The 54,140-nt window shown below is 58.6% G+C and carries 53 protein-coding genes and 1 pseudogene; 32 read left to right on the forward strand and 22 right to left on the reverse strand.

All coding sequences use genetic code 11. The features are described 5' to 3' along the window. Positions 1-105: 105 nt before the first annotated feature. The 5 genes from AC2FJF_RS22470 to glyA all read right to left on the reverse strand — a co-directional run bounded on the left by AC2FJF_RS22470 (position 106) and on the right by glyA (position 5,609). The gene (locus AC2FJF_RS22470; RefSeq protein WP_496727253.1) at positions 106-528 is read right to left on the reverse strand and encodes a universal stress protein; all 423 of its coding nucleotides are present in this window, start codon (positions 526-528) and stop codon (positions 106-108) included. 78 nt (positions 529-606) lie between these two features. Beyond that, positions 607-1,977, reverse strand: coding sequence for an alanine/glycine:cation symporter family protein (locus AC2FJF_RS22475; protein ID WP_108860658.1), 1,371 nt, complete (start codon positions 1,975-1,977; stop codon positions 607-609). A 25-nt stretch (positions 1,978-2,002) separates the two neighbouring features. After that, positions 2,003-2,947 carry a lipoyl synthase gene (lipA, locus tag AC2FJF_RS22480; protein WP_496727254.1) on the reverse strand — a complete coding sequence of 315 codons (945 nt, stop codon included), beginning with the start codon at positions 2,945-2,947 and terminating at the stop codon, positions 2,003-2,005. 14 nt (positions 2,948-2,961) lie between these two features. Continuing rightward, entirely contained in the window at positions 2,962-4,344 is a 1,383-nt protein-coding gene (gene lpdA / locus AC2FJF_RS22485) for a dihydrolipoyl dehydrogenase (protein WP_496727255.1), read from the reverse strand. An 11-nt stretch (positions 4,345-4,355) separates the two neighbouring features. Continuing rightward, positions 4,356-5,609, reverse strand: a complete 1,254-nt coding sequence (glyA, locus tag AC2FJF_RS22490) for a serine hydroxymethyltransferase (RefSeq protein ID WP_108860661.1) — start codon at positions 5,607-5,609, stop codon at positions 4,356-4,358. Between the two features lie 147 nt (positions 5,610-5,756). Between glyA and AC2FJF_RS22495 the strand changes: the two genes are divergently transcribed. Continuing rightward, positions 5,757-6,359 carry a helix-turn-helix domain-containing protein gene (locus AC2FJF_RS22495; protein WP_058273647.1) on the forward strand — a complete coding sequence of 201 codons (603 nt, stop codon included), beginning with the start codon at positions 5,757-5,759 and terminating at the stop codon, positions 6,357-6,359. Positions 6,360-6,429: 70 nt separating this feature from the next. Here AC2FJF_RS22495 and AC2FJF_RS22500 read toward each other — a convergent pair whose 3' ends face one another. Genes AC2FJF_RS22500 through AC2FJF_RS22520 form a run of 5 tightly spaced genes read right to left on the reverse strand, consistent with a single transcriptional unit; the run spans position 6,430 to position 10,405 of the window. Further along, the gene (locus tag AC2FJF_RS22500; protein ID WP_058273646.1) at positions 6,430-6,813 is read right to left on the reverse strand and encodes a carboxymuconolactone decarboxylase family protein; all 384 of its coding nucleotides are present in this window, start codon (positions 6,811-6,813) and stop codon (positions 6,430-6,432) included. A 17-nt stretch (positions 6,814-6,830) separates the two neighbouring features. Next, positions 6,831-7,571, reverse strand: coding sequence for a sulfotransferase-like domain-containing protein (locus AC2FJF_RS22505; protein ID WP_496727256.1), 741 nt, complete (start codon positions 7,569-7,571; stop codon positions 6,831-6,833). 24 nt (positions 7,572-7,595) lie between these two features. Further along, a complete protein-coding gene (locus AC2FJF_RS22510) occupies positions 7,596-8,414 on the reverse strand; it encodes a hypothetical protein (protein ID WP_496727257.1) in 819 nt (272 codons plus the stop codon). Positions 8,415-8,432: 18 nt separating this feature from the next. Beyond that, positions 8,433-9,521, reverse strand: a complete 1,089-nt coding sequence (locus tag AC2FJF_RS22515; RefSeq protein WP_496727258.1) for an aromatic ring-hydroxylating oxygenase subunit alpha — start codon at positions 9,519-9,521, stop codon at positions 8,433-8,435. Next, positions 9,518-10,405 (reverse strand): MurR/RpiR family transcriptional regulator, encoded by an 888-nt coding sequence (locus AC2FJF_RS22520; RefSeq protein WP_496727259.1) that lies wholly within the window; start codon positions 10,403-10,405, stop codon positions 9,518-9,520. The genes AC2FJF_RS22515 and AC2FJF_RS22520 overlap by 4 nt, the downstream gene beginning before the upstream one ends. Positions 10,406-10,473: 68 nt before the next feature. Here AC2FJF_RS22520 and AC2FJF_RS22525 point away from each other — a divergent pair, with 68 nt between their 5' ends. The 7 genes from AC2FJF_RS22525 (at position 10,474) to AC2FJF_RS22555 (ending at position 18,439) form a co-directional block, all read left to right on the forward strand. Further along, positions 10,474-12,927, forward strand: a complete 2,454-nt coding sequence (locus AC2FJF_RS22525) for an FAD-dependent oxidoreductase (protein ID WP_496727260.1) — start codon at positions 10,474-10,476, stop codon at positions 12,925-12,927. After that, entirely contained in the window at positions 12,927-14,009 is a 1,083-nt protein-coding gene (locus AC2FJF_RS22530) for an alcohol dehydrogenase family protein (RefSeq protein ID WP_496727261.1), read from the forward strand. The genes AC2FJF_RS22525 and AC2FJF_RS22530 overlap by 1 nt, the downstream gene beginning before the upstream one ends. 2 nt (positions 14,010-14,011) lie before the next feature. Further along, positions 14,012-14,584: a dimethylsulfonioproprionate lyase family protein gene (locus tag AC2FJF_RS22535; protein WP_496727262.1), complete on the forward strand. Its 573-nt coding sequence runs from the start codon at positions 14,012-14,014 to the stop codon at positions 14,582-14,584. An 88-nt stretch (positions 14,585-14,672) separates the two neighbouring features. Next, positions 14,673-14,957 (forward strand): cupin domain-containing protein, encoded by a 285-nt coding sequence (locus tag AC2FJF_RS22540; RefSeq protein ID WP_496727263.1) that lies wholly within the window; start codon positions 14,673-14,675, stop codon positions 14,955-14,957. Then, on the forward strand, positions 14,954-16,060 hold the full coding sequence (locus tag AC2FJF_RS22545) for a mandelate racemase/muconate lactonizing enzyme family protein (protein ID WP_496727264.1): 1,107 nt from the start codon (positions 14,954-14,956) through the stop codon (positions 16,058-16,060). The genes AC2FJF_RS22540 and AC2FJF_RS22545 overlap by 4 nt, the downstream gene beginning before the upstream one ends. Continuing rightward, positions 16,057-17,160: a mandelate racemase/muconate lactonizing enzyme family protein gene (locus tag AC2FJF_RS22550; RefSeq protein WP_496727265.1), complete on the forward strand. Its 1,104-nt coding sequence runs from the start codon at positions 16,057-16,059 to the stop codon at positions 17,158-17,160. The genes AC2FJF_RS22545 and AC2FJF_RS22550 overlap by 4 nt, the downstream gene beginning before the upstream one ends. A gap of 1 nt (position 17,161) precedes the next feature. Beyond that, positions 17,162-18,439: an aspartate aminotransferase family protein gene (locus tag AC2FJF_RS22555; RefSeq protein WP_496727266.1), complete on the forward strand. Its 1,278-nt coding sequence runs from the start codon at positions 17,162-17,164 to the stop codon at positions 18,437-18,439. 228 nt (positions 18,440-18,667) lie between these two features. On the opposite strand, the gene hemC is transcribed toward AC2FJF_RS22555, so the two are convergent. After that, a complete protein-coding gene (gene hemC, locus AC2FJF_RS22560; protein ID WP_496727267.1) occupies positions 18,668-19,627 on the reverse strand; it encodes a hydroxymethylbilane synthase in 960 nt (319 codons plus the stop codon). A 107-nt stretch (positions 19,628-19,734) separates the two neighbouring features. Between hemC and hemE the strand changes: the two genes are divergently transcribed. Beyond that, a complete protein-coding gene (gene hemE, locus AC2FJF_RS22565) occupies positions 19,735-20,778 on the forward strand; it encodes a uroporphyrinogen decarboxylase (RefSeq protein ID WP_496727268.1) in 1,044 nt (347 codons plus the stop codon). Between the two features lie 47 nt (positions 20,779-20,825). Here hemE and AC2FJF_RS22570 read toward each other — a convergent pair whose 3' ends face one another. Continuing rightward, positions 20,826-21,935, reverse strand: a complete 1,110-nt coding sequence (locus tag AC2FJF_RS22570; RefSeq protein ID WP_496727269.1) for a CaiB/BaiF CoA transferase family protein — start codon at positions 21,933-21,935, stop codon at positions 20,826-20,828. Between the two features lie 339 nt (positions 21,936-22,274). Here AC2FJF_RS22570 and AC2FJF_RS22575 point away from each other — a divergent pair, with 339 nt between their 5' ends. The 6 genes from AC2FJF_RS22575 to uvrC all read left to right on the forward strand — a co-directional run bounded on the left by AC2FJF_RS22575 (position 22,275) and on the right by uvrC (position 28,961). After that, positions 22,275-23,204, forward strand: a complete 930-nt coding sequence (locus AC2FJF_RS22575) for an ABC transporter ATP-binding protein (protein WP_058273632.1) — start codon at positions 22,275-22,277, stop codon at positions 23,202-23,204. After that, positions 23,201-23,962: an ABC transporter permease gene (locus tag AC2FJF_RS22580; protein WP_496727270.1), complete on the forward strand. Its 762-nt coding sequence runs from the start codon at positions 23,201-23,203 to the stop codon at positions 23,960-23,962. Before AC2FJF_RS22575 ends, AC2FJF_RS22580 begins: the two co-directional genes overlap by 4 nt. Before the next feature lie 104 nt (positions 23,963-24,066). Continuing rightward, entirely contained in the window at positions 24,067-24,864 is a 798-nt protein-coding gene (locus tag AC2FJF_RS22585; protein WP_496727271.1) for a S49 family peptidase, read from the forward strand. Positions 24,865-25,032: 168 nt separating this feature from the next. Further along, the gene (locus AC2FJF_RS22590; RefSeq protein WP_496727272.1) at positions 25,033-25,995 is read left to right on the forward strand and encodes a calcium/sodium antiporter; all 963 of its coding nucleotides are present in this window, start codon (positions 25,033-25,035) and stop codon (positions 25,993-25,995) included. A gap of 21 nt (positions 25,996-26,016) precedes the next feature. Beyond that, positions 26,017-26,796, forward strand: coding sequence for an SDR family oxidoreductase (locus AC2FJF_RS22595; RefSeq protein ID WP_496727274.1), 780 nt, complete (start codon positions 26,017-26,019; stop codon positions 26,794-26,796). 290 nt (positions 26,797-27,086) lie between these two features. Beyond that, positions 27,087-28,961, forward strand: coding sequence for an excinuclease ABC subunit UvrC (uvrC, locus tag AC2FJF_RS22600; RefSeq protein ID WP_496727275.1), 1,875 nt, complete (start codon positions 27,087-27,089; stop codon positions 28,959-28,961). On the opposite strand, the gene AC2FJF_RS22605 is transcribed toward uvrC, so the two are convergent. Further along, positions 28,958-29,842, reverse strand: a complete 885-nt coding sequence (locus AC2FJF_RS22605) for a DMT family transporter (RefSeq protein WP_496727276.1) — start codon at positions 29,840-29,842, stop codon at positions 28,958-28,960. The genes uvrC and AC2FJF_RS22605 overlap by 4 nt on opposite strands. 178 nt (positions 29,843-30,020) lie before the next feature. On the opposite strand from AC2FJF_RS22605, the gene pgsA reads away from it, so the two are divergent. Genes pgsA through AC2FJF_RS22620 form a run of 3 tightly spaced genes read left to right on the forward strand, consistent with a single transcriptional unit; the run spans position 30,021 to position 31,386 of the window. Continuing rightward, a complete protein-coding gene (gene pgsA, locus AC2FJF_RS22610) occupies positions 30,021-30,689 on the forward strand; it encodes a CDP-diacylglycerol--glycerol-3-phosphate 3-phosphatidyltransferase (protein ID WP_496727277.1) in 669 nt (222 codons plus the stop codon). 3 nt (positions 30,690-30,692) lie between these two features. Next, positions 30,693-30,938: a molybdopterin converting factor subunit 1 gene (moaD, locus tag AC2FJF_RS22615; protein ID WP_496727279.1), complete on the forward strand. Its 246-nt coding sequence runs from the start codon at positions 30,693-30,695 to the stop codon at positions 30,936-30,938. Positions 30,939-30,942: 4 nt separating this feature from the next. Continuing rightward, a complete protein-coding gene (locus tag AC2FJF_RS22620; protein WP_496727281.1) occupies positions 30,943-31,386 on the forward strand; it encodes a molybdenum cofactor biosynthesis protein MoaE in 444 nt (147 codons plus the stop codon). A 49-nt stretch (positions 31,387-31,435) separates the two neighbouring features. Here the strand turns inward: AC2FJF_RS22620 and AC2FJF_RS22625 are convergent, their stop codons facing one another. The 4 genes from AC2FJF_RS22625 to ubiA all read right to left on the reverse strand — a co-directional run bounded on the left by AC2FJF_RS22625 (position 31,436) and on the right by ubiA (position 35,423). After that, entirely contained in the window at positions 31,436-31,966 is a 531-nt protein-coding gene (locus AC2FJF_RS22625) for a hypothetical protein (RefSeq protein ID WP_496727282.1), read from the reverse strand. 172 nt (positions 31,967-32,138) lie between these two features. After that, entirely contained in the window at positions 32,139-32,459 is a 321-nt protein-coding gene (locus AC2FJF_RS22630) for a hypothetical protein (RefSeq protein WP_058273621.1), read from the reverse strand. 1 nt (position 32,460) lies between these two features. After that, on the reverse strand, positions 32,461-34,395 hold the full coding sequence (locus tag AC2FJF_RS22635) for an OmpA family protein (protein ID WP_496727283.1): 1,935 nt from the start codon (positions 34,393-34,395) through the stop codon (positions 32,461-32,463). Between the two features lie 65 nt (positions 34,396-34,460). Further along, positions 34,461-35,423, reverse strand: coding sequence for a 4-hydroxybenzoate octaprenyltransferase (gene ubiA, locus AC2FJF_RS22640; protein WP_496727284.1), 963 nt, complete (start codon positions 35,421-35,423; stop codon positions 34,461-34,463). A gap of 12 nt (positions 35,424-35,435) precedes the next feature. Between ubiA and AC2FJF_RS22645 the strand changes: the two genes are divergently transcribed. From AC2FJF_RS22645 to pheS, 6 genes are all read left to right on the forward strand, one after another. Next, positions 35,436-36,161 (forward strand): 16S rRNA (uracil(1498)-N(3))-methyltransferase, encoded by a 726-nt coding sequence (locus tag AC2FJF_RS22645; RefSeq protein WP_496727285.1) that lies wholly within the window; start codon positions 35,436-35,438, stop codon positions 36,159-36,161. Further along, positions 36,158-37,006, forward strand: coding sequence for a GNAT family N-acetyltransferase (locus AC2FJF_RS22650; RefSeq protein WP_496727286.1), 849 nt, complete (start codon positions 36,158-36,160; stop codon positions 37,004-37,006). Before AC2FJF_RS22645 ends, AC2FJF_RS22650 begins: the two co-directional genes overlap by 4 nt. Then, complete coding sequence (locus AC2FJF_RS22655; protein ID WP_496727287.1) at positions 37,003-37,530, forward strand: hypothetical protein; 528 nt, start codon at positions 37,003-37,005, stop codon at positions 37,528-37,530. Before AC2FJF_RS22650 ends, AC2FJF_RS22655 begins: the two co-directional genes overlap by 4 nt. A 64-nt stretch (positions 37,531-37,594) precedes the next feature. Further along, a complete protein-coding gene (locus AC2FJF_RS22660; RefSeq protein ID WP_058273615.1) occupies positions 37,595-38,965 on the forward strand; it encodes a glutamate--cysteine ligase in 1,371 nt (456 codons plus the stop codon). Positions 38,966-39,029: 64 nt separating this feature from the next. After that, positions 39,030-40,151: a Hint domain-containing protein gene (locus tag AC2FJF_RS22665; protein WP_496727288.1), complete on the forward strand. Its 1,122-nt coding sequence runs from the start codon at positions 39,030-39,032 to the stop codon at positions 40,149-40,151. A 65-nt stretch (positions 40,152-40,216) separates the two neighbouring features. Continuing rightward, positions 40,217-41,290, forward strand: a complete 1,074-nt coding sequence (gene pheS / locus AC2FJF_RS22670; protein WP_496727289.1) for a phenylalanine--tRNA ligase subunit alpha — start codon at positions 40,217-40,219, stop codon at positions 41,288-41,290. Positions 41,291-41,397: 107 nt separating this feature from the next. Here pheS and AC2FJF_RS22675 read toward each other — a convergent pair whose 3' ends face one another. Continuing rightward, positions 41,398-41,796 carry a hypothetical protein gene (locus AC2FJF_RS22675; protein ID WP_496727290.1) on the reverse strand — a complete coding sequence of 133 codons (399 nt, stop codon included), beginning with the start codon at positions 41,794-41,796 and terminating at the stop codon, positions 41,398-41,400. Between the two features lie 247 nt (positions 41,797-42,043). Between AC2FJF_RS22675 and AC2FJF_RS22680 the strand changes: the two genes are divergently transcribed. The 5 genes from AC2FJF_RS22680 (at position 42,044) to AC2FJF_RS22700 (ending at position 48,004) form a co-directional block, all read left to right on the forward strand. Beyond that, a complete protein-coding gene (locus tag AC2FJF_RS22680; protein WP_496727292.1) occupies positions 42,044-42,838 on the forward strand; it encodes a CE1 family esterase in 795 nt (264 codons plus the stop codon). Positions 42,839-42,879: 41 nt separating this feature from the next. Further along, the gene (locus tag AC2FJF_RS22685; protein WP_496727293.1) at positions 42,880-43,311 is read left to right on the forward strand and encodes a cupin domain-containing protein; all 432 of its coding nucleotides are present in this window, start codon (positions 42,880-42,882) and stop codon (positions 43,309-43,311) included. An 88-nt stretch (positions 43,312-43,399) separates the two neighbouring features. Further along, positions 43,400-45,796, forward strand: coding sequence for a phenylalanine--tRNA ligase subunit beta (gene pheT / locus AC2FJF_RS22690; RefSeq protein ID WP_496727294.1), 2,397 nt, complete (start codon positions 43,400-43,402; stop codon positions 45,794-45,796). 77 nt (positions 45,797-45,873) lie between these two features. Then, the gene (locus AC2FJF_RS22695; protein ID WP_496727296.1) at positions 45,874-46,323 is read left to right on the forward strand and encodes a YtoQ family protein; all 450 of its coding nucleotides are present in this window, start codon (positions 45,874-45,876) and stop codon (positions 46,321-46,323) included. Positions 46,324-46,396: 73 nt separating this feature from the next. Then, positions 46,397-48,004 (forward strand): GMC family oxidoreductase, encoded by a 1,608-nt coding sequence (locus AC2FJF_RS22700; RefSeq protein WP_496727297.1) that lies wholly within the window; start codon positions 46,397-46,399, stop codon positions 48,002-48,004. Here the strand turns inward: AC2FJF_RS22700 and AC2FJF_RS22705 are convergent. Further along, entirely contained in the window at positions 47,985-48,683 is a 699-nt protein-coding gene (locus AC2FJF_RS22705) for a glutathione S-transferase family protein (RefSeq protein ID WP_496727299.1), read from the reverse strand. The genes AC2FJF_RS22700 and AC2FJF_RS22705 overlap by 20 nt on opposite strands. A 211-nt stretch (positions 48,684-48,894) precedes the next feature. On the opposite strand from AC2FJF_RS22705, the gene AC2FJF_RS22710 reads away from it, so the two are divergent. Then, positions 48,895-49,707: a mechanosensitive ion channel family protein gene (locus AC2FJF_RS22710; protein ID WP_496727304.1), complete on the forward strand. Its 813-nt coding sequence runs from the start codon at positions 48,895-48,897 to the stop codon at positions 49,705-49,707. Between the two features lie 195 nt (positions 49,708-49,902). Here the strand turns inward: AC2FJF_RS22710 and ald are convergent, their stop codons facing one another. After that, positions 49,903-51,021: an alanine dehydrogenase gene (gene ald / locus AC2FJF_RS22715; protein WP_058273693.1), complete on the reverse strand. Its 1,119-nt coding sequence runs from the start codon at positions 51,019-51,021 to the stop codon at positions 49,903-49,905. Between the two features lie 138 nt (positions 51,022-51,159). Between ald and AC2FJF_RS22720 the strand changes: the two genes are divergently transcribed. After that, positions 51,160-51,618 (forward strand): Lrp/AsnC family transcriptional regulator, encoded by a 459-nt coding sequence (locus AC2FJF_RS22720; protein ID WP_496727301.1) that lies wholly within the window; start codon positions 51,160-51,162, stop codon positions 51,616-51,618. 3 nt (positions 51,619-51,621) lie between these two features. On the opposite strand, the gene AC2FJF_RS22725 is transcribed toward AC2FJF_RS22720, so the two are convergent. Continuing rightward, positions 51,622-52,461 (reverse strand): CPBP family intramembrane glutamic endopeptidase, encoded by an 840-nt coding sequence (locus AC2FJF_RS22725; protein WP_496727302.1) that lies wholly within the window; start codon positions 52,459-52,461, stop codon positions 51,622-51,624. Positions 52,462-52,750: 289 nt separating this feature from the next. Here AC2FJF_RS22725 and ppk2 point away from each other — a divergent pair, with 289 nt between their 5' ends. Further along, positions 52,751-53,668, forward strand: a complete 918-nt coding sequence (gene ppk2, locus AC2FJF_RS22730; RefSeq protein ID WP_496727303.1) for a polyphosphate kinase 2 — start codon at positions 52,751-52,753, stop codon at positions 53,666-53,668. A 60-nt stretch (positions 53,669-53,728) separates the two neighbouring features. On the opposite strand, the pseudogene AC2FJF_RS22735 reads toward ppk2, so the two are convergent. Beyond that, a pseudogene (locus tag AC2FJF_RS22735) lies at positions 53,729-54,140 on the reverse strand (CAP domain-containing protein); the annotation flags it as partial.

The raw sequence follows: 54,140 nt of genomic DNA on the forward strand, positions 1-54,140 counted from the left end.
ACAGGCATCTCCCAACCAGCAAAATCAACCAACTTACCGCCAAGTTCGACGTGCAAGTCATACAAGGGGGTGCGTTTTAAATCGGTCATATCTCTAGCCTTTCGATCAGCGAGATTGGTCACGAACGACCATGACAGTGCAGTGCGCGTTGCGTACGACACGGGCCAGGTTCGGGCCAATTTCATAATTCGGGAAATCGCCTTTGGTCGACGCCATGACGATCAGATCAAAGCCGTCCTTGTAGGCCAGCTTTAGGATTTCGCGGTAGACGCTGCCTTCTTCGATGTGAATTGCAACGTCGGAGGCATTGGCATGATCCAGAATGGCTTGAACCGCATTACGCACGTGCTCTTTGGCACCGGCGCCATAGTTGGCGGGCAGGTTCGGCAGCTGGATGATCTCGGGAATGACGGCAACCGCATGCAGTTCGGCACCGTAGAACTTCGCCTGTTCCAGTGCGACCGGCAGGGCCAGTTTCCACGAGCGGTCGTCGGTGTGGTCAATAGGCAGCAGGATTTTCGTGGCCATCACGTCTCTCCTCGAGATATGGAATTCTATTTCAAAGGCGGGGGGCCGGAATGGCCCCCCGTATTCTTCAGGGCCGGATTATTCGGCAGGCGTGCCGCCCGGCTCTTCGGATTTGCCGCCCGAGGCAAAGAACTCTTTCGTCAGTTTGAAGACGATCGGGCTCAGCAGGGCCAGGGCGATCAGGTTCGGAATGGCCATCATGGCGTTCAGCGTATCCGCCAGCAGCCAGACAAAGCCCAGATCCGCGGTTGCGCCGAAGTAGATCGCGACAATCCACAGAACGCGGTACGGCATCAGGGATTTAACACCCAGCAGGAACTCGACGCATTTTTCACCGTAGAACGACCAGCCGAGGATGGTTGTGAAGGCGAAGATCGACAGAGCGATTGCGATCAGAGCACCGCCACCCGGCAGCGACGTGGCGAATGCCAGCGAGGTCAAGGCCGCACCGGATTCACCGGAGGTCCATGCACCTGTGGAGATGATCGCCAGACCGGTGATCGAGCACACGATGATGGTGTCGATGAACGTACCCAGCATCGCGATCAGGCCCTGGTTGACCGGACCTTTGGTCTCGGCTGCCGCGTGAGCAATCGGAGCCGAACCCAGACCGGCTTCGTTCGAAAACACACCACGTGCCACACCAAAACGGATGGCGGCCCAAACGGCTGCACCTGCAAAGCCACCTTCGGCGGCGGACGGCGTGAAGGCGTAGGTGAAGACCAGTGACAGCGCGTTGCCGATCTCGCCGATATTGATGATCAGAACCAAAAGGCCTGCAACAATGTATGCAATTGCCATGGCCGGAACCAGTTTACCAGCAACCGCACCGATGCGGGTGATGCCGCCCAGAATAACGGCTGCGGTCAGGACCATCAGAACAACGCCGGTGACCGAAGTGTTTACGCCGAAGTTCGATTCCAGAACCTGCGCCACGCCGTTGGCCTGCACGCCGTTTCCGATGCCAAAGGCTGCAACTGCGCCGAACAGGGCAAATGCAACGCCCAGCCATGCCCATTTCGCGCCGAGGCCGTTTTTGATGTAGTACATCGGGCCGCCGACAAAATTGCCCAGCTCGTCTTTTTCACGGTATTTCACCGCCAGAACAGCTTCGGCATATTTGGTGGCCATGCCCACCAGGGCGGTCATCCACATCCAGAACAAAGCGCCCGGACCGCCCAGGAAGACAGCAGTGGCCACACCGGCGATGTTGCCGGTACCAATGGTTGCCGACAGCGACGTCATCAGCGCGTTGAACGGGCTGATCTGACCATCACCTTGGCCTTCGCGGCCAGCAAACAGCAGCTTGAAGCCGGTGCCGATTTTCAGGATCGGCATGAATTTCAGCCCGACCTGCAGGAAGAAGCCGACGCCAAGGATGAGGACCAGCATCAGCGGCCCCCATACGACGCCATTGATGGCTCCTACGATTGAATTTAACGCTTCCATGGTTTCCCTCCCATTTGCGTTTGGTTTATGCCCCGTTGGCGATGGCCCGCTGGCGGGCCTGCTTGAGGGCGGCAAAATCTTCGTCGGCGTGGAACGAGGAACGTGTCAGCGGCGTCGCCGACACATGCAAAAAGCCCTTGGACCTTGCGATCTGTTCCAGTTGGGCGAACTCCTCCGGTGACCAGAACCGGTCAATTGGATGGTGTTTTGGGGTCGGCTGCAGGTATTGACCCACGGTCAGAAAATCGACCTGAGCCGCGCGCAGATCGTCCATGACCTGACGCACGTCATTCAGGCTCTCGCCCAGGCCAACCATCAAGCCGGATTTCGTAAAGATTTCTGGGTTTGCGCGCTTGGCATCATCCAGAAGTCGCAGTGAAGTATAGTAGCGTGCGCCGGGGCGAACGGTCGGGTACAGGTGCGGAACGGTTTCCAGATTGTGGTTGAACACGTCCGGGGCAGCATCGAACACCACATCCGCCGCATCGCCTTTGCCCAGAAAATCGGGAGTTAGCACCTCGACCGTGGTGCCGGGGTTCTGATGACGCACGGCACGGATGGTTTGCGCGATATGCTCGGCCCCGCCGTCTGCCAGATCATCGCGATCGACCGAGGTGATCACTACGTGGCGCAAGCCTAGTTTCATAACCGCTGCAGCAACCCGGCCCGGCTCGAACAGGTCCAGTGCATTGGGGCGTCCTGTTGAGACGTTGCAGAAGGAACAGCCGCGGGTGCAGACTTCGCCCATGATCATCATGGTGGCGTGGCGCTTGGACCAGCATTCGCCGATGTTGGGGCATGCAGCCTCTTCACAAACCGTCGTCAGATTTTGGTCGCGCATCAGGCGGCGGGTCTCGTAATATTCGGGCCCGTCGCCCTTTTTCTTGCGAATCCACTTGGGCTTTCGCGGGATGACGCTGTCAGTCTTTTTGGCTTTTTCCGGATGGCGGGTGCGAAGCTGGATGGTCATCTGGCTGTTCCCTCTCAGGCGTGAATTGCGCGGCCCATGGCGTCCAGGCAGGCTTCCTTGACGGCCTCGCCCATTGCCGGATGCGCATGACAGGTTGAGGCGACTTCGGCGACGGTTGCGCCCTTGGTCATGGCCAGAACCAGTTCGGCGATTAGGTCACCGCCATGTGCGCCGCAGATATGCGCGCCCAGGATTTTGCCATTTGGGTCGGCCAGTACTTTGACGGCTCCGTCTGTCTCGCCAGTCGAACGCGCGCGTGAGTTGGCCATGAAGGCAAACTTGCCGACAGCGTATTCGGACCCGGCTTCTTTCAGCGCTTCCTCGGTCAAACCGACCGAAGCGACCTCGGGGTCCGTATACACAACGCCAGGAACGGTATTGTAGTCCACATGCCCGGTTTCACCGGCCAGCATTTCGACACAGGCGACGCCGTCTTCTTCGGCCTTGTGGGCAAGCATCGGGCCGGGGACACAGTCGCCAATCGCATAGATGCCGGGAACCGAGGTGCGGAACGACGTGTCCACCTGAATGAAGCCGCGCGGGTCAAGGGCTATCCCCAGATCTTCCAACCCAAGCCCGCGCGATACGGGGCGGCGTCCGACGGCGATCAGAACCTTGTCGGCTTCGATCACCTCTTCCTTGTCTTTGCCGACCCGGTCCAATGTCAGCGTCAGCCCAACGTTGGTTTTGTCGATGGTTTTCAGTGCGCGCCCCAGCTGAAACTTCAGGCCACGCTTTGACAGGGCGCGCTGTGCGAGTTTTGCTATCTCGCCGTCGATTCCGGGCAGAATGCGGTCAAGATACTCAACAACCGTGACCTTCGCGCCCAATCGGGACCAGACCTGTCCAAGTTCCAGGCCGATCACGCCAGCACCGACGACCACCAGATGTTCGGGAACAGCATCCAGCGCGATCGCTCCGGTCGAGCTTAGGATATCCTGCTCGTCAATCTCGATCCCGTTTAGCGGGGTTGGCTCGGAACCGGTGGCGATCAGGATGTTTTTGGCTTCATAAACATCGTCGCCAACTTTGACCTGCCCGTCGGAGGGGATACTGGCCCAGCCCTCGATCAGATCGACGCCGTTTTTCTTGAACAGAAACGCAATGCCCTTGGTCAGATCGCCGACGATCTTGTCCTTGCGCCCCATCATCGAGCTCAGATCGATGCTGGCCCCCTCGACAGCAATGCCATGGGAGGAGAGATGTGCAAGCTCGGCATATTTGGCCGAGGAGGTCAGCAACGCTTTGGAGGGTATGCACCCCACATTCAGACAGGTTCCGCCAAGCGAACCGCGGCCTTCAACGCAGGCGACTTTCATGCCCAGTTGTGCTGCGCGGATTGCTGCAACATATCCGCCGGGTCCGCCCCCGATGACGATTAGGTCGTAGATACTCATTGAACGGTCTTTCAGTAGATCGGGTGGCTGGCGCAGAGTGCGCGGACTTTTTCGCGGGTTTCGGCTTCGATCTTCGCGTCGCCCTCGGGGGATTGGGCCAAGGCCTCGAGCACGTCGCCGATCAGGTGACCGATCTGTTTGAACTCTTCCGGTCCAAACCCGCGGCTGCAGCCTGCTGCGGTACCCAGCCGGATACCGCTGGTCACGGTAGGTTTTTGCGGATCGCCCGGCACGCTGTTCTTGTTGCAGGTGAAACCGGCACGCTCCAGCGCGGCTTCTGCGTCTTTGCCGGTCACGCCCAGCGGGCGCAGATCGACCAGCATCAGGTGGTTTTCCGTGCCGCCCGAAACGATGTCACATCCACGCGCCATCATGACGTTTGCCAGCGCCGATGCGCTATCCACAACGCGTTGCATGTAGTCCTTGAATTCGGGCTTTAGCGCCTCGCCAAACGCGACAGCCTTACCGGCAATCACATGCATCAGGGGGCCGCCCTGAAGGCCGGGGAATACGGCCGAATTCATCTTTTTCGCCAGCGCCTCGTCATTCGTCAGAATGATCCCGCCGCGCGGACCGCGCAGGGTTTTATGTGTGGTCGAGGTAACCACATGCGCGTGGCCGATAGGCGAGGGGTGCAGCCCGGTTGCGACCAGACCGGCGATATGTGCCATATCCGCCAGCAGCCAAGCGCCGACCTCATCCGCAATGGCGCGGAAGCGGGCGAAATCGATCTTTTGCGAATAGGCGGATGCGCCAGCGATGATCAGTTGCGGCTTTTCGGCTTTCGCCAGTTCTTCGACCTGATCATAGTCAATCAGACCGGCATCGGTCAGACCGTACTGAACCGGGCGGAACCACTTGCCGGATTGTGCTGGTTTGGCACCGTGCGTCAGGTGGCCACCCGCATCCAGTGACATGCCCAGGATCGTGTCGCCGGGGCTGAGCAGGGCCAATTTAACAGCGCCGTTTGCCTGCGCGCCCGAATGCGGCTGAACGTTTGCGTATTCGCAGCCGAACAACTGTTTCAGACGGTCGATGGCCTCGGATTCAACTTCGTCTACAAATTCGCAGCCGCCATAGTAGCGACGACCAGGGTACCCTTCGGCGTATTTGTTGGTCAGGACTGACCCCTGCGCGTCGATCACAGCTTGCGAGACAATATTCTCGGACGCGATCAATTCGATCTGTTCAGCCTGACGTTTGCCTTCTCGCGCAATTGACGCTGCGACAACCGGATCAGCTTCGGTAAGCGACGTTTTGAACATGGTTTCCTCCTCAGGCACCGAATCCTCAGTACGAAATTTTGTTTCCTATAGTGGAAATCGTGCAGATAAAGCAACATATATCTCACATTTGTGAAGTTGTGTGGTTTGAGGGAAATCTGTAACCTCTGATAAAACAGGGAGATTTTTATGGGCGACGAGACTCGCGGTGATGTTTCCTCACCGGAAGATCAGGACGAAGGTGAGGTTCTGGGGCGTTCCATACGCGATGCACGACGTGCAAAAGGCTGGACTTTGGAGGAAGCTGGACGCGCGGCGGGAATCGGTCGGTCCACGCTGTCGAAGATCGAGAACAACCAGACGCGGCCAAGTTTCGACATCGTGCGCAGGCTGACACAGGCGCTGGATATGAGCACCCCTCAGCTGTTTCTGCAGTCCGGGCAATCGGGGATTTCGGGAAGGCGCGACTTTACCCCGAAAGGTGAAGGCGAGATAAAAAGCACGCCGACCTATTTACATGAATTGCTGTGTCCCGAGCTGACCAGTAAGAGGATGCTGCCCTATATCGCGACAATCAAAGCCCGCGACCTGTCGGAGTTCGAAAACTGGATCCGGCATACGGGTGAAGAGTTCATGTATGTCATCAGCGGCGAGTTGATCTTTGTATCAGAGCATTATCGCCCCCTGCCGATGAAGGCTGGTGACTCGCTTTATTATGACAGCGGGATGGGGCACGGGTGCATTTCAACCAGTGAGGAAGATGCGAAAGTGCTGTGGGTGTCACTCGAATAAGCACGACGCACAAGGCATGAATAAAAGCGGCCCCAGCGGCCGCTTTTTTTTGGATAAGACGGTCACCGGGTCAGGTGTGGCCCAGTACCTTGCGGGCAACGCGGAAACACTCCAGCGCTTGTGGGACACCACAGTAGATGCCAATCACGTGGATGATGGCTCGGATTTCCTCGGGCGAGACGCCGTTGTTGATCGCGCCTTTGCAGTGAATTTCCCATTCATGCATCTTCCCAAGCGCGCCGATCATGGACAGGTTCATCATCGATCGCGTTTTGGCATCGATCACGTCATCGCCCCAGCCAAACCCCCAGCACCACGCCGTCATCGCTTCTTGAAACGGGCGGGTAAAGTCATCGGCCGCCGCTAGGTTCTTTTCTACATATTCCGCACCAAGCGTGTTCTTACGCTGCTCCAGGCCTTTCAGGAACAGGTCCTCGTCAAAAATGTCTGCCATGTTTTCTCTCCGGTGTATCAGCCAGTCAGCCGATGTTTGTACAGATGGTCGTAGTGGGGTTTCATCCGGCGGTACACCTGTTTGACCCGATCCGGCGCGTCCGAGATCGAGATATGTTTGCGGGGCTGCGGAGCCAACCCCGTCGAATTGGCCAGATTGGCGTGGAACGACCCGCCATCCCACCAAGAGTGCGCGGATGGGTCGCCACCGGGTTCCCAACTCAACGCGTCTTCCAGAAACGGGATGCCGACCGCTTCGCAAAAGCGTTCGGTCATGGCGTGCGGGTCTTCCAGCAGGTCATCACTGTCGATAACAGGTGGGGGCGTGCCGTTCAGGGCTGTAACCAGATCGAACAGGGCCCGCTGTTCTGGAAAGCCGACCTCACCTTCGGCGAAGTCGGGCCATTGTTTGTACATTGAGGTTATCGTTTTTGCCGGATCGCGGATCAGGAAGGCGTGGTTGAAATTCGACAGGAACTCGGCGTCCCACATGTGATTGATGTAATGCGGGAAATCCTTGATGAAGACAGACCTCTTCTGCGCGCGCGCCTGAATGTCGGCCCAAACCGTGTCCAGTGTCAGGCCCGGTGTCGTCACGTCCTCCGGCTGGAACCTGTGCCACAGCGGGTCTTCACCCTGATACCACGCTTCGCCAAAGGGTTCGTGCAGACAATCCAGATCTCCGCGCTGTCGCATCATCCATTCAAAAGCAGTGGACGTAGAGCGGGGCACCGCCCAGAGCGCGAGGACTTTGTTCATGTCGATGATCCTTTGAAGTGAAGTTTATAGCCGCCCCAGAAGTTGCCCGCGGGGTGTTTCCGGCGCGAGGTTGAGGGATTTGAAGATGCGCCAGTACAGCGCGATGTCGTGGCCGATCACCGGTTTGCCAAGCGCGGCCTCAAGCGTATCCGCCAGATGCAAGGGGCGCTGTGGCAGGCCATTCGGCCCCGTGCGGAAATTGCACATGCCGTTGATCAGGATCGCATCGGCCTGCGGGGCCTGCTCGGCCACGTATTCGAAGCTTTTCATCGCGATATCACCGTCAAAAACCCAGCGGTAGGAATTGACCTCCTCCTGGCTGCTGAACCATCCCTGATCGTGGAAATTACCGGCATACAGCACGTCGAACCCGGCTTCTTTTAGAAATCCGACGGTGCCCCGCCACCATTCAGGCCAGTGGTAGGCCGCGTTCAGGGCGACCTTTTCGACATTCATCTCGCGCAGCGCTTCGACCATGGCGTAACCGGCCATGTGGAACTGTGTGCCGTACTTGTCCGACAGATCCGCGCAATGCTGCCGGACCCCTTCGACGCCTAACCCACAGGCGTGGACCCAGTTCGAACCGACCTGCCCGCAAACATCGACGCCGTTGCGGGACATACAATGGACGAAATCCTCGAGCATGCCGAAGTTCTGTTTCCGCTGGTTCAACCCGTGCACGTAGTTCGGGACGTGCAGCATCCAGCCATGCACACCGACCGTTTCAGGGCACATGCGCAGAAAATCCGACGGCGCCGCGTCAAAGTCGAAGGGCGGGCTGGTAAAGCCGACCTGATAGGGAAACAGCTTGTGTTCGGGGCGCCAGTCTTCAGGCATCAGCATGGGCGGGCCACCTCATCACTAGTCCACCGCCTCGCGCATCCATTGCTGCAAACGGGCAATCGAGTGTTCCGACATCACGCCACAACCCGGGTCCAGCACCAGCGGGCCGGGGCGGTAACCGCGGGATTTCAGGCCGCGGTGAACGGATTCAACGAGGTGGATATCTTCTTCTACCGTGGTTTCGCGGTCCTGCACGGCCAGTTGCCGGATCACCGCACTTTCCGAGCCGCCCTCGGTGTACCAGCCGCGCCAGACGGTGCAGTGGTCGGCATCGACCGCGCGCCAGTGATAAGTGTTGAGCACATTGCCCGGGTAGCACTGGAACGAGAACATGGGCCACAGGAACCACGACTGATAATCGCCCGCATGGGGCACCGACAGATCGATGGGGTAGGTCATCTTGTCGAGGCTCTGACACTCTGTCGTATGGCGCAGGACATAACCACCCCCTGCGTCGGGCTGGATGTCATAGGTCTCGGGCTTGACCACGCCTTCCGCAAAGGTCGGGTGGTTGGTCGGGCAGTGATAGCATTCCGAGTAGTTCTCGATGCTGACCTTCCAGTTGCAGTTCTCGGGGATCTTGACCCATTCCAGTGGTTCCAGATCGTCGATATGCGGAACAAAGGCGCGGATTTCCTCGCGCACGCCGGGGTACCATTCATCCATCGGCGCGGCGTCATCGTCGAGATTGACGAAGATGAATCCGTTGAACACCTCGGTCCGAACCGAGTTCAAGCAGATGGCACTGCGGTCAAAGCCGGGTACAGATTTGATGTTCGGCCCGGCGCGCAATTGACCGGACAGCTCATAAGTCCAGGCATGGTAGGGGCAGACCACGACCCGAGTGTTGCCTGCGCCCGTCACCATCTCATGTGCGCGGTGCTGGCAGACGTTGTAAAAAGTTCGGATTTCCCCGTCGCGGCCGTGAATGCAAAAAAGGTTCTGTCCAGCAATCTCGAAGGTGAAGTAATCCCCTGTCTCGCGCACCTGGGCGACGTGACCTGCAAATTGCCACGTTCGGGCCAGTAATCCCTGCATCTCTTGCTCGAAGATCGCTGGGTCAGTGTAATACCGGGCGTCCAGTGAATGCGTCAGAGGTGCGTTCATTCGGGTTCCTCCGCGTAGAGGCCAAGCTGGTGGCGGCGTTGGTGAAATCGTTCTACCCGCTCGACGATCTCATCGCTGGAAACGGCAATCACAAAGGACAGCAGCGTTTCCAGCAAGGCGATGGTCGAAACCGAGGACGGAAAGAACTGTGGTGTGTCGGCGGCAACGACAAAACCGTGTTGTGCGTTCAGGATCACCGGGCTGGCCGGGCTGTCTGAAATGCCGATGACGGTCATTCCCTGTTGCCGCGCCAGTTTGATCGCGTCGATCACTTCGGTGCGGTAGGGATGGCAGGTGATGGCGATCAGTACGTCCTGCTGGTCAGCCCATGCCAGATCATCCACCGGAGTAGAGCCGGGACGCGGGATAGCGTGGAACTGTTTCATGCCGGTTGAAGCCAGATAGGTGAAATTGCGTGCGTTCGAATTGTTGACGCCCACACCCAGTGTGAAAATCTGGCGACAATTCCAGATATCCTCGGCTGCGGACTTAAGATTAGCGGCGTCAATCCCGGCAAAGGTTTCTTCGATATTGCGGATCGCGGCGCCGATCATATCGGCATAGAGGCCGCCCAGTTCCCCTGACTTGCCGATGTCCTGCAACCAGCGGGCGCGGTCCGGAAATGACACTCGTCCCTGCCGGATCGCATCCCGGAACGGGGCGCGAAAATCTTCGTAGCCCTCGAACCCCACCTGCCGCGCCATGCGGACAAACGTGTTGGGTTTGACTTTCGCCGCCTCGGCGATCTCTCGCACGGTAGAAACTCCAACATCGGTTGGGTTTTCCAGCACGTAACGCGCGGCCTTCTGCGCTTCGGGCGTAAGGGCGTCCCATTCCTCGGACAGGCGATCCAGAACAGTTGATGATACATTTGTGTCATTCATGATTGACGATGGTACATTTGTGGAATTAGCCTGTCGAGCAGAAACGCGACTCGGGAAGAGGAAAAATCATGTCCGAGAAGAATCTGCCGTCGCATGCCCGCGTGGTGATCGTGGGCGGAGGTGTCATGGGAGTCGGTCTGGCCTATCATCTGGCGCATGAAGGATGGGGCGACGACACCATCCTGCTTGAAAAGGCCGAGCTGACCAGCGGCAGCACCTGGCACGCCGCTGGGCAGATCACGCATTCGACGTCCAGTTTTGGGTTGGGTAAATGCGTCGACTACAACATCAGTTTGTATTCTGGCCAGCTAGAGGCCGAAACCGGCCAGCCGGTGACGTGGCATGGCTGCGGATCGTTCCGTCTGGCCTATACCGAGGACGAGATGGACTGGTTGCGTCACACCCTGTCTGTGGGCCGGTCGCTGGGGTTCAACATTGAGCTGGTCGGACCTGAAAAGGTGGCCGAACTGCACCCGTTCTACAATCTCGAAGGCGTGTTGGGTGCACTGCACACGCCTGATGACGGGCATGTGGACCCGACCAACGTCACCATGGCAATGGCAACTGGAGCGCGGCAAAAGGGTGTACGCATCTTCCGCAACTGCCGCGCCATCAACATTACGCAGGCCGAGAATGGCGAGTGGGTGGTAGAGACCGCACAGGGCACCATAACTTGTGAGCATGTGGTGAACGCTGGCGGCACCTATGCCCGTCAGATGGGCGAATGGTCGGGGCTGCAACTGCCCATGACCTCGATGACCCACCATTACTTCGTGACCGAGCCGGTGCCCGACTTCCAGAATCTGGACAAGGAACTGCCCGTGATCCGCGATGACCGCAAGGTCTCGGGCTACATCCGGATGGAGCAGCAGCGCGGCCTGATCGGGATTTACGAAAAAGAAAACCCGAACTCGGTCTGGCATGATCATTGCCCCTGGGAATACGAGAACTGGCTGTTCGATGCGGATTACGACCGGGTGATACCCTGGCTTGAAGAAAGCCTGAACCGGATGCCGATCTTTGCTGATCTGGGCATTCAACGTGACGTGCATGGGGCGATTTCGCACCCGCCCGACGGCAACCCGCTGATCGGGCCAGCGCCGGGTGTTCGGAACTATTGGTGTTGTTGCGGGACGCAGATCGGCATCGGCTGGGGGCCAGGTCTGACCCGCGAACTGGCGCGCTGGATGGTGCATGGGGCGGCCGATATCTCGATGCGCGAATTCGACCCGCGCCGGTTTGGGGCGTATGCCACCAAGGATTGGCAGGTGATCAAGGCCGAGGAAGACTACTGCCTGCGCCATGAAATCCCTTTCCCGCATTTCAATCGTCTGGAAGGCCGCCCGATCAAGCCATCGCCGCTGTATGAGCTGCTGAACTCCAAAGGCGCGGTGCATGAAGAGGTCTATGGGTTCGAACGCCCCCGCTGGTTCGCGCGGGATGGGGTTGAGCAGCACGATCACTACTCCTTCCGCCGCACACCGGCAGACGACATGGTCGCGGCTGAAGTCAATGCGGTGCGCGAACAGGTCGGCATCATGGATGTCACCGCTTTCACCAAGGTCGAGGTTTCGGGTCCAGACGCCCACGCCCTGCTGGACCGGTTGACCGCCAATCGGATGCCGCAAAAGGTGGGCTCGATCACGCTGACCCATATGTTGAACCGACGCGGGCGGATCGAATTGGAAACGACGATTGTCCGCAAGGCCGAGGACCGCTTCTACCTGGTCTGTGCGGCCTTCTTTGAACAGCGCCTACTGGATCATCTGGCACACGAGCGTGCCGGTGAGGATGTACAGATTACCGCGCTGTCCACCGACTGGTCGGCCTTGTCGCTGAACGGTCCCCGGTCACGCGACGTACTGTCCCGCTGCACCGATGCCAATCTGACCAATGCCGGGTTCCGCTGGCTGTCCGCGCAGGAGATCACCATCGCAGGCCACAAGGTCTGGGCCTTCCGCATGTCCTATGCAGGTGAGCTGGGATGGGAACTTCACATGCCCAATGCCGCCTGTCTTGACGTCTACAACGCGCTTTGGGCCGCGGGTGAGGCGCATGGCATCACCGACTATGGCAGCTTTGCCATGAATGTGATGCGGATGGAGAAGGGGTTCAAGGGCGCGGGCGAGCTGACCAACGAGGTCACCTTGGCCGAGGCTGATGTGCTGCGCTTTGCGCGTACGGACAAAAGGTATCTGGGCAAAGACAAAACCCTGAACGCTGACTTGCCGTGGGTGTGTGCCTATCTCGAAATTGAGCCGGATGGTGAAATTGACGGCCACGGTGGAGAAGCGGTGATGCTGGATAGTCGTGTCGTGGGTTCAACAGCCTCGGTCGTCTATGGGCACACGGTCGGCAAGATACTCGCCTTTGCGTACATCAAGCCCGAGGCTGCTGCCCCTGGCACCGAGTTACAGGTCGTGATCCATGGCCAACCCCGCGCGGCCTGTGTTCTGGGCGAACCAGCCTATGATCCGCAAAGCCTGCTGCCCCGCACCGACGCTATTTTGGAGACTGCATAATGAGCTTGCCTGACAGAATGAAGGCCATGGTCACGATGGGCCATGGCGGCTTGGAACAAATGGTGCTGCACAAAGACTGGCCGCGCCCGGATCCCGCAGCCGGCGAGGTGTTGATCAAAGTCGCAGCCTGCGGGCTAAACAATACCGACGTCAACACGCGATCCGGCTGGTACTCAAAAACCGTGACCGATGCAACGACGGGCGACGCGTTCGAGGAAGTCAGTGACGAGGATCCTACCTGGGGCGGCGCGCCCATCACTTTTCCCCGGATCCAAGGGGCTGATATCTGCGGGGAGGTCGTCGCCGTGGGAAAAGGCGTCGACCCCGGGTTGATCGGTCAACGTGTGATCACCGATGGATGGCTGCGCGACCCGTCTGATCCGGGCAATAAGGACAAAACCGGCTATTTCGGCTCGGAACGGGACGGTGGGTTCGCCGAATACGCCACGACCCTGGCGGTTAACGCGGTGCCGATCCGGTCCGACCTGTCGGATGCCGAACTGGCAACGTTCTCGTGTTCCTATTCGACTGCCGAGGGCATGCTGACCCGCGCCAACGTCACCGACGCCGACACGGTTCTGGTGCCCGGAGCCTCGGGCGGGGTTGGCGGTGCCTTGGTGCAACTGGCCAAACGCCGGGGTGCCCGTGTCATTGCACTGGCGTCAGAGGCGAAACACGCAGACGTGGCGAAACTGGGCGCGGACATGATCCTGCCACGCGCTCCGGAAAACCTGCGTGCGGCGCTTGGCAATGAAAAGGTCACCGTTGTAGCCGACGTGGTTGGTGGCCCCTACTGGCCCAACCTGATCGACATTCTGGAACGTGGGGGGCGCTATACATGCTCGGGCGCGATTGCCGGGCCCATGGTCGAATTTGACCTGCGCACATTCTACCTGCGTGACCTGACCTTCACCGGCTCTACCGTGATTGATCCGCAGGTGATGCGTAACATCGTTCAGTATATCGAGGCCGGTGAGATCAAGCCCGCCCTGGCCGCGACATTTCCGCTGGAAGAGTTGCGCGAAGCGCAAGCCGCTTTCATTGCCAAGCAGCACACCGGCAATATCGTGGTGATCCCATGACGATGGACGACGTTCTCGAAGCTGCCCGACAGATGCATCAATCACATCCTGAGCTTTCAGAATTCGGAGCCTGGCCTGATGACCTGACGCCAACGGATCAGGAGCCATACCAAATCCCAGCCGTTGAATTGATTCAGCAAACTGACTTCGCGACCGGGTACGCAACGCGATCCCTTTCCGACGCGATCAGGGCAACCGCACATCTAGCGCAGTGGAAACACACCTATACGGAGGAAGAGGTCGGCGCCGATTTTCTTAACCGCTATGGCTATTATGAGCTGTTCGGCCCAACCGGGCATTTCCACTCGACCCAAATGCGCGGCTACGTCGCCTACTGGGGGGCGGGTCTGAATTATGATTGGCACAGCCATCAGGCCGAAGAACTCTATCTGATCGTAGGCGGTGGAGCGATGTTCCGTGTCGATGAAGACGAGACTTATGTCGGCCCCAATCAGACACGACATCACTGCAGCTGGCAAAGCCACGCCATGACAACAACCGACGAGCCAATTCTGGCTTTCGTTCTTTGGCGAGGACAAGGATTGAACGACTTGCCACAAATGGATGCGGCATGAAAACCATTCCGATACCTATCTGCCCATCCCAATGTGGGCATGCCTGTGTTGCGAAATGGCCCAGTAGCTCGATTGAGGAGTTCCGTCTATGAGACCGCAAGCCGAAGCCACTCAGATGATTGATGACGCCCGCGTGCGTGTGACGCGATTTGACTTTGCACCGGGGGCCGAAACGGGATGGCATCGCCACGCAATGGACTACGTCATCACCGCCATAACCGATTGCCATATGCGGCTGGAACTGCCCGATGGTTTGGTCAATGAAGTAACGGTTGCTGCAGGAGTAACTTATCGCCGCGACGAGGGTGTCGAACACAACGTGATCAATGCCGGGGACGCGCCGATGACCTTTGTTGAAGTGGAACTGAAATGAAAATCACTCGTCTTTCAGTCTACCATGTCGACCTACCGCTTGAGCATCCGTATTGGTTGTCTGGCGGGCGGTTGAAGTTTGAAACGCTCGACGCAACGATTGTAAAGATCGAAACCGATTCAGGTCTGACCGGTTGGGGCGAGGGTACCCCGTGGGGCCACACATATGTTCCAGCCCACGGTCCGGGTATTCGCGCCGGAATTCAGACGATGGCACCGTTCATTCTGGGCCTTGATCCGCGTCGGGTGCTGGATGTCGAACGGGCGATGGATATCGCTCTGCCAGGCCACCTCTATGCCAAAAGCCCCATTGATATGGCTTGCTGGGATATTGCGGGTCAGGCCGCCGGTCTGCCAATTGCCGATCTGATGGGCGGCGGGTCTCGCACGCCGCGCCCGATTGCCTCGTCGGTCGGTGCGAAGACCGTCGAAGAAACGCGCGAAGTGATGGAGCGCTATCGCAGCCGAGGCTACGTTGCGCATTCGGTTAAAATCGGTGGGGATGTAGAACGCGACATTGCCCGCGTCCGTGACGTGGAAAGCATCCGACGCCCCGGCGAGATCGTCCTTTATGACGTCAACCGTGGCTGGACCCGGCAGCAAGCCCTGCGGGTGATGAGCGCCTGTGAGGATCTGAACGTGATGTTTGAACAGCCCTGCGAGTCGCTGGACGATATCGCCGCGATCGCGGGCCGCCATGCCTCACCCGTTTCGGTGGATGAAAGTCTTGTGACCCTGCAAGATGCCGCCCGCATTGCCCACGAAGGGTTGGCTGAGGTGTTCGGAATAAAACTGAACCGCGTCGGCGGCCTGACTAAGGCGGCGCGGATGCGGGACATCGCGTTGGCGCATGGAATCGACATGTTCGTGATGGCCACCGGTGGTTCGGTTCTGGCCGATACCGAGGCGCTGCATCTGGCGGCCACCATCCCGGACGACAACTGTCATGCCGTTTGGGCGTGTCAGGACATGATCACCGTCGATGTCGCTGGCGGGCGAGGCCCCCGCAATATCGACGGCCACCTGCACTTGCCGGAAACGCCGGGACTTGGCGTGCAACCTGACGAGAATGCGTTGGGCGATCCTGTCGGGGTATACCAGTGAAGATCACCAAGATAACCCTTTGGTCCGTCGACCTTACCAGCCACGAGACCTATCATATGGCCGAGGGTAAGACCTGTGCGACCGTGATCTCTCATATCCTGAGCCTTGAGACGGATACGGGCCTACAGGGTTGGGGCGAGGTCTGTCCGATCCCGCATTACCTGCCAGCTTTTGCGGGCGGAGTGCCAAGCGCGATTGCTGAGATGGGTCCCGAGATCTTGGGCATATCCCCTTACGGGGTGGACGCGCCAATGCGTAAGCTGGAAGGTTTCCTGCAGGGACATCGCTATGCCAAGTCCATAGTCGACATTGCGCTTTGGGATTTGTTCGGGCAGGCAACGGGCCAGCCGGTCTATGCGTTGCTGGGTGGGCGGACGCGGAAGGACATGCCGCTGTATCACTCGATCACTTGCATCGCGCCAGATGACATGGCGCGGATCGCTAAGACGGCTTATCAGACCGGCATTCGCCAGTTTCAGGTCAAGCTGGGGATCGAAGGCGACTGGCAGGCCGACGCCGAGCGTTTGACCAAAGTGCGTGAGGCCGTGGGACCGGGGCCTTTGGTCTATGGCGACTGGAATTGTGGTGCGTCACGCCTGCACGCTACGCGAACGGGCAGGGCGGTGGCCCAGCTGGATGTGATGCTGGAACAGCCCTGCAAAACACTTGAGGACTGTGCCGCGGTTCGACGGGCCACTGGCTTACCTATGAAGATAGACGAGAACGCCCATGATCTGGCGTCGCTGCGGCGTGCATATGAGCTGGGCTGCATGGATGCCGTCGCTTTGAAACTGTCAAAGTTCGGCGGGTTGTCGGCCATGCGCCGGGCGCGCGATCTGACCGTGCATTTCGGAGCCGAAATCTGCGCCGAATGCACCTGGGGCTCGGATATTGTCACCGCTGCATCGCTGCATTTTGCGGCCTCGACCCCGCACGGGTCACTGATGAACACCTGCGACCTGTCATCTTATGTGGCGCCTCGCATTTGCCCCGACGCACCAAACCGTGAAAACGGCCGGATTGCCCCGCCCGAAGGACCGGGGTTAGGTGTTGTGCCGAACCCGGAGGTTCTTGGCCCGCCAGTATTGGAGATCGTTTGAGATGCTGAAAATCAACACCCAAACCGAATGGATCGCCCGCGCGAATGAGGTACTGCCCGCCGGTGGGTTTGGTAATTTCGACCCCGGTATCGTCATCGCGCGCGGCGAAGGCAGCCGGGTCTGGGATGAGGATGGCAATGAATATGTGGACTACCTGATCGGTTCCGGTCCGATGTTGCTGGGCCATGGTCATCCCGAGGTCATGGAAGCCGTGCTGGAACAACTGCCCAAGGGCATGACCTTCTTTGCCAACAACGCGCGGGGTATCGAACTGGCCGAAGCGATTGTTGACGCGGTGCCGTGTTGCGAGCAGGTCCGCTTTGTCGCTGCGGGTGGTGAGGCGGATATGTACGCCATCCGTCTGGCCCGTGCCTATACTGGCCGCAGCAAGATCCTGAAGTTCGAAGGCGGCTATCATGGGATGAGCGCCGAGGCACAGATGAGCCTGGCCCCCAGCCGCCACGTCAACTTCCCCCGCGCTGTCCCGGACAGCGCGGGCATTCCCGACAGTGTGGCCGAACAGATGCTGATCGCGCCCTTCAATGATCTTGATGCGGTGGCCAATCTACTGGCCGAGCATGATGACGTTGCCGCGATCATGGTTGAGCCGTTGCAACGAATTGTCCCTCCGGCACCCGGATACCTTCAGGGATTGCGCGATCTCTGCGACAAATACAATGTCCTGTTGATTTTCGATGAAATCGTCACCGGATTCCGTTTGGCCTATGGCGGTGCGCAAGAGAAATATGGCGTGACGCCCGATATCTGCACCTTGGGCAAAATTATCGGCGGCGGCTTCCCTTTGGCCGCGCTGGGCGCAAGCGCCGAGATCATGCAGCATTTCGACAAAGCGAAAGTAGGCGAGGAAGGCTGGCTGATGCAGTTGGGCACGCTGTCGGGTAACCCCGTCGCATCGGCTGCCGGGTTGAAGACAATGGAGGTTTTGCGGCGCGACGGCATGTATGACCGCCTGCGTGAAATCGGTGCCGAGCTTCAACAGATGCAGGTGGATGCACTGACCGGGGCCGGCATCCCGCATCAGATCTGCGGGGACGAAACCCTGTTCGACATCTATTTCACCGATACGGACTGTCGTGACTACCGCAGCGCCAAACATGACGACCCCCGCCGTAACGCTGTCTACAACGATTTGCTGCGCGCACATGGGATTTTCAAAGCCCCCGGCAAACTCTATCCGTCACTGGCTGTGACCCAAGCAGATCTGGATCAGACGCGGATGGCCGTTGAGAAAGCGGTTCAGGCGATCAGCGCAGAATAGAGGTCACAAGGTCATAAAAATAAGCGGGCCGCCGTCATTTCTGACAGCGGCCCTAACTGGTTGGATTTCAGGGTCTGGTCTCGCCCCCTCGAATACCACTTAAAACAAAACGGACTAAAAAAACTTTCGACTTTTTCGAGACCGACCCGACTTCACAACCGGTATGAATACTTTATGCACCATCGACGGCACTGTCTCAGTGAAGTAGTTCACTTTTCATAAACTTTTTTATTTTTTCCAATCAAAAAAGCCTGGGCCTGCCTGTTTCAGCAGGGATTCTGCCATGGCGCGACCTATTTCCGGGCCATCTGCGACCGATCCAGTGGTGTCCTCGGATATGGATTCGGACCCGTCGGGGCGCAAAACCTCTCCGCGCAGGCGTAGTTGATCACCTTTTATTTCCGCCAAACCCGCTATCGGCGTTTCGCAGGAGCCGTCCAAAGCGGCCAGCAATGCGCGTTCCGCCGCCAAACGCTGCCCGGTCTCAGCGTGGTGGATGGCCTCGAGCATTTCGGCTGCACGGGAATCGTCGATACGGCGCTCGATGCCGATCGTGCCCTGGGCAATGGCGGGCAGCATGTCTTCGGCGGCGATGGCGGTTGCGGGAACATCCGCCATATTCAGACGCCGGATGCCCGCCATGGCCAGAAACGTGCAATCGGCCACACCATCTGCCAGCTTCTTGAGCCGCGTTTGAACATTGCCCCGGAACTCGACCACATTCAGGTCCGGGCGACGGTTCAACAATTGTGCCCGGCGCCGTAGCGATGAGGTGCCCACAACTGCACCCTGCGCGAGGTCACGAATCGAGCTCAGGCTGGGTGAGATAAAGGCGTCTCGCACATCTTCGCGCGGCAGAAACGTGTCCAGCACCAGACCCTGGGGCTGTTCGACCGGCATGTCCTTGGTCGAATGCACCGCGATGTCGATATCGCCACGCAGCATCGCCTCTTCGATTTCCTTGGTGAACAGGCCCTTGTTGCCAATCTCTTTCAGCGGGCGGTCCGCATCAATCATGGCGCGGTTGTCACCAGTGGTCTTGATCACCACAATCTCAAACGCGTCTTCGGGCAGATCAAAGGCTTTGCCCAGCCGTTGCCGGGTTTCATAGGCTTGTGCCAGCGCCAGCGGTGAGCCACGAGTGCCGATCTTGAGCGGTGATGCGGGGGTTGGCAGGGTCAAAGTCATGGGCACAGCTTTAGTCGCGTCACATTGCCCTGACAATGGGGGCAGAGCTTGACAAATTGCCACTGAGGCACGACCCGTTGCGACAAACCTGACGATTGGGGACAAAGATGGCCGAGACAAAGAAACTGCTGCGGGCGCTGGCTGGCGAAGTACAGGACGTGCCACCGATCTGGATGATGCGGCAGGCGGGGCGTTATTTGCCGGAGTACCGCGCAACCCGGGCGCGGGCCGGGGACTTTTTGTCTTTGTGTTATAACCCCGAGTTGGCGGCCGAGGTGACGTTACAGCCGATCCGCCGCTACGGGTTCGACGCAGCGATCCTGTTTGCGGATATCCTGTTGGTGCCGCAAGCTCTGGGTGCGGATCTGTGGTTTGTCACAGGTGAGGGGCCGCGGTTGTCGACGATCACTCAGCAATCTGATTTCGATGCGCTGAAACCGGTATCGGATATCCATGAAACCCTGTCGCCGGTGTACGAAACTGTCCGAATCCTTTCGCGAGAATTGCCATCTGAGACCACCCTTATCGGGTTCGCAGGCGCGCCGTGGACTGTGGCGACCTACATGATTGCCGGGCGGGGTACACCGGACCAAGGACCGGCCCACGCGTTGCGTGAAGAGAACACGGCCTTGTTCGAGGCGTTGCTGGACCGGATCACACTGGCAACGATCGAGTATCTCTCGGCCCAGATCGAGGCCGGGGCCGAGGTGGTGAAGATTTTCGACAGCTGGGCCGGGTCGCTGAAGGGCGATGCCTTTCAGAAATACGCGGTCGAGCCTTGCCGCGTGATCACGCAGGCGATCAAAGCGCGCCATCCCGGTATTCCGGTGATTGGCTTCCCGCGCGAGGCGGGTGATGCCTATGTCGGCTTCGCCAATACCACCGGGGTAGATTGTGTCGCGCTGGACAATTCGGTGTCGCCGGATTGGGCGGTCGAACATGTGCAGGTGGATGGTTGCGTTCAGGGCAATCTGGCCTCGTCACACATGGTGACGGGCGGACAGGCGCTGGTGGATGAGACGCGTCAGATTGTCGAGGCGTTCTCGAAAGGACCGCATATCTTTAATCTGGGCCACGGGATCACACCCGATGCCGATCCCGATAATGTTCAGCTGATGATCGACACGGTGCGGTCGTGGCGGGACGCGTAGAGGGGCCAGCCCCTCTTGGTCTTTGGCCAATTCACCCCAGGATATTTTTAGCCAGGTGAAGGGTCGGGAGGCGCGTTGGTGGACAGCTGATCCAGAATGTCCTGCCTGTGTTCGCCTCGGCGGGGGCTGGGTTTGGGCTGCCATGTCTCGGTCGAAAAGCGGGGTGCAGCCGCGGCCTGCAACGCGCCGTCTTGGTTGATCCAGGTTTGGCGCGCGGCGTTCATGGGATGGGCTTGCGCCTCGACCGGGTCGAGTACGGGCGCGACGCAGGCATCGGATCCCTGAAACATATCGGCCCAGTGGGCGCGGGGTTTGCTGGCAAAAATTTCTGAGAGTCGCTGTGTGAGTTTGGGCCAAAGTGCCGGAACATACTGGTTTTTGAATTCGGGATCGCCTGAGAGCCCCAGTTTTTCCAGGAATTCGGCGTAGAATTTGGGTTCAAGACACTGGACGGTCATAAACCCCCCGTCCAGGCACGCGTACGTGCGGCTCCAATGCGGGCCGTCCAGCAGGCTGTGACCACGCGTCTCAGACAGATTTCCGGATTGGCGCATGCTCATCAACAGGTTCATCATGTGGGCTGAGCCGTCATAGATGGCCGCATCAACCACGGTGCCCTGTCCGGTCCGCTGCGCGTTGAGAAGCCCGGCCAGAATACCAGCAACTAGATACATGGCACCGCCGCCAATATCCCCGACCAGAGTCGCCGGGGTCTGCGGGAGCTGGTCCGCGGCTGAGGCGTACCACAATGCCCCGGACAGAGAGATATAGTTCAGATCGTGCCCGGCAGTTGCGGAGAACGGGCTGTCCTGACCCCATCCGGTCATGCGACCATAGACCAGTTTGGGGTTGGTTTCCTGAAAAGCGTCGGGGCCAAGCCCCAGCTTTTCCATCACGCCTGGGCGAAACCCTTCGATCAGCGCGTCGGCCGAGGCGATCAGGCGTCTTGCGATGTCCAGATCGGCTGTATCCTTCAAATTCAGATCAATCGAGCGTTTGCCGCGATCCAGGACGGATTGCTCGGGCATACCAGGTCCGGCAGGCTGGCCCTTGCGGTGGATCGTGATGACGTCCGCCCCCAGATCGGCCAGTAACATGGCTGCAAAAGGACCTGGCCCCAAACCTTCAACTTCAATGATCCGTATTCCGCTGAGCATGGGCCTTCTCCTTTTGGCGCAAGTTTTCGGGGATGCCCAGGGATTGCAAGACCAGATTCAACTGACTGTGATAGTGCGCCTGCATCCGCCGCAGCGTTTGATGTTGGCCGCAATTGAACCGCACGGTGCCCGCAGCCTATCAGCAAGGACAACATTATGCGCGTTTGCCTGATGCGTGTTTGCTAATTGAGCATGTACACAAGCGGATTACCGAATGGCGGCGGTGCCGCAGACCTGACACAGCCGCGCGCCCACAAAAAAGCGCAGAACAATGTGCGGAATTGACCTGTTCTGTGCCGGGCCGTCGGGGTAGTGTCCCCGCCAGAACAGGGAACGTGCATGACAACTATTCTGTCCATCAGGGATTTGCGTAAGTCCTATGCCGACGGATTCGAGGCGCTCAAAGGGGTGTCCTTGGATATCGAGCAGGGCGAAATTCTGGCGTTGCTGGGCCCGAATGGGGCCGGCAAGACGACTCTTATTTCCACCGTGTGCGGCATTACCACTCCGACTTCGGGCACTGTTACCGTAGGTGGGCATGACATCCAGACCGAATTTCGTGCCGCGCGCCGGATGATCGGGCTGGTGCCGCAGGAAATCGCGCTTGAGCCGTTTGAGAAAGTTTGGAACACGGTCCGGTTCTCTCGCGGCCTGTTCGGATATGGCAGCGACAACGCCCGGATCGAAGAGATCCTGCGCAAGCTGTCTTTGTGGGACAAGCGTAAAAACGCGATCAAGGAACTGTCCGGTGGCATGAAGCGCCGCGTGCTGATTGCCAAGGCCCTGGCACATGAGCCGCGCGTGCTGTTCCTGGATGAGCCGACCGCCGGCGTAGATGTCGAACTGCGCAAGGACATGTGGGAGATCGTGGCCGAGCTGAAAAAGGCCGGGGTAACCATCATCCTGACGACACATTACATCGAAGAGGCCGAAGCCATTGCCGACAGGGTAGGTGTGATCGACAAGGGTGAGCTGCGGCTGGTGCAGGACAAGAACACCCTGATGGCCCAGATGGGCAAGAAACAGATCGAGGTTATGCTGGCCGATCCTATCCAGGCCATTCCCGACAGTCTGGCTGTGCATAACCTGACGTTGAACGGCAATGGCGACGCGCTGGTCTATACCTATGACACCCACGCGGACCGCACTGGGATCACCACTTTGCTGAACGACGTGGCGCAGGCGGGGCTTGTTCTGCGCGACGTGCAGACCCGGCAGTCGAGCCTGGAAGAGATTTTCGTGAACCTGGTATCCGGAGAACCCGCATGAACTGGTCTGCCATCGCAGCAATCTACCGGTTCGAAATGGCCCGGTTCTTCCGCACTCTGGCACAGAGCTTTCTGTCGCCGGTCCTGTCGACCTCATTGTATTTTGTGGTCTTCGGCACTGCGATCGGCAGCCGCATCCAAGAGGTCGAGGGTGTATCTTATGGCGCGTTCATCGTGCCGGGGCTTATCATGTTGTCCGTTGTGATGCTGGCAATCTCGAACGCGTCTTTCGGGATCTACTTCCCGAAATTCCTTGGTACGATATACGAACTGTTGTCGGCGCCAGTGAATTTTATTGAGATCGTAATTGGTTACGTCGGGGCCGCCGCCACCAAGTCGTTGTTTGTCGGGCTGGTAATCCTGGTGACAGCCACATTCTTCGTGGACATACGCATTGAGCATCCCTTTGCGATGGCAGCGTTCCTGATCCTGTCCTGCCTCAGTTTTTCGCTGTTGGGCTTTATCGTAGGGATATGGGCCAGCAACTTTGAACAAATATCTTTGGTGCCACAGCTGGTTATCACGCCACTGATCTTTCTGGGGGGAACGTTCTATTCGATCTCGATGCTGCCGCCTGTTTGGCAGACGATCACCCTGTTCAATCCGGTTGTTTACCTGATTTCCGGGTTCCGCTGGTCGTTTTACGGGTTGGCCGATGTCCCGATCGGATTCAGCCTGCTGGCGATTCTGGTCTTCACAGGGACTTGTCTGGCTGTGATCGGCTGGATCTTCAAAACCGGTTGGCGTATTCGCAGCTAGGGCGTTGCATTTTTGCCCGCCATGTGTGTGAATTTGGTTCACGTCACGTCTAAGGCCCGAACGGTCCCTTGTTTAGGGCCCGGCTGCACTCTACATCGGCACCCATGAAGCTCAGCCTGCCATTTGTCAAAAAGCAGCCCCTCGTGGCCGTGGTTCGCCTATCCGGCGCCATCGGAATGGCGGGGCGTGGATCGTTGAACGATACCGCGCTGGCCCCCGTTCTGGAAAAGGCGTTTCGCAAAGGTAAACCTGCGGCCGTGGCGCTTGAGATCAACTCGCCCGGTGGATCGCCGGTGCAAAGCTCTCTGATCGGGTCGCGAATCCGGCGGCTGTCGGAAGAGCTTGAGGTCCCCGTTATTGCCTTCGTCGAAGACGTTGCAGCGTCTGGCGGCTACTGGCTGGCCGCTGCCGCTGACGAAATCTGGGCCGATGACAGCTCGGTCCTGGGGTCGATCGGTGTGATTTCGGCCGGGTTTGGCGCGCATGTCCTTCTGGCGCGACAAGGCATCGAGCGGCGCGTACATACGGCGGGCAAATCAAAATCAATGCTCGACCCGTTTTCGCCGGAAAAAGAAGAAGATGTCGCGCGGCTGCAAGGCTTGCTGGGTGATATCCACGCGAACTTCATCGACCATGTCAAAGCCCGCCGCGGTGACAAGCTGGATCAAAGTGCGGATTTGTTCACGGGCGAGGTCTGGCTTGCCAGACGCGCGCAGGAACTGGGCCTGATAGACGGCGTCGCACACCTAAGGCCGAAAATGCAGGAGCGGTTCGGCGACAAGGTGAAGTTCCGCCGCTATGGCCTGCGCAAACCGATCTGGTCGCGGTTTGGGGCCACACTTGCCCAGGACGCCATAACCGGAATTGAGGAGCGGGCGGCTTACGCGCGCTTTGGTTTGTGACGTGATCGTTAAGGTTGTCACCCTTTTCCTGATTGCCATGGGTGTCCTGGCGATGTTCGGCAAGTTGCGTTTTCCGGGGCAGAAAAGGCTGCAATCTGCAAGATGTCCGCGCTGTGGACGGTTCAGTATCGGTAAGGGGCCTTGCTCCTGCGAAAAAGGAGGCCGTACATGACGGCATGGCTGTTATCCGGCCTCGGCTTGCTGATCTTGCTTCTCGCAGGTGATGCTTTGGTCCGCGGTGCAGTGAACCTGAGCCTGCGCCTGGGTGTACCAGCCCTGATCGTCAGCCTGACCATTGTGGCGTTTGGCACCTCGGCCCCCGAGCTGTTGATCGCGATCAGCGCGATCAAGGAAAACGCGCCGGGGATTGCGCTGGGTAACGTGGTCGGGTCGAATACGGCGAACATTTTGCTGGTTCTGGGACTGCCAGCCTTGCTTGCCACGCTTCACACCAGTGAATGCAACACCAGAAGAAACTATGTTTTTATGTTGCTGGCCACGGTGCTGTTCATCGGCCTGGCATTCTGCGGCGTGTTCAATCTGGCTAGCGGTGCTATTTTGCTGGCTGCTTTGGGATTGGTCCTTCTCAATGCCTTCCGCGATGCGCGCGCGCATCGCAAGGCCTGCGGTGAAGCCTGTGGGGAAGAGGATGAGTTGGAAGGTCTGGAAGAGGCCGATCCGGACATGCCCTATTGGAAGCTATCGATTTATCTGGTCCTGGGCCTGATCGGCCTGCCGATGGGTGCACATCTTCTGGTCGACAACGCCACGATCATTGCCCGCACATATGGCGTCAGCGAAACGATTATCGGACTGACGCTGATCGCAGTTGGGACATCCCTGCCGGAACTGGCCACGACCGTCATGGCGGCTTTGCGCAGACAGGCGGATGTCGCCTTGGGCAACGTGATCGGGTCGAACATGTTCAACCTTTTGGCCATCGTCGGTATCGCCACTTTGTTTGGACGTATCCCTGTGGACCCGGAATTCCTGCGTTTCGATCTGTGGGTCATGCTGGGCGCATCGCTTCTGTTGATCCCGTTCGTGTTCTTGAAACAAGATATCACACGCGGCTGGGGTCTGGTGTTGACGCTGCTGTATGCCGTCTACATCGTCTCGCTGTTGGCGTGACCTGAAGATAGGGGGAAATCCATGGCCCAAGCGTTAGTGACCGGTGCAGGTATTCGTCTTGGTCGGGCAATGGCCCTGTATCTGGCAAAGCGGGGATATGACGTCGCCGTGCACTATGCGACGTCTGAACAACCTGCCGCCGAGACCGTAGCCGAGGTGCAGGCGCTTGGGCGCAAGGCGGTCGCCTTGCACGCCGATCTGCTGGATGAGGCGCAGGTCCTGACCTTGCTGCCCCGTGCGGCAGAGGCGTTGGGTGGACCAATCACCTGTCTGGTGAACAACGCATCGATTTTTGAATACGACAGCCTTCAAACCGCCACGCGGCAAAGCTGGAACCGGCATCTCGACAGCAACCTGCGCGCGCCATTCGTTCTGACGCAGGCCATGGCTGCGCAGGGGCTGAAGCCGGGCACGGACGAGGCGGGCGAACCTGTTGCCACCGGCCTGATCGTCAACATGGTCGATATGCGGGTGCGCAAGCTCACGCCAGAGTTCATGACCTATACGATTGCCAAGATGGGTCTGTGGGCCTTGACCCGAACCTCGGCGCAGGCGCTCACGCCAGCGATCCGCGTCAATGCGATCGGGCCAGGACCAACGATGCAGGGCCACCGGCAAAGCGAAGAACACTTTCAGGCGCAGCGTGCAAACACGGTTCTGGAACGCGGGTCGAACCCGTCAGATATCACTGCCGCCTTGGGCTATTTCCTGGATGCGCATGCGGTCACGGGGCAGCTTTTATGCGTCGACGGTGGGCAGCATCTGGGGTGGAAAACGCCGGACGTTCTGGGCCTTGAATAGGTAAAGCTGCTGCAAGTTTTGCACCGCTCTCGGTTCTGTTACCTGCTCGTTACAAAAATGTCTTTTTTTTCATACACTTGTCTTGTGAATGAAAATATTTACAATAAAAACAATAGGTTAAATATTTGCTTATTTTTTGTGCAAATCAAGGATTCCATAATGAAACAAGGGAAAATCGCCAAGCTCAGAAACTTATCTTCACACTTATCCACAGAAACCGTGGATTTGTTTTCTCTTGATCTGAAGGCCACAAGATTGCAGCCATGGTCAGAGAATCATATCTCAGGCAAATGACGACAGACAGCGACCCGACCCAAGACACTCAAATGACCGGCTATGCGTGCATTCAGCGGTATCTGAAAACGCTGGACAGTTCACCCGGTGTGTATCGCATGTTGGATGCGGACAGCCGGGTGCTGTACGTCGGCAAGGCGCGCAACCTCAAAGCGCGGGTGTCGAACTATGCGCGGCCGGGACATTCGGGGCGGATTGAGCGGATGATCGCGGCGACAGCCTCGATGATGTTCCTGACCACACGGACCGAGACCGAGGCGCTGCTACTTGAGCAGAATCTGATCAAGCAGCTCAAGCCCAAATACAACGTGCTGCTGCGTGACGACAAAAGCTTTCCCAATATTCTGGTCGCCAAGGACCATGCCTTTCCGCAGATCAAAAAGCATCGCGGCGCAAAGAAAGAGAAGGGGACCTATTTTGGCCCCTTTGCCAGCGCGGGTGCGGTGAATCGGACGCTGAACCAGTTGCAAAAAGCGTTTCTGTTGCGCAATTGCTCGGACTCTATGTTCGATAGTCGGACGCGTCCCTGTCTGCTCTTTCAGATCAAGCGCTGTTCCGGGCCTTGCGTGAACCTGATCTCGGAAGAAGAGTACAGCGAAAGCGTCAAAGATGCCGAGCGGTTCCTGTCTGGCCGGTCGACCAAAGTGCAGGAAGAACTGGCTGAACTGATGATGGCTGCCTCCGAGGCAATGGAGTTCGAGCGTGCAGCCGGACTGCGTGATCGCATTCGCGCGCTGACGCAGGTACAGACATCTCAGGGCATCAACCCGCGTGGCGTGGCCGAGGCGGATGTGATCGGCCTATATATGGACAGCGGGCAGGCTTGTGTTCAGGTGTTCTTTATCCGCGCCAATCAAAACTGGGGAAACAAGGATTTCTATCCACGTGTCGGTGCGGATGTGTCCGCGGCTGAGGTGATGGAGGCTTTCCTTGGCCAGTTCTACGACAACAAGGAACCGCCGCGACAACTGATCCTTTCGGATGCCGTCGAAAACGCTGACCTGATGCAAGAAGCACTAAGCGAGAAGGCGGGACGCAAGGTCGAAATTTTGGTGCCTCAACGGGGTGAAAAACAGGAACTGATCGCGGGTGCCTTGCGCAACGCGCGGGAGTCTCTGGCCCGACGGATGTCAGAGAGTGCCACGCAAGCCAAGCTTCTGCGCGGAGTGGCCGAGGCGTTTGATCTGGACAGCCCGCCGAACCGGATCGAGGTTTACGATAACTCTCATATCCAGGGCACCAATGCCGTCGGCGGGATGATCGTAGCAGGTCCGGACGGGTTCATGAAAAATGCCTATCGAAAGTTCAACATTCGGGGCGACGACCTGACCCCTGGTGACGATTTCGGGATGATGAAAGAGGTTCTGACCCGCCGCTTTACCCGCTTGCAAAAAGAGGATCCGGATCGTGACAAGGGATTGTGGCCCGACCTGTTGCTAATCGACGGCGGCGCGGGGCAGGTGAGTGCTGTGCGCGAAATCATGGTCGAGCATGGGGTCGAAGATATCCCTATGGTCGGTGTTGCAAAGGGGGTTGATCGTGATCACGGTAAAGAAGAGTTCCACCGTACCGGTCAGCGCCCCTTTGCATTAAAACGCAACGACCCGGTGCTATATTTTATTCAGCGCCTGCGGGATGAGGCGCACCGGTTTGCAATCGGCACTCACCGTGCCAAACGGGCCAAAGCGGTCGGCGCGACGCCGTTGGACGAAATCCCCGGAGTTGGTGCCGCGCGTAAGCGTGCATTGCTGGCGCATTTTGGCAGTGCCAAGGCGGTCAGCCGGGCCAATCTGGCGGATTTGAAAGCGGTCGAGGGGATCTCAGCCGGGTTGGCGCAAAAGGTCTACGACTTCTTCCACGACAAAGGCTAGGCCTTGCGCCCGCGCCACAATATGTACAGGCCCGAGGCGACGATCAGCGAACTGCCGATCCACATCGTCTGGTCGAGATCCTCGCCAAAGAAGACCACACCCAGGGCGACACCAAACAGCAGGCGGGAATAGCGGAAGGGCGTGACAGCGGATACTTCTCCCGTCCGCATGGCTTTCATCAAGGAACCGTATGCGATTGCGCCAAGGCCTACGGCTCCGGCGATATGCAGGCTTGTGAGCAACGGCACTGGCGCAATCGGGGCCTGTTCCCAAAAGCTGTAGGCAAACCCGGCGACAATCACGCTGACAAAGCCGTAGAACCCTAAAACTTCGGTTCCAAGGCTGGCGGGTGCGACCCGGCTGGCCAGATCGCGACCTGCAAATCCCAACATCCCCAGCACGGCCAGCAGGGACAGGATGGTGAAACTGTCACCAGTTGGTTGGATGATGATCACAACGCCGATCAGGCCAACGAGAATGGCGCTCCACCGCCGCCAACCAACGGTCTCTCCGAATAGCAGCGCGGCACAGGCGACGACCACAAGCGGGGTGGCCTGCAGGATAACGGTTGCAGATGACAAGGGCGTCAGTGTGATAGCCAGGACGTAGAACAGCCGTCCGAGAATTTCGAACACCGCGCGGATTTTCATCGCGGGCGACAGAACATCCGGTTGCAGCAGCCGCGTGCCACGTGCCATTGCGACACAGGCAAAGATGAGCGCGCCACCCAATCCGAACAGGACAAGTATTTGCCAGACGGGCAAGGCAACCGCCGCCGCTTTCAGCAGCGCGTCTTCCAGTGCGAAACATGCCATCGCGCCGATCATCCATGCGCTACCGATCAGGTTGGCGCGCGCGTCGGTCTCAATATTCGGGGTCATCGGTTCGTCTTTGCCATTGGGCTTGGTCGGCTGCACTCTGACGACAATACGACCCGGGGCCAAGGCCAATAACCGGTGCCGCGCCGGACTGCGGCGCTTTGACCAAGCCTCTGTGATCGGTACAGTTTTTTTCCGCCCCGTCTTTCCTGTCCCCGGTCAGCGATGTAGGGTCTGCTTCATGAAGTGGAACCTGCCGAATATCCTGACCGTCCTGCGCCTGCTGGCCGCGCCCGGTCTGGCCGTAATGTTTCTGTATTTCACCAGACCCTACGCGGATTGGTTTGCGCTGATCCTATTTCTGACGGCAGCCATTACCGACTGGTTTGACGGATATCTGGCGCGCGCGTGGAAACAGGAAACCAAGATCGGGGCCATGTTGGACCCGATTGCGGACAAGGCGATGGTGGTGATCGCGCTGATGATCCTTGTGGGTTATTCCGCAGAGCACTGGACGCCATGGCTAGTGCTGCCAGCGACGGTCATCCTGTTCCGCGAGGTGTTTGTCTCGGGCTTGCGGGAATATCTGGGCGATACGGCCGGAACGCTGAAGGTCACGAAGCTGGCGAAATGGAAAACGACCGCGCAGATGGTGGCGATTGCCATTCTGTTTTCGCAGGGGATTTTCGAACACTATTTTGTGATGGCTACATTTGGCATGGATGCCGAAACAATGGATCTGGTCCTGACGGGTCAACTGGAAGACCTAAATCACATGCGCTGGCATCTCGAAGCGATGTTCTGGTCTGGCCGGATCGGGTTGTGGCTTCTGTGGATTGCGGCGGCGCTGACATTGATCACCGGCTATGACTACCTACGTAAAGCCATGCCCCATCTGAAGGAGAGCTAAGGGATGGATGTGCTGTATTTTGCCTGGGTGCGTGAACGGATCGGCCTGCCGAAAGAACGGATCGAGACCAAGGCCGCGACCGTATCCGATCTGGTCGCCGAGCTGAGCGCGCGCGAAGACCGCTATGCTGCCGCATTTGCGGACCTGTCCGCACTGCGCGTCGCTCTGGATCAGGAACTGTCCGATTTTGACGCATCGCTTGCTGGTGTGCGCGAAGTGGCTTTTTTCCCGCCAATGACCGGCGGCTAAAACCATGCGCATCGCGGTTCAGGAAGAAGAATTTGATCTTGGGGCCGAAGCCAATACCTTCGCTGCCGGAGACGATGCCAACGGCGCCATCGTGACCTTTACCGGCGTGGTGCGCGATCTGGCATCCGGTGATCTGGATGTGATGGAGATCGAGCATTACCCCGGTATGACCGAACGCGCGCTAACCAAAATAGCCAAAGAGGCACAGCAGCGCTGGTCGTTGGGCGATGTTCTGGTGATCCACCGCCACGGGCGCCTTGCCCCCGGGGACCGGATCATGATGGTGGCTACTGCCGCGCGGCACCGCAAGGATGCGTTTGAGGCGGCAGAATACCTGATGGATTACCTAAAATCCCGCGCGCCTTTCTGGAAAAAAGAAATCACCACATCCGGCGCGCAATGGGTCGCAGCCAAGGATGAGGATGAAGATGCGCTGACGCGGTGGTAGGTTCTGTGCCCGGCACCGGATTATCTGGTGCCGGGTCTATTATAGCGAGTTAGGTGCTTTGTTCGGTGTTACACTGCCGTGCGGCTTCGATGGCTTTTTTAGTACCATCCAGACTAACGGTGAATGCGAACTCTTTCTTCGGAAACACGGTCATTTCGTATTTGTTCATGACGTCATCCACAAACTGGGCGTTGTTCGCAAGGATGTATCCGCCTGTATATCCGTCGGCGAGATGCTTAGTCTTCTTGTGCGCCTCAGCTTCGTAGACGTTGCCGTCGAGTGACAGGAAGATCTTTTCTTTCTTACCCTTCAAGCCAATGTCGTTCTTCGTGAACACACCTAGATAGCCCATCTCGTGGTCTTTGGTCAGACCCATCTGAACAACGTTCTGGTTTTCGTCCATACGCTCGATCAGGCAGGACCCGCGGGAGTCATCCACAAAGATGGTCCAGCCGGATTCTTCGCCCCAGTTGGTGAAGGTATCATTCTCTGAAGGTATCACGTCACTTGACGCCCAGACGGCGGCGCCGGTGAAGATGCTTAGAGTTGCAGCAGCAGTTAATGATGATTTGAAATTCATAGTACACTCCAATTTTCTGGATAGTGAACAGTGATGTGCATGTGTAAAAATGCACCAATTCCTAATATTGAATTTGTTGTAGGAATTGAAGGCGATTGCCTCGGATCGGCTGATTTGTGCCGAAGGTGCAGTCGGCCCCAACCGGGGTCAGCTATTAAGCCCGGGGCTGGGATCAATCCGCGTTGTTGATACGCCCGCGTAGTTCTTCGGCCTCTTGCCGCGCCGCGCGCAGGCCGTCCATGGCGGCTGCCAATTCGGCCTCGGTCTGGGTCAGCTGGTTGGTCAGTTCGGCCTCGCGCTGCTGCAGATAGGTGATCGCCTGATCGCGGGTTTCTTCTGCCTCGTGCAGTTCCTGGCTCATGCGGTCCAGATCGGCGACGTCGCTTTGGCGGACGCGCGACAGGCGATGGGCCAGCCAGTTGGCGAACCACCCCATGCAAAATGCGGCAAACAATATGACGGCGGTCGCGATAATGAATTCGATTCTGTTCAATTTACTGGTCCCCTGCGCCCGAGTCGGTTTCCGCATCCGTTTCCGGGGCTTCGGCCTCTGGCTCTGCGTCTTGTGACGTCTCTGTTTCGTCTTCCATCGCTTCCAGCGCGGTTTGAGATTCGGCGGTGGATTCGGGCCGGATCAGGCGGAATTCGATGCGTCTGTTTTCTTCCCGCCCGATTTCGGTGTCATTGTCGGCGATTGGCTGGGTTTCACCATAGCCCAAGGCGGTAAAGCTGGCTGTGGGCACGCGCCGCGCGCGCAGTTCATTTAAGATGGATTGTGCACGCGACTGGCTGAGCTGCTGGTTCATCTCTTCGCGACCTTGGCTGTCAGTGTGGCCCTGAATCTCCAGCCGGATGGGTCCGCATTCCCGCAGGATGTCGGCGATCTGATTGACCGTATCGCGCGATTCGGCGGCGACCGTGGCAGAACCTGGTTCAAAGGCGATTTTGGAACCCGCCTGAACCTCGGCGATGCGCTCTTCGCAAACATCCGGGTCGGGCAGCTTGTCTGCGGGCTCGGGTGGCTTTTGATAGGTGATCGACAGGCTGAAATCTTGTGCCTCGCCCAGTTTTTCCGACAAAAGCCCCGAAATATAGGCCCGGGTTTTGGGGTCGTGGCTGACACCGTTCAGAACCACTTCGTCCGGTGTCACGGTCAGCGCACCATTGTGCAGTTGCGACAACGCCTCAAGCCCGCTGAGGACGCGAATGGGCCAATCGGCGGGCAGGTCAGGGGCGACGCGGGTTGCGGTATGGACGTGTTCGTAACCAAAGGCTGCACGGGCATAGCTGTCGACCATGTCGCGCAGGGTTTCATCCCCCAGCCGGCCGCGCATTTGTACCAGACCCTCGGGGCTTCGTGTTGCTGAGAATTCGGGCGGGCCGGATTGGTCTTCCGTTTCGGGTTCCGGCAGAACTGCATGCAGGGCAAAGACCTCGGGCAGTGCGTTTTCCAGTTCGCCGATCACCTGGTCAAACAGCGCGGCACCAGTGCCTTCGGCTGCGACCAGAGTGATATCCGCATCTGACAAAGTCACCGTACCCTGGCCGATTTCCGCCAGCGCCCGAATGCTTAACACGGCGGCGTCGGGCCAGCGAGGTGAGGGTTCACCCAGACCGATGGTGCAGGAATAAGGCCCGGTCAGACCAGCATCCTGTGCGGCTGCGACGATCCGGTCCCGCGCCTTTTCGTCCTGGGCCGAGCAGGCATCGAATTGCCCGCCATTTTCGTCGATCAGGTAACGCAGGGTGAAGGGTGTAATGACCGGGCGAGGTGCCGAGATGGACAGGCCTATGCGTAGGCTCGGCGGTGCCGCGCGGGTCAGCTCTTGCTCAAGCCGCTCTTTTTCCTGCTGACTGTCGGCAATTGCGGTCACCTTCACAAGCCCGGGGCTGGCCGAGATTTTGGCCCGAGGCAACCGGGTCAGCGCCTCGACCGCATAAGTAACCGCTTCGTCCCAGCCTTTCGGCTTTGGATAATCGGCGGTTTCCAACAAATCTGAGACCGGCCCGTCATTCAGTCTGCGCAATCTCTCTGTCAGCGCGTTGCGATCTTCGCTGGCCGGGATCAGGCCAATAACCGATATTCCGCTGTCATTGCGCAGAATCTCGGCTGAAAAGCGTGGCGAGGCCAGTTGCGTCGTGGGCGCGACTTCCATTTCGTCAATGACGCGCGAGGTGTCGACCTCGGTCCCTGCCGCTGTCAGAGCGTTGAATCGTGTGGCCTCATCCGAAGCCGTACCGGTCAGAACGACCCGCAGCCCGTCCGATTGGACCTCGGCCCAGTCGTGACCCTTCAGGTCCAGCGCACGTCGCACGGCGAACTCTGAGGCTTCTTCGACTTTTGTCACGGCAAAACTTGCCGCCAACAGAGACAGCCCTGCGGACACAAGGAAGACAAAGGCAACGACGAAGACATAAGGCAGGCGCATGTGCGAACTATCGACTCCTCGGGTGAGTGTTCGGAACTCTTACAGAGGGCTAGGCCCGGGTGCAATCAGAGCAACAAGGCGACGCAAAGGAAGATCAGCGGAATAAGGCCGGTGTCACGGTTGGCGCGGAACAATTGCAGCAGTTTGGCGTTGTCTTCGATATCAAGCCCCCGCAATTGCCATGCCATGTGCCACCCCATCGCCCAAGGCCCGCCAAGTGCCACCACCAGGGCCATGATTGACGTCTGGGTCGTCGCGGCGTCGATGATTGCCAGTCCCATAAGCGCCACTGTGGCCATCAGGAAATACTTCAACCATCGCGCAGTGTCGGTGCCAAACAGCCGGGCGGTGGACTTGATCCCGATCAGTTCGTCATCTTCGGCGTCCTGATGGGCATAGATCGTATCGTAGAACAGCGTCCATGCGATCCCGGCTAGGTACAGCGTGATTGCGGGTATACCCACGGTTCCCGTGTGGGCAGCCCAGGCCAGCAGGATGCCCCAGTTGAAGGCCAGCCCCAGAAACACCTGCGGCCACCAGGTGAATCGCTTGGCAAAGGGGTAGATCGTCACCGGCAACAGCGACAGTACGCCCATCGCAATTGCGGCCTGGTTGAAGGTCAACAGAATCATCAGCGCCAGCAGGCATTGTAGCCCCATCCAGATCACTGCCTGCCGCACGCTGACCTGACCCGATGGAATTGGGCGGGATCGGGTGCGCTCCACCTGACCGTCAAATTCGCGGTCGGTGATGTCGTTCCATGTGCAGCCCGCACCGCGCATCAGAAAGGCTCCGAAGGCGCAGCCGATGGCGATCCACAGATCCTCCCACCGCGGGGTGCCGTCGCTGAGGATGGCCAGTGCCAATCCCCACCAGCAGGGAATCAACAGCAACCACGTGCCGATGGGCCGGTCAGCGCGGCTCAGGCGCAGGTAGGGGCGGGTGAAAGCGGGCGCATATGTATCGACCCAGTTGCCGCTGACAGCGTCGGCAACCTGACCGTCTGGTGTTGGAGCATTGCCTTGCATATGTAAGGTCTCATGAGTGCAAAGATCAGACTGTATGTAGAGCACCCTCTGGGTCAGGGGCAATCGGTTCCTTTGACGCGCGAGCAGGCCCATTACCTGTTTGGCGTCATGCGCCTGTCCGTCGGTGGACGGGTCGCGCTGTTCAATGGGCAGGACGGAGAGTGGCTGGCCGAGGTAATAGAGGCAGGCAAGCGGGGCGGCGTCTTGTCCTGCGTTGAGCAATCCAAACCGCTGCAACTGCCACCAGACCTGTGGTTCCTGTTCGCGCCGATCAAAAAGGCGCGCACTGACTTTATCGTTGAAAAGGCGGCGGAAATGGGCGCGGCGCGGATCATGCCGGTGCAGACGGAATTCACCAATTCGGAACGCATTCGTCAGGACCGATTGCAGGCGCACGCCGTTGAGGCGACCGAGCAATGCGGTGGAACATTTGTGCCCGAGGTGGCTGATCTGCAGCGATTGGATCGCGTATTGGAAAGCTGGCCCAAAGGGCGGCAACTGATGTTCTGCGATGAGGCCGAGGTAGGCTCGGCCCTGCGGCTGGCTGGCAATGAAACGGACCAACCCTGGGCTATTCTCATCGGCCCCGAAGGTGGTTTTTCCGAGCGCGAGCGTGCGCGGCTGGCTGCGCTGCCCTTTTCGCATGTGGTCAGCCTTGGCCCGCGCATCCTGCGCGCCGATACGGCTGCCGTAGCGGCGCTGACGATGTGGCAGCAGGCGCTGGGAGACTGGGTGTGAACTGGCAAGAAGCGCAAGGCGCAGACGTTCCAAAGATCGACAGGTTCCTGTTCGAACATATCCAGACGTCCATGTTCCCTCTGGCGAACCTGCGGGACTTCGGCTTGCGCGGCTCAGACCCGCGCGCCTTGAACTTGTGGACATTGGGTGATGGTCCGAGGGCGATTTTTGGAATCACAAATGAAGGTATGGTCCTGCCGCAATGCCCCGAATGCTCGGATGACGTACTGAGGCAGGCGATTCGCCTGATCCGGGGGCGCAGGTTGTTCGGTCTGGCGGCTGAGGCCACTCAAGCACGTCGGATCATGCAGCTTGCGGGATGGGAAGACCGCCCTGCAACCCTAAACAGTGACGAGCCGGGGTTCTCGCTGGAGCTGAATCAACTTGTCATGCCGGACGCCACCAGCGCGAAACTGGTGCCGCCGGATGAACTGAACCGATCCATAACAGTGGGATGGCGGCAAGACTATCTGATCGAAGCAATGGGCTTTGACCCCGAACGCGCGCAACCTCAGGCACAAAAAGATATCGCTGCCTATATCGAACGCGATTCCCATCGGGCCTTGCTGATTGATGGTCGGCCAGTAGGAATGACCGGGTTCAACTCGCGTTTGCCAGAGGTTGTCCAGATTGGCGGTGTTTATACGCCGCCCGATCTTCGGGGGCATGGATACGCGCGACTAGCAGTGGCGCTACATCTACGCGAGGCGCACAGCAACGGCGCAACCCGCGCTGTTCTGTTTGCCGCTAGCGATGCCGCCGCGCGTGCCTATATAGCAATAGGGTTCCGGCCAGCAGGCCATTATTCCCTGATTTTGTTCAAAAACCCTGAGGACACGGCATGAGTTTCATCCGACCCGAAGCCAAACTGGCCCTGTGGCGCTGGCGCGAAGTGCTGGTGGCAGGGGTCGTCTTGTTGGTCGGCCTCAGCTGGATCGGCGGACCCGGTGGATTGCTGGGTTGGCTGGGCTGGGTACTGATCGCGGTCTCGGTGGCGCTGGCCGTTATTGGCATTCAACGCGCCCGGTTCCGTACCGGTGCAGGTGGCCCCGGTCTGGTGACAATCGATGAAGGTCAGATCACTTATCTGGGACCGCTGACAGGCGGCATCGTTGCGACACGTGAAATCGAGCGCCTTGTGCTGGACCCGACATCGTCCCCGGCACATTGGATTTTGGATCAGCAGGGGCAGCCGACGCTTCACATTCCTGTGAATGCGGAAGGTGCCGAAGCGCTGTTTGATGTGTTCTCGGCCCTTCCGGGTTTGAAAACCGAACAAATGCTGTTGGAACTGAACGGTGGCGCGACGCATCCTGTGGTTATTTGGGAACGCACGCCTCTGCGTCCGGCCCATTTGAGGCTGCATTGACACTGGCGCGGTTTAAGACCACGACTGACCAAACGACAGACACATCAGGATCGGAGCACGGTTCATGTCCATTCCCCAGTCCGGCGGCGGACCGATCGAACGCCATGAGCAACTGGCCGAATATCTGGAATCGGGCTGCAAGCCCAAACAGGATTGGCGCATCGGAACCGAACATGAGAAGTTCGGTTATTGCAAAGACACGCTGAAACCGCTGCCCTTTGAGGGTGAGCGTTCCATTCTTGCCGTCCTGCAGGGTTTGCGTGATTTGCATGGCTGGGCCCCGGTGGAAGAGGCCGGCAAGCTGATCGGGCTGGAAAAAGACGGCGCCAATGTATCGCTGGAACCCGGCGGGCAGTTGGAATTGTCAGGCGCGCCGCTTGAGACCATTCATGAAACCTGTGACGAGGTGAACGCGCATCTGCGCGATGTGAAGGATATCGCGGACAAGATCGGTGTCGGTTTCATCGGCCTTGGGGCCGCCCCGATCTGGACCCACGAGGAAATGCCGCTGATGCCCAAGGGGCGTTACCGGCTGATGAATGACTACATGGAAAAAGTCGGCACCATGGGCCGGTCGATGATGCGCCGGACGTGTACGGTTCAGGTCAATATCGACTTTGGATCCGAGGCCGACATGGTGCAGAAACTGCGCGTCGCGCTGGCGTTGCAGCCTGTGGCAACGGCACTGTTTGCCAATTCCCCGTTCTTTGAGGGTAAGCCAAACGGCCAAAAAAGCTGGCGCAGCTATATCTGGCGTCATCTGGATGATGCGCGCACCGGTATGCTGCCCTTTGTGTTCGAAGACGGGTTCGGGTTCGAGGCTTGGGTCGAGTACGCCTTGGATGTGCCGATGTATTTCGTCTATCGCGACGGCAAGTATATCGACGCGCTGGGCCAGTCCTTCCGTGACTTTCTGCAAGGCAAACTGCCTGCTTTGCCAGGCGAAACGCCGACGTTGTCTGACTGGGCGGATCACCTGACCACAGCCTTCCCCGAGGCGCGGATCAAGAAGTTCATGGAGATGCGCGGGGCCGATGGTGGTCCCTGGCGGCGCCTGTGTGCCTTGCCCGCATTCTGGGTCGGTTTGACCTATGATCAAGGCGCGCTGGATGCGGCTTGGGATCTGGTCAAAGGCTGGGATGCCGAGACGCGCGAAGAGCTTCGGGTTGCCGCCGCCCGGGACGGCCTGCAGGCGCAGGTCGGCGACATCAACATGCACGATCTGGCTGGCGAGGTGGTTTCGATCGCCCAAGCCGGCTTGAAATCCCGCGCCTTTCCCGGTGCAGGTGGGTTGGTACCGGATGAAACGCATTTCCTGAATGCGCTCAAGGACAGTATCGAAACTGGCAAGGTTCCGGCGGACGAGTTGCTGGATCACTATAACGGCGACTGGAACGGCGATCTGACCCGGATTTATCCCGATTTCAGCTACTGACCGTCTTTTAGGTCTGTTGCCTTTAGGAGAGTATTTGCCAATTAACGTGATGTGACCTTGCCATGTGGCGGGGTCAACCGACTATGCTTGGCGGGATATTCCCGAGCGTGATGGCGTCATGGCCCGTATCAGCGAACTGCATTATTCCAATGCCTATGCCGCCCAAAGCGGCGTTTCCGAGTTCCTAGAGGTTGCGCTGAGATCCGATGAGGATCCGGCCAATTTCACTGTGTCCTTCTATCAGGCGAATGGTCAGGTCGGGATCGAGATTCCGCTGACCCACCCATCGGTTCAGGTTTCAATCGACCCTGACAACAATGAACAGGTCTTTGTAATTTCAGCAGATTTCTTTCCGATCCTGCTGACAGACCCCAATGGCGGGGGTCCGAACAACTATGAAGCCTATGCGCTGACCAATACATCGACGGGCGAGGTCATTGATTTCTACGATATCGGTGGCGGAACCACGGATATCGTCGCTCAAAACGGGTTGGCCGCCGGGGAAACTTCGGAAAATCTGCCGGTTCTTGTTGGGCCGAACCAAACCACGACAACCCTGCAGTTCAATCAGCCCAACCCGGACACACTGGTGCATGCGCCGCTCTCGCCCGGCGATTCAGGCGCACCGTGTTTCGCGGCTGGCACGTTGGTCGACACGCCGGATGGTCCGCGTAGGGTTGAAACTCTGGGGCCGGGTGACCTGGTGCTGACACAGGATGATGGTGCTTGCATCATTCGCTGGGCCGGTGGCCGCACTGTTTCAGGACGGGGTCGTTTTGCACCCGTTCGTATCCGTTCCGGCGCGTTGGGGGCGGAAAGGGACATTTACGTCTCGCCGCAACACCGCCTGCTGGTCTCAGGTTGGCAGGCGCAGCTGCTGTTCGGAGAAGATGAGGTTCTTGTCGCGGCCAAATCAATGGTCAATGACACGACCATCACATCCGCGCCTTGCGACCTTGTCCACTATGTCCACCTGTTCTTTGACCGGCATCAACTGGTGTCGACCTCTGGTCTGATCTCGGAAAGCTTCTTTCCCGGGGCGCAGGGCCTGTCGAGTCTTGATCGCGAAGCCGCAGACGAGCTGTTCGCCCTGTTCCCCGAGCTTTTGGATCAGCCACAAACTTATGGCCCGACCGTGCGCCCGGTCCGGTGCGGCCCACAAGTGGCAATGCTGCGGGCGATCTGATCCGTCCCTCTTGCTTTCGCGGACTGCTGTGATAGCAGAGCCTCAACAGCATTCAGGGAACCGTCATGGACGATCTTAAGGGAAAATATCTGGGTCAGATCGCCGATGCAGGCGACGAAAACGCGCTCGAAGCGATCCGTGTCGCGGCTGTCGGCAAAAAGGGCGAGGTTGCGCTGAAGATGCGCGAGTTGGGCAAGATGACGCCCGAGGAACGCCAGGTCGCTGGCCCCGCGCTGAACGCCCTAAAGGATGAGATCAACTCGGCCCTCTCCGCCAAGAAAGCCGCTTTGGCTGATGCCGCGCTGGACGAACGCCTGCGCACAGAATGGTTGGACGTCACCTTGCCGACCCGCGCCCGCCGTCAGGGGTCGATCCATCCAGTTAGCCAGGCGACCGAGGAACTGACCGCGATCTTTGCCGAACTGGGTTTCTCGGTGGCCGAAGGGCCACGGATCGAGGACGACTGGTACAACTTTGACGCCCTGAATATCCCCGGCCATCACCCTGCGCGGGCCGAGATGGACACGTTCTACATGCACCGCACCGAAGGCGACAATCGCCCACCGCACGTGCTGCGCACCCATACCTCGCCGGTGCAGATCCGCTCGATGGAGAAACAGGGCGCGCCTATCCGCGTGATCTGCCCGGGCGGTGTGTACCGCGCCGACTATGACCAGACCCACACGCCGATGTTCCATCAGGTCGAGGGACTGGCCATCGACAAGAACATCTCGATGGCAAACCTGAAATGGGTTCTGGAAGAGTTCGTGAAGGCGTTCTTCGAGGTCGACGATGTCGAACTGCGCTTCCGCGCCTCGCACTTCCCCTTCACTGAACCGTCGGCCGAGGTCGATATCCGCTGTTCCTGGGACAACGGCCAGTTGAAGATCGGCGAGGGCGACGACTGGATGGAGATTTTGGGCTCGGGCATGGTCCACCCCAAGGTGATCGCCGCCGGTGGTATCGACCCCGAAGTCAATCAGGGTTTTGCCTTTGGCATTGGCATCGACCGTCTGGCGATGCTGAAATACGGTATTCCTGATTTGCGCGCGTTCTTTGACAGCGACCTGCGCTGGTTGCGGCATTACGGGTTTGCGGCGCTGGATATGCCGAACCTGCATGGTGGTTTGAGCCGTTAGAGAGATCATTGGACGACTGGCTAACAGCATATCGCGATTGGTGGAAACGTAGGGTTTCCAAACGTCCACTGCTTTGGCTTTTGTGTTCGTTTCTCGCGGTTTTTGTTCTACCGATGCTGACGTCTTGGGTTTCGGAAAGCAACTCGGCCGCCGTCTTGATCGCTTTTGTCGTATCTGCGCTTTTGTTTCTGCCGGGCATGCTGATTGCTGGCCTTGAGTTTTTGAAGCCCGGTGCTTTTCACATGCGAGATAGGATTCAAAAAGAAAAAACCCAAGACCTGATTAACAAACGCAACAGCGGTTTTTGGAAGTGGTGGTAGGTAGTGTATCAACTTGGTGTATACCTTGCGACCTACTACGACTGGTGCTTCGCGTTTTCTGCACGCCATCGCCGGTGGGTGGGTTATGCCGTTGTATTTGGACCTTTTTTGATCTTTTTCGGGCTCGCGAGCTTCTTTCCCGGATGGATCAACGCGTTGATCCTGCTGGCTATGACGCCGTTCCAAGGACTTTTCTTGCTAGCGCATCACCGTGTCTGGGAAAAACGAGACCAGATTTACACCGACCGGCTAAACCGAGTCTACAAAACCAAAAAGCTCATAGATCGCTTCAAGAAGTAAGCGCGGAACAAAGGCCGATAGGCCGCCGCGCTATCGCCAGACCGCCCGCACGGGCTGGCGATAGCACGGCTTGTCACAATCTCGCACGGGGTTGTGACGTGACAGCGCGCGCAGCCTCGCTAGGGTTCGGCAGATGATTTATCGACTGCTCTGTCTCCTCGTGGTGACCGCCACCCAAGCCATCGCAATCGAATCCTGCCACGGCGATACCGCCTGTCAGGTCGGCGACCGTTCCTATCATGTGTTGGAACCTGACGGGTGGGATGGCGAAACGCCTTTGCCGGTGTTGCTGCATTTTCACGGCTGGGCGCGGCAAGGGACGGTGGTGGTGAACCACGAACGCATCGCCGGAGCCACGAAGCTGCGCGGCGTGTTGTTGGTGGCCCCGAACGGGTTGGGCAAAAGCTGGGACTTCTGGACCTCGGACACTGGGGATGTGCCTTTCGCTGACCGGGTGCTGGAGGATGTGGCTAGTCGCTATCCGATTGACCCCGACCGCATATATGTCTCGGGCTATTCCTACGGCGGCGCGATGGCGTGGCGCTATGTCTGCCAGTCCGGCAATGACACAGCCGCCTTGCTGGGCATCGCGGGCACCATTCGCCAGACCGAGGACTGTCCGCAGGCCCCGGCCGAGGTGCGCCATGTGCATGGGACCAGCGATACCGTCATGGATTTCCCCTTTGGACCGGGCGGTGATACGACCTATCCGGTGACACTGTGGCGGCAGAAATTCGGCTGCGAAACCGCCACCCCACGCGGGGATTGGAGCGTTGTGCCGATCCTGACGCTCAGCCGGGTGGAATGGACCGATTGCGCCCGGGGGCAGGTATCACTGGATACGCATCCGGGCGGGCATTTCATCCCGCATGGCTGGATTGGGCGGCAGTTGGATGAGCTGCTGGGGCGCGAGCCGACATATCCCTGATCATTTGACTTGCACAGGTATTTCCAGCTTGGTTGCCCGGAATGATCCGAAAATGGAACTGCCCGATGAAAACCTTGCTGCTATGCGCCCTGATCCTTGCAACCACACCTGTTCTGGCGCGCGATACGTATCCGCCGGTTGAGGTTCTGTTGCAGACCGATAAGTCCGTAATTGGTGAACCGCTGGAATACCCCGAAGGCAAGGCGCAGATAACCATGGCCATCGTGACCATGCAGCCCGGCCAAAAAACCGGCTGGCACCGGCACGAGGCCCCATTGGCGGCTTACATGCTGGAGGGTGAAATCACAGTGGATTACGGGGATGCCGGGACCAAAACCTACAAAACCGGTGATGCGCTGGTCGAGGCGTTCCGTTCACCTCATGCAGGCGTGAATTCAGGCGAAGATATCGCGCGGATTCTGGCTGTGTTTGCCGGTGCAGAGGGCGTTTCCAACACGGTCGCGGAAGAGTAGGCGCCCAAGCCCCCCTCACCCTCTTTCCCCTGTCCGCAATATCCGTTAAACGCGGTCTGACCCTAGATTTACTGGCGGATACCGACCGATGAAATTCACTCTTTCCTGGCTGAAAGACCACCTCGACACCGATGCGTCGGTAGATGAGATTGCAGAGACGCTGACCGATCTTGGACTGGAAGTCGAAGAGATCGTGAACCCTGCTGACCGTCTGGCAGGCTTTACGCTGGGCTATGTGAAGCACGCGGAAAAACATCCTGATGCCGACAAGCTGCGTGTGTGCACGGTCGCGACCGACGAGGGCGATCTGCAGATCATCTGCGGCGCGCCGAATGCGCGCGAAGGCATCACTGTCGTTGTCTGTAAACCCGGCATGTATATCCCCGGTCTGGACCTGACCATCAGCGTCGGCAAGATCCGCGGTGTCGAAAGCTTTGGCATGATGGCCTCCGAGCGCGAACTGGAGCTGTCGGACGAGCATGACGGCATCATCGAACTGCCTTCGGGTGAAGTCGGCGACAAGTTCGTCGACTGGCTGGCTGAAAACGAACCCGCGAAGGTCGATCCGATGATCGAAATCGCGATCACGCCGAACCGCCCTGATGCGCTGGGCGTGGCCGGGATCGCCCGCGATCTGGCTGCGCGCGGTGTTGGCACGCTAAAAGAGCGTGATTATGTGCCGGTGCCGGGTGATTTCGAAAGCCCGATCAAGGTGACGATTGATGAGGACACGCTGGATGGCGCGCCGCATTTCACCGGTCGTCTGATCAAGGGCGTCAAAAACGGCCCCAGCCCGCAATGGTTGCAGGATCAGTTGAAGGCAATTGGTCTGCGTCCGATCTCGGCGTTGGTCGATATCACCAACTACATGACCTTCGACCAGAACCGTCCGCTGCACGTGTTCGACGCCGATAAGGTTCAGGGCAACCTGCGCGTTCACCGTGCCAATGGTGGCGAAAAGCTGGTGGCGTTGGATGAGAAGGAATACACCCTGCAGCCCGGCATGATGGTGATTTCGGACGACAAAGGTCCCGAATCCATCGCTGGTATCATGGGCGGTGAGGAAACCGGCTGTACCGAAGAGACCGTGAACGTCTTCCTCGAAAGCGCGTTCTGGGATCATGTGCAGATCGCGTTGACAGGCCGTGCGCTTAAGATCAACTCGGACGCGCGCTATCGGTTCGAACGTGGCGTGGACCCGGAATACACGCTGGAAGGGTTGGAACACGCGACGCAGATGATCCTGGATATCTGCGGTGGTGAAGCCTCGAAAGTGGTCGAAGCTGGCAAGGTGCCGGATCATTCGCGCGCCTATAAGCTGGACGCTGAGCGTGTTAAGTCGCTGGTCGGCATGGACATTCCCGAGGCCGAGCAGCGCCAGACTCTGACACGTTTGGGCTTCCGCCTTGAGGGTGAGATGGCGCATGTCCCCAGCTGGCGTCCCGATGTCATGGGTGAGGCCGATCTGGTGGAAGAGGTCGCTCGGATTGCATCTCTGACCAAACTGCAGGGTAAGCCGCTGCCGCGTGTTACGGATGGTATTCCCAAGGCGGTGATGACCCCGTCGCAGCGGCGTCAGTCGATGGCACGTCGCACTTGTGCGGCGTTGGGGTACAACGAATGTGTCAGCTATACCTTCATCGATCAGGCCTCGGCCGCGTTGTTCGGTGGCGGGGATGAGGCGACGCAGCTTGAAAACCCGATCTCGTCCGAGATGAGCCATATGCGCCCCGATTTGCTGCCCGGTCTGTTGCAAGCTGCGGCCCGCAATCAGGCGCGTGGGTATGCCGACGTGGCACTGTTCGAGGTTGGCCCGGTGTTTCACGATGGTGAGCCTGGCGATCAGAAAACCCAGATCACTGGCCTTTTGGTTGGACGCAGCGGTCCCAAGGATGTGCACGGCGCTTCGCGCCCTGTCGATGTGTTCGACGCCAAAGCAGATGCCGAGGCTGTGCTGGCCGCAATCGGTGCGCCCGCTAAAGTGCAGGTCCTGCGCGATGGTGATGCCTGGTGGCATCCTGGCCGTCACGGCAAGATCTGTCTTGGCCCGAAAAAGGTGTTGGGCGTCTTTGGTGAGCTGCACCCACGCGTGTTGCAGGCGATGGATATCAAAGGCCCTGCGATGGCTTTCACCATCTGGCCGGAGGAGGTGCCTCTGCCACGTAAGTCCGGTGCCACCCGAGCGGCGCTGGAATTGCGCGATCTTCAGGCGGTCGAGCGTGACTTTGCCTTTGTCGTCGACGAGGGCGTCGAAGCGCTGACACTGGTGAACGCCGCAGCGGGTGCTGACAAGGCGCTGATCGAGGACGTCCGGGTCTTTGACGAGTTTATCGGCGGTAGCCTGGGTGAGGGTAAGAAATCTCTGGCCATCACTGTTCGCCTCCAGCCGACGGATGCGACGCTAAAGGAAAAAGACATCGAAGCGGTGGCTGAGAAAATCATCGCCAAGGTCACCAAGGCGACTGGCGGCGTTCTGCGCGGGTGATGCCTGGCCGCCTCCGGCTGGAGTTTTTGAAAAGATGAAGGGGCGGTGGCGCCCTTTCTGTTTTTGCGGAGGAGCAAATGATGCTGAACGTTTACCTATCCGGCGAAATCCATACCGATTGGCGGGAACAGATCATCGAAGGCGCTCAGGGTCTGGACATCACGTTCAACAGTCCTGTGACTGATCACGCGGCCAGCGATGACTGTGGTGTGGCCATTCTGGGGGGCGAGCCAAACAAGTATTGGCACGACCACAAAGGCGCAATGGTCAACGCGATCCGCACGCGCAAGGGCATCGCGGATGCCGATGTAGTCGTGGTCCGCTTCGGTGAAAAATACAAACAGTGGAATGCGGCATTTGACGCGGGTTACGCTGCGGCGCTGGGGAAATCACTGATTGTGCTGCACGGCCCTGATCACCAACACGCGTTGAAAGAGGTGGATGCGGCGGCACTGGCCGTGGCCGAGCATCCGGGCCAAGTCGTTGATGTACTGCGCTATGTTCTGACGGGCGCGCTGCCAAAATAACTCACGCGACGTTTTCCTTGCGGGAAATCAGGGTGCTTTCTACCGTCTGTTTGGGCAGTACGGGGAGACATTCATGGAATTCGACTATGTCATCGTGGGCGGTGGGTCCGCCGGATGTGTTATGGCCGCGCGGCTGAGCGAAGATCTAGACACAAGCGTTTGCCTGCTTGAAGCGGGTGGCGCCGGTGAAGATCTGGTGATCCGGGCTCCGGCGCTGGTGGCAGCCATGGTTTCGGGGCGGCCCAAGCTAAACAACTGGGCTTTTCAAACCGTGCCACAGGCCGGGTTAAATGGTCGGAAGGGGTTTCAGCCACGGGGAAAGGCAATGGGCGGATCGTCGGCGATCAATGCGATGCTGTATGTGCGCGGACACCCCACGGACTATGATGAATGGGCGGATTTGGGGTGCGAAGGTTGGGATTGGAAGAATGTCCTGCCTTACTTCCGCAAGACCGAGGGCAACGCGCGCGGTGCGGATGATCTCCATGGCGGTGATGGTCCCTTGCAGGTGTCGGACCAGTCTGAGCCGCGTGCCATCTCTCATGCGTTTGTCGAGGCCTGCGGCCAGCAACAAATTCGCAAGACAAAGGATTTCAACGGGCCGACACAGGAAGGCGCGGGCCTGTATCAGGTCACGCAGTTCCACGACGGGGCGCATAAGGGTGAACGCTGCTCGGCGGCTGCGGCCTATTTGCGGGGCGTCAAATCGCGGCCGAACCTGACAATCATGACAGGGGCAGAAGCTCAGAAGATCCTTTTGGACAAAAAGCGCGCAACCGGGGTTTTGCTGCGTCAGAAAGGTAAGGCTGTCGAGGTTCGCGCTCGCCGTGAAGTCATCCTTTCGGGGGGTGCTTTTGGTTCGCCACAATTGCTGATGTTGTCCGGTGTCGGGCCCGAGGCCGAGTTGAAACAGCACGGTATTCCCGTTCTGCACGACTTGCCCGGCGTTGGTCAGAATCTGCAGGACCATCTGGACTATGTCCTCAGCTATCATTCGAAACGTAAGGATGTCATCGGGCTGACCCCGGGCGGGCTATGGAACCTGGCTAAGGCGGGGTTGGACTGGCGCCGCACTGGAGAGGGGCTGTTTGCGACTCCTTTTGCCGAAGGCGGCGCGTTCTTCAAATCTGATCCATCCGTTTCCAAACCGGATCTTCAGCTGCACTTTGTTGTCGGAATCGTTGACGACCACATGCGCAAGATTCACTTGTCGCACGGGTTTTCGTGCCATGTCTGTGTGTTGCGCCCGTTCAGCAGGGGCAGCGTGGGCCTAACCTCGGACCGGGCCGGAGAGGCGCCGCGTATTGACCCGGCTTATCTCAGCGATGACCGCGATCTGGATCTGTTGAAGCGCGGGGCTCGTATCATGGAATCAATTCTCGAATCCGAGCCGCTGGAACCCTGGCGCAAAAAGCGACTCTATGCCCATGACGACAGTGATCAGGCCTTGGAGGCTGATATCCGCAGCCGTGCCGACACGATCTATCACCCGGTGGGCACCTGCAAGATGGGGATCGACGATATGGCCGTTGTCGATACCGAAGGTCGGGTTCATGGGGTCGAGGGGCTGCGGGTGGTCGACGCATCGGTCATGCCGACTTTGGTCGGCGGCAATACCAATGCGCCCACTATCATGATTGCCGAAAAGATCGCCGAAGCAATCAGTCCCGGGGCGGCGTAACCAGGCCTTTTTGCACCGCGGGTCGCTCTAGGAACCGGTCGAGATACGCCACCAGATTGGCGTGGTCTTCCCAACCAACAAGGTCGTGGGCATTGTAGAATTCGAGCCCGCGCAGCCACGGCGCGATTGCGATATCGGCAATCGAATAGTCTCCGGCAATCCAATCCTGGCCTTCAAGCTGTTGGTTCAGGACATTCAGCAATCGCTTGGCCTCGTTCACGTAGCGTTCACGCGGGCGGGGGTCTTCGATCTCGCGGCCTGCGAATTTGTGGAAGTAGCCCAGTTGCCCGAACATCGGACCGATGCCGCCCATCTGGAACATCACCCATTGGATCACGCGATATTTGTCGGCTTTGGTCTGACCCAGAAACTTGCCGCTTTTCTCGGCGAGATATATCAGGATCGCTCCGCTTTCGAACAGACCAATGGATTCTCCGTCCGGACCATTCGGGTCGATGATCGCCGGGATTTTGTTGTTGGGGTTCAATGACAGGAATTCGGGGCTTTTGACATCCGAGTCCGAAAGCGTAACCCGATGGGCTTCATAGGGCAGGCCGGTTTCTTCCAGCATGATCGACGCTTTGACGCCGTTCGGCGTGGGGAAAGAATAGAGCTGAATCCTGTCGGGAAACTGCGCAGGCCAGCGGGCTGTTATCGGGTGAGAGGCGGTGTCCAGCATGGGGGGCTCCTGTCATGGGTTGCCAGCAATAGTTAGGTACACCTGCCCAGTCTTGCCAGTATCCGGGCTGTGCATACAAGGTCAGGGACTGTGTGCGTGAGAACAACGGGGAAAACCTGCGTATCTCACACCTAGACCGACGCGCGCTTATGGATCACTATTCCGCCAATCCCGCGCTGAGAGACGCGGGTTTGCCGTGAATCAAAAGGAGATGCGCGTGGATGATGTCGTAACACAGGTGGGTGCCTTTGCCCCGCTGATCATAAGCGCAGTCAAAGCGCTGGTCGTACTGATCCTTGGATGGATCATTGCTGGCGCCATTGCCGGTGTAGTCCGGCGCAGGATCAATGCGACACCGCATATTGATCAGACGCTTGGGAATTTCGTCGCCAGTCTGGTGAAATGGGTCATATTGGCCATGGTACTGGTTGCAGTGCTGGGCATCTTTGGCATTCAGGCGACAAGCATCGTCGCCATTTTGGGTGCTGCTTCTCTGGCCATTGGTTTGGCCCTTCAAGGAACTCTGAGCGATCTTGCTGCCGGTGTCATGCTGGTTGTCTTCCGCCCTTACAAGCTAGGTCAGTATGTCGATATCGGCGGCACCGCAGGCACTGTTAAGGATCTGAACCTGTTCACGACCGAGCTGGTGACGCCGGATAACGTGCAGATCATCGTTCCCAACGGACAATCCTGGGGATCGATCATCACGAACTACTCGGCCCATGAAACGCGCCGCGTCGATCTGGTGTTCGGCATCGACTATGGCGACAGTGCGGATGAGGCAATGAAGATCATTCTGGATGTCGCGAAGGCTGATGAGCGCATCATGGATGACCCGGAACCGTGGGTGCGCGTGACCAATCTGGGCGACAGCTCGGTTGACCTGACAGCGCGCCTGTGGTGCGCGGCGGCGGATTATTGGGATGTGAAGTTCGACCTGACCAAAGCCGTCAAGGAAGCCTTTGACGCCAAAGGTGTTTCGATTCCCTACCCGCATTCGGTGGAAATCCACAAGGAAGGGTAAAGGCTCCCGCCCGTCGCGTGGGCATTGGAAATGCCCTCCTCCGGTTGGGCACGGCGCCGCGCTTTCAGCGCGGCGTTTCTTTTTTGGAAGCCAGGATCGTGGCTACAAACGAAAAGCGGCGCGCCAGAGGCGCGCCGCTATGCCCAACGCTGTAAAGCAGCCGCTTCAGCGGCTACTTTCAGGGGCGGGAGTGCTTCAGGCGTTGACGATTGCCTCAGGCGAGACAACGTCCAGACCCAGCGCCGTACCAACAGCTTCGTAAGTCAGCTGACCGGCATGGACGTTCAGACCTGCCAGCAAATGCGGGTCGTCCTGACATGCTTTCTTCCAGCCTTTACCAGCCAGTGCCAGCAGGAACGGCATGGTCGCGTTACCCAATGCGATGGTCGAAGTCCGCGCAACCGCGCCCGGCATGTTGGCAACGCAGTAGTGCATGACGCCGTCAACTTCGTAGATCGGGTCAGCATGGGTGGTCGCTTTGGAGGTTTCAAAGCAGCCGCCCTGGTCGATGGCAACGTCAACCAGAACCGCACCGGGTTTCATGGTGGACAGCTGCGCACGCGAGATCAGCTTGGGTGCCGCAGCGCCCGGGATCAGAACAGCACCGATGACCATGTCGGCATCCTGGATCAGCTCGGCCGTTGCTCCGGCTGTCGAGTACTGGCTTTTGAATGTGCCGCCGAAGACGTCGTCGAGGTAACGCAGGCGTGGCAGAGACCGGTCCAGAACGGTGACATCAGCGCCCATGCCGGCCGCGATCTTGGCTGCGTGCGTGCCAACAACGCCGCCGCCGATCACGATGACTTTGGCTGGGCCAACACCGGGAACGCCACCCATCAGAACACCGCGGCCGCCATTGGCCTTTTGCAGGGTCCACGAACCGACCTGAGGTGCCAGACGACCAGCAACTTCGGACATCGGCGCCAGCAGCGGCAGGCCGCCGTTGCGGTCAGTTACGGTTTCATAGGCAATCGCGGTGCAGCCCGACGCCAGCAGGTCGTGGGTCTGGTCTGGATCAGGTGCCAGGTGCAGGTAGGTGAACAGCAGCTGGCCTTCACGCAGCATCTTGCGCTCAACCGCCTGAGGTTCCTTGACCTTTACGATCATGTCTGCGGTCGCAAAAACTTCTTCGGCGGTGTCGACAATGCGAGCGCCTGCAGCGACATAAGAGTCGTTGTCAAAGCCAGAACCCATGCCGGCATTGGTTTCAATGATGACCTCGTGGCCGCGCGCAACAGCTTCTTGCGCAGCGTTGGGGGTCATGCCAACACGGAATTCCTGGGGTTTGATTTCCTTGGGGCAACCGATTTTCATTTCTCGCTCCTCCATTCATAAACTGCCCAAATTATGTGCAATTTGGGATGCAATTTCTGTGAAACTCTGCCCGTCATTTTGGTTTTCTTTGCGAGAATCTTCGGTACTATTGGAATATCTTGCAAAGGATTTGCGCGTATGAGCCTCGACACGACCGATAGAAAGATTCTGGCCGCCCTGCAGAGAAACGGCAGGATGTCGAATGCCGAGCTGTCAGATCAGGTGAATCTGTCGCCGTCGGCATGTCACCGGCGTGTCCAACGGCTTGAAGCCGACGGGTACATTCGAAACTATGTGGCATTGCTGGATGCACGCAAGATGAACGTCCCGACCACCGTGTTTGTCGAGATCACCTTGCAGGGCCAGGCCGAAGAGCTTTTGGATGCGTTCGAAAAAGCAGTGGCGCGTATTCCCGACGTTCTGGAGTGTCATCTCATGGCGGGGACGGCGGACTATATTCTGAAGGTTGTCGCCGAGAACACCGAGGATTTCGCCCGAATTCACCGTCAGTACCTTTCGCGCTTGCCCGGCGTGGCGCAAATGCAAAGCTCATTTGCTTTGCGTACTGTGTTCAAGACGACGGCCTTGCCGGTGTGACCGTCAGGCTGGGGCCGGGTAGGTGAACAGGATCAGATGCATGGCATTGAAGCCGAAATGCATTATGACGGGCACCCACAACCGACCGGTCGCATAAAATCCCAAACCACAGGCCGCGCCAAGAATCGCGGCATAAGCGACTAGGGCCGGACCCCCGGCAAAATGCGCCAAACCAAACAGAAGGCTGGCCAGAGTCACACCAAGTGCTGCACCTAGTTTGGACGCAATAAGCGACTGCAGATACCCACGGAAAAAGGCCTCTTCCGTCAAGCAGGTCAGAAACAGATTCGAGAGTGCGAACACAATCCACCAAGGTGGCAGGCTGACCTCTGGCCGGATGGCCTGCGCGGCCAGTCCAACGGCGAAGAGGGCGGGTAAGGCCGCAAGGCCCACCAGCAACGGTGTTCTCCGGACAGGTCTCGCTGAATTGGTCAGTCCCGGCCACGCCAACAGAACCGCGAACAGCACCATTGGCTTGTCCAGATTCAGGTACATTGAAAACGCCGAACTGTCGGGCCCGGCATAGACCCGGTCCAGTACCAGCAGGTTTTGAAATCCGGGCACCAGATGCGCGCCCAATCCAAGACACCAGCCAATCAACATGACGTGGCCAACCGCCGCGCCGGTGCCTGTGAGATGGTTCAGGGCCGCAGCACCCAGCAATCCGGCTGCAACAATTCCAACAGCCAAAGGCGTGACCAGCCCAATGGCGAGGGCGGCAAGACCAAACACCAACAGCAGCGTCAGGCCAAGTTGCCGCCGGCCCGAGGCCGCACTGACCATGCCGGCGATCAGTATGAACCAGGGCCATATCAATGGCAGGAGGGATACAAAATGCGCCACGGCTCTCTCTCGTATTCAGGTGCGTATTGATGCCGTCGGACACCCCCAAATGGCAAGGCCGTGTAAGGGTCGGCCTGTGCCTTACTGTCGGCGTTGCGTCAAATCAGACGCTTGTATCCAGGCGCAGGTCGGTTCAATTATAGGGATGACCGTACATCTGCCTGTTTTACGGCACCGCACCAACTTGATATTGAACCGGCGCGGGGCGTTCATCAATTATTTCTGATGACATCAGGCGGTCACACTCTCTGGGTATGGTCGGAACCCGTTGACTGATAAGGAGCAGATCTTGGCTTACCAACACAATGACGCCCCAAAAGACTGGCTGGAAGCCGAGCTCGAAGACTCGTTGGACGAAGATTTCGAAATCGAATTCAGTGAGCCGATGCTGTCGATGGAAGTTCGCAAGATCTACAAGGAACAGCATCCCGACATGTTGGACCGCAAGGTCTATTTCCAGAACCTGCTGCGATTGCAGGCCGAACTGATCAGAGTGCAGGATTGGGTTCAACATACCGGCGCCAAAGTGTGCATCCTGTTCGAAGGTCGCGACAGTGCCGGTAAAGGGGGGGTAATCAAGCGGATTACCCAGCGCCTGAACCCGCGTGTTGCGCGTGTGGTTGCCTTGCCTGCACCGAGTCGCAGGGAACAAAGCCAGTGGTATTTCCAACGCTACGTGCCGCACCTGCCCGCAGCTGGCGAAATCGTTCTGTTCGACCGGTCCTGGTATAACAGGGCCGGTGTCGAACGGGTCATGGGTTTTGCCAGCGAAGATCAGGTCGAACAGTTCTTTCAGGACGTTCCCGAATTCGAACGGATGCTGGTGCGGTCGGGGATCATCCTGCTGAAATATTGGTTCTCGATCACTGATGAAGAACAGCAGTTGCGATTCCTGATGCGCATTCACGATCCGATGAAGCAGTGGAAGCTGTCGCCGATGGATCTGGAATCGCGCATTCGGTGGGAATCCTACACCAAGGCCAAAGAGGATATGTTGTTCCGCACGAACATACCCGAAGCGCCCTGGTACATCGTCGAAGGCAATGACAAAAAGCGCGAGCGCCTGAATTGTATCGAACACCTGCTGACCAAGATCCCGTATTCGGATGTTCCGCAGGAAAAAGTCGACCTGCCGGATCGAAAGTACAACCCGGAATACGAACGCCGGGTTCTGCCGGACGATCTGTATGTCCCAAAGGTCTATTGAACTATTGAAGTAGAAATTGGTGCGAGGCAGGGTCGCCCCCGCCCCGCACCCTGGGACCCGTTAAGCGGCGTCCATCATGCAGTCGAAATCATAATAGTTGAACACAAAGACATCACCTGAATTGTCTCCGGTCATGTCAGAGCATGTCTCAACATCGTCCGCAGGATTGTCATCGCCGGTCATCACCATATCGAAATCGTCGGTTTCGGGTTCCGCATCGGCATAGTCCGTTTCGTTCCAATCAAACTGGTCGAACTGCGCCTGAATCGATTGGACGAATGCCCGGATCTCGGCCAGGAACTCCTGCACATCGAAACATGCAAATTCTTCAGGTTCTTCCGTTCCGGGCGTTTCTGGCTCCGGTACCTCGGCCACCGGTTCCTCGGGCTCGGTGATTTCTGGCTCCGGTACCTCGGCCACCGGTTCCTCGGGCTCGGTGATTTCTGGCTCCGGTACCTCGGCCACCGGTTCC

Source organism: Ruegeria sp. CDSB013, from assembly GCF_059611165.1.

Coding starts and splice junctions, on each gene's coding strand:
- AC2FJF_RS22510 (WP_496727257.1), bottom strand. CDS start 8,414: ATGCTGATGCCTGAAGACTGGCGCCCCGAACACAAGCTGTTTCCCTAT.
- AC2FJF_RS22545 (WP_496727264.1), top strand. CDS start 14,954: ATGAAAATCACTCGTCTTTCAGTCTACCATGTCGACCTACCGCTTGAG.
- AC2FJF_RS22695 (WP_496727296.1), top strand. CDS start 45,874: ATGATGCTGAACGTTTACCTATCCGGCGAAATCCATACCGATTGGCGG.
- AC2FJF_RS22570 (WP_496727269.1), bottom strand. CDS start 21,935: ATGCTCAGCGGAATACGGATCATTGAAGTTGAAGGTTTGGGGCCAGGT.
- AC2FJF_RS22720 (WP_496727301.1), top strand. CDS start 51,160: ATGAGCCTCGACACGACCGATAGAAAGATTCTGGCCGCCCTGCAGAGA.
- glyA (WP_108860661.1), bottom strand. CDS start 5,609: ATGTTCAAAACGTCGCTTACCGAAGCTGATCCGGTTGTCGCAGCGTCA.
- pheT (WP_496727294.1), top strand. CDS start 43,400: ATGAAATTCACTCTTTCCTGGCTGAAAGACCACCTCGACACCGATGCG.
- pgsA (WP_496727277.1), top strand. CDS start 30,021: ATGAAGTGGAACCTGCCGAATATCCTGACCGTCCTGCGCCTGCTGGCC.
- AC2FJF_RS22705 (WP_496727299.1), bottom strand. CDS start 48,683: ATGCTGGACACCGCCTCTCACCCGATAACAGCCCGCTGGCCTGCGCAG.
- pheS (WP_496727289.1), top strand. CDS start 40,217: ATGGACGATCTTAAGGGAAAATATCTGGGTCAGATCGCCGATGCAGGC.
- AC2FJF_RS22710 (WP_496727304.1), top strand. CDS start 48,895: ATGCGCGTGGATGATGTCGTAACACAGGTGGGTGCCTTTGCCCCGCTG.
- AC2FJF_RS22520 (WP_496727259.1), bottom strand. CDS start 10,405: ATGAATGACACAAATGTATCATCAACTGTTCTGGATCGCCTGTCCGAG.
- AC2FJF_RS22620 (WP_496727281.1), top strand. CDS start 30,943: ATGCGCATCGCGGTTCAGGAAGAAGAATTTGATCTTGGGGCCGAAGCC.
- AC2FJF_RS22500 (WP_058273646.1), bottom strand. CDS start 6,813: ATGGCAGACATTTTTGACGAGGACCTGTTCCTGAAAGGCCTGGAGCAG.
- AC2FJF_RS22680 (WP_496727292.1), top strand. CDS start 42,044: ATGATTTATCGACTGCTCTGTCTCCTCGTGGTGACCGCCACCCAAGCC.
- AC2FJF_RS22655 (WP_496727287.1), top strand. CDS start 37,003: ATGAGTTTCATCCGACCCGAAGCCAAACTGGCCCTGTGGCGCTGGCGC.
- AC2FJF_RS22585 (WP_496727271.1), top strand. CDS start 24,067: ATGAAGCTCAGCCTGCCATTTGTCAAAAAGCAGCCCCTCGTGGCCGTG.
- AC2FJF_RS22555 (WP_496727266.1), top strand. CDS start 17,162: ATGCTGAAAATCAACACCCAAACCGAATGGATCGCCCGCGCGAATGAG.
- ald (WP_058273693.1), bottom strand. CDS start 51,021: ATGAAAATCGGTTGCCCCAAGGAAATCAAACCCCAGGAATTCCGTGTT.
- AC2FJF_RS22635 (WP_496727283.1), bottom strand. CDS start 34,395: ATGCGCCTGCCTTATGTCTTCGTCGTTGCCTTTGTCTTCCTTGTGTCC.
- AC2FJF_RS22605 (WP_496727276.1), bottom strand. CDS start 29,842: ATGACCCCGAATATTGAGACCGACGCGCGCGCCAACCTGATCGGTAGC.
- AC2FJF_RS22475 (WP_108860658.1), bottom strand. CDS start 1,977: ATGGAAGCGTTAAATTCAATCGTAGGAGCCATCAATGGCGTCGTATGG.
- AC2FJF_RS22590 (WP_496727272.1), top strand. CDS start 25,033: ATGACGGCATGGCTGTTATCCGGCCTCGGCTTGCTGATCTTGCTTCTC.
- lipA (WP_496727254.1), bottom strand. CDS start 2,947: ATGACCATCCAGCTTCGCACCCGCCATCCGGAAAAAGCCAAAAAGACT.
- uvrC (WP_496727275.1), top strand. CDS start 27,087: ATGACGACAGACAGCGACCCGACCCAAGACACTCAAATGACCGGCTAT.
- AC2FJF_RS22525 (WP_496727260.1), top strand. CDS start 10,474: ATGTCCGAGAAGAATCTGCCGTCGCATGCCCGCGTGGTGATCGTGGGC.
- AC2FJF_RS22595 (WP_496727274.1), top strand. CDS start 26,017: ATGGCCCAAGCGTTAGTGACCGGTGCAGGTATTCGTCTTGGTCGGGCA.
- AC2FJF_RS22625 (WP_496727282.1), bottom strand. CDS start 31,966: ATGAATTTCAAATCATCATTAACTGCTGCTGCAACTCTAAGCATCTTC.
- AC2FJF_RS22580 (WP_496727270.1), top strand. CDS start 23,201: ATGAACTGGTCTGCCATCGCAGCAATCTACCGGTTCGAAATGGCCCGG.
- AC2FJF_RS22700 (WP_496727297.1), top strand. CDS start 46,397: ATGGAATTCGACTATGTCATCGTGGGCGGTGGGTCCGCCGGATGTGTT.
- AC2FJF_RS22645 (WP_496727285.1), top strand. CDS start 35,436: ATGAGTGCAAAGATCAGACTGTATGTAGAGCACCCTCTGGGTCAGGGG.
- moaD (WP_496727279.1), top strand. CDS start 30,693: ATGGATGTGCTGTATTTTGCCTGGGTGCGTGAACGGATCGGCCTGCCG.
- AC2FJF_RS22685 (WP_496727293.1), top strand. CDS start 42,880: ATGATCCGAAAATGGAACTGCCCGATGAAAACCTTGCTGCTATGCGCC.
- lpdA (WP_496727255.1), bottom strand. CDS start 4,344: ATGAGTATCTACGACCTAATCGTCATCGGGGGCGGACCCGGCGGATAT.
- AC2FJF_RS22505 (WP_496727256.1), bottom strand. CDS start 7,571: ATGAACAAAGTCCTCGCGCTCTGGGCGGTGCCCCGCTCTACGTCCACT.
- ubiA (WP_496727284.1), bottom strand. CDS start 35,423: ATGCAAGGCAATGCTCCAACACCAGACGGTCAGGTTGCCGACGCTGTC.
- AC2FJF_RS22575 (WP_058273632.1), top strand. CDS start 22,275: ATGACAACTATTCTGTCCATCAGGGATTTGCGTAAGTCCTATGCCGAC.
- hemC (WP_496727267.1), bottom strand. CDS start 19,627: ATGACTTTGACCCTGCCAACCCCCGCATCACCGCTCAAGATCGGCACT.
- AC2FJF_RS22470 (WP_496727253.1), bottom strand. CDS start 528: ATGGCCACGAAAATCCTGCTGCCTATTGACCACACCGACGACCGCTCG.
- AC2FJF_RS22515 (WP_496727258.1), bottom strand. CDS start 9,521: ATGAACGCACCTCTGACGCATTCACTGGACGCCCGGTATTACACTGAC.
- AC2FJF_RS22535 (WP_496727262.1), top strand. CDS start 14,012: ATGGACGACGTTCTCGAAGCTGCCCGACAGATGCATCAATCACATCCT.
- hemE (WP_496727268.1), top strand. CDS start 19,735: ATGGCCGAGACAAAGAAACTGCTGCGGGCGCTGGCTGGCGAAGTACAG.
- AC2FJF_RS22495 (WP_058273647.1), top strand. CDS start 5,757: ATGGGCGACGAGACTCGCGGTGATGTTTCCTCACCGGAAGATCAGGAC.
- AC2FJF_RS22530 (WP_496727261.1), top strand. CDS start 12,927: ATGAGCTTGCCTGACAGAATGAAGGCCATGGTCACGATGGGCCATGGC.
- AC2FJF_RS22540 (WP_496727263.1), top strand. CDS start 14,673: ATGAGACCGCAAGCCGAAGCCACTCAGATGATTGATGACGCCCGCGTG.
- AC2FJF_RS22660 (WP_058273615.1), top strand. CDS start 37,595: ATGTCCATTCCCCAGTCCGGCGGCGGACCGATCGAACGCCATGAGCAA.